Source organism: Bradyrhizobium sp. NAS80.1, assembly GCF_001908205.1.
In the GTDB taxonomy this organism is placed as follows: Bacteria; Pseudomonadota; Alphaproteobacteria; order Rhizobiales; family Xanthobacteraceae; genus Bradyrhizobium.
Window position 1 is genome coordinate 1 of the sequence record NZ_LGHL01000234.1, and the last position, 52,400, is coordinate 52,400.

Genomic DNA, 52,400 nt, shown 5'->3' on the forward strand with positions numbered 1-52,400 from the left:
GGCCCAGCTCGGGCGGCCACCCGGGCTGGGCCATTCCTCACGGAACGGCTCAATATAAGCGGTCGGGCTAATACAAGGGTGGGCAAAGGCGCGCTCTTCCCGCACCGTGCCCACCATCTATCAGTATTGTCGAACGCGAACGGTGGGCACGCTGCGCTTTCCCACCCTACGGCTGCGTGCTTCATGGCTTGATTGTCCCCACATCGTCATTGCGAGCGCAGCGAAGCAATCCAGACTGCTCCGGCGGAAAGATCCTGGATTGCTTCGCTGCGCTCGCAATGATGGCGGAGAGAGTTCTCTACACCGCCAGATGCCGTGACGCCGCGAGCCCGGCAAGCGCCTCTTCGAGCTTCTCCCGGTCGAGCGGCTTGATCAAGAATCCATTCATGCCCGCCTCGAAGCAGGCATAGCGATCCTCCACCAGCGTATTGGCGGTGAGCGCCAGGATCGGCGTGTGGCGGCCGCCCGTGGCTGCTTCATGCGCGCGGATGCGTTTTGTTGTTTCGATGCCGTCGAGCTGCGGCATCTGGATGTCCATCAGCACGAGATCATAGGGCGTGCCCGCGGATGAAGCGGCGAGCCAGGATTCCAGTGCGGCCTCGCCTTGGACAGCGATGACGGTCCGATGTCCGAGCTTGCCGAGCAGCGAGCGCATCAAGAGTGCGTTGATCTCGTTATCCTCTGCGACGAGGATTGAAAGGCCTTTCGCCGGCACGGTACCTGCGGTGGATTCGACCGGCGGCTCCGGCGCCAGGTCGGGCGAGGCGACCTGAGGCGTCAGCGCCAGGCGTGCGGCCAGCGAGGCCGCCCGTAGCGGCTTCACCAGAAAGCCGGTGAAGGCCGCTGAAATCTTCTCGTGGCGCGAGCTCGACGTCAGCAGCACCAGCCGTTGCGCCGCATGCGCGCGGGCGACCTGGCCCAGGCGGTCGACAACGGCAGGACCGAGCGCACGGTCGATCAGCACCGCATGCCATGATCGCTCGGGCAGCAGCGCCTCCCCGACTGACGCGTCGGAGACCATGCAGGTCTGGCCGCCCCAGCGTTCCAGCCGCCGCGCGATCAGCGACGCCTCGATGCCGTCGGCAATCAGGAGGATCGACTTGCCGGCGAGGTCGGGACTCGGGAATGCCGACGGTCCCGCGCCGGCTTGCGATGCCGCGAGCGGGACCGCGACCTCGAAGGTCGAGCCCTTGCCCGGCTCGCTCTCCAGTGTGATCCGGCCGCCCATGCGTTTGACGATGCGCTCGCTGATGGCAAGGCCGAGCCCGGTGCCGCCATAGGTGCGGGCAACGCGCTCGTCGGCCTGCTCGAACTCGCGGAAGATGCGCGATTGCGCTTCCGGCGCGATGCCGATGCCGGTATCGCGGACCAGGAGGCTGATCTCATTCGGCCAGATGCCGGGCTCGACGATCAGCGCGACACCGCCGCTCGCAGTGAACTTGATGGCGTTGCCGGCGAGGTTGAGCAGCACCTGCCGCAGCCGCGCCGCGTCGCCGACGACCTCCAGCGGCAGGCGCTCGTCGACATAGGCGGCAATCTCGAGTTTCTTCGCCTGCGCCCGGGGCGCCAGCAGTTCGGTCATCTCCTCGATCAGGGTGAAGAGCGCAAAAGGACGTTGTTCGAGATCGAGCTTGCCGGCCTCGATCTTGGAATAGTCGAGCAGTTCCTCGATCAGCGCCATCAGGGCTTCGCCGGAGGTTTTCACCGCCCTGGCGTAAGTCGTTTGCTCCGGCGTCAGCGTGGTGTCGAGCAGCAGCCCGCCCATGCCGATGATGCCGTTGAGCGGCGTGCGGATCTCATGCGAGGCCATTGCGAGGAAGCGCGACTTGGCGCGGTTGGCGGCGTCGGCCTGATCGCGCGCGTCGGACAGCGCACGCTCGGACTCGGTGCGGTCCGTGACGTCGCGTCCCACGCTCTGCAATTCGGCGGGCTGGCCGGCGTCGAGGCGGACATAGCCTTCGCGCCAGGCGATCCAGCGCGCGCCGAGTGGTGTGGCGATCTTCTGGTCGTGGATGCGCGTACCACTGCTTTCGCGGGCGCTGTCGGCCTGCTCCAGCAGGTCGAAATCGAAGCGCGTGCCGATCAGCGCACTGCGCGCCTGTCCCGCGAGGGCGCAATAGGCGTCGTTGGCAAAGGTGATGCGGCCCTGATGATCACGCAGCACTATCAGGTCGCCCTGCTGCTCGAACAGGCTGCGGGCGCGTTCCTCGGCTTCCTTCAGCTCCCAATTACGGTCGATCAGCGTCTCGTTGTGGGCGGCCAGCGTGCGCAGCCGCTTGTTGACGAAGCGCAGCCGCATGCTCAGCGTCGCCAGGCCAAGGCAGGCGAGCGCGAACAGGAAGCTGGCGCCGATCGCGAATGCATGGGGATTGTAGCCGGAATTCTCGGACCGGCTGCCGGAGACGAAACCATACGCGGCGCCGAAGGTCGCCGAGAAGATCATGAAGGAGCGGATCGCGACGGCAGTCTTGGGGTAACGGCGCCTGAAGCGGCGCATGCGCACCTTGATCCGGAACGTCCGACCCATCGCCATCGACCCTGAACTCTTGTCTGAAACCCTGCCACAGCCGCGTGCGACGATGTCTTGCCGACCTTGCGAACAGCTTGAGGCCTTTAGGCGGCTTCCAAACAGAGTTGACGAGGCGTTAACGCCTCAGAGCGAAGCGGCCTGGAGGGTGCGCTGGCCGTCATGGGCGCCGACGATCAGCGCGGCCGCCTCGCGCTGCGAGAACGTCCTCGAGCGCACATAGATGCGGTAGTCGGCGGGGCCGTCGGTGGAGAGATAGATCACCGGACCGCCGTCGACCGGCTGCGCGGCGATCGTAATGAGGCGTGTCGCCGGATTGGCCTGGCAGGATTCCGCCTCGGAGCCGAGACCATCGTCCACCACGGCGAAGTCCGCGGCGTCGGCATCGTCGGTGATCTGGACCCGCACCGTGGCCCGTGCCGGATCCTCGGTGAAGGCGACATGCACGCCGGCGGTCCAGAACAGGGATGTCAACTCGACGGAGGTTTCGCCCAGCGCGATGCAGGGATGCGAGACCGACCCGATCTCGCTGCGGGCAAACACCGCTGCCGCCAGCAGGGGAACCACCGAGGCCAGGATCTTGAAACGCAACATGACACTCTACTCGCCGGGCCCCGGGACACGAGTTGGGCCTTATGGTTTGCAGAGCGTAAAGGAAACTCGTTACCGCCGGGTTGATGCGCGCGGCGCTCACGCCATCTGGCGTACATCCTCCGCGAGTGCGCGGTAGGACAGCGCTTCGGCGAGATGCAGCCGCCCGATCTTGTCCGCGCCGTCGAGATCGGCGAGCGTGCGCGCCACCCGCAGCACGCGGTGATAGCCGCGGGCCGACAGCCGCATGGTCTCGGCGGCGTCGCGCAGCAGCTTCTGGCCCTGCGCGTCGGGCTTTGCGATGTCTTCCAGGACGGAGGCCGGTGCCTCGGCATTGGTGCGGACATGCGGCAGGCCGGCATCCGCGTAACGCGCGAGCTGGATGTCGCGCGCCGCCGCCACGCGCGCGGCAACCTCGGCTGATCCTTCCGCCGGTGGAGGCAGGATCAAGTCGGCTGCGGTGACTGCTGGAACCTCAATACGCAGGTCGATGCGATCCATCAGCGGGCCCGAGATGCGCGCCTGATAGTCGCCCGTGCAGCGGTCGATGCGGCCGCGCTTGCAGGCATAGCCGGGCTCGAATGCGTTGCCGCAGCGGCAGGGATTCATCGCCGCGATCAGCATGAAGCGCGCCGGGTAGGTGACGCGGTGATTGGCGCGCGACACCGCGACCTCGCCGTTCTCCAGCGGCTGGCGCAGCGAATCCAGCACGCGCGGATCGAACTCGGGCAGCTCGTCGAGAAACAGCACGCCCTGATGCGCGAGCGAGATCTCGCCGGGCTTTGCGCGCATGCCGCCGCCGGTGAGTGCGGCCATGCTGGCGGAATGATGCGGCGAGCGGAACGGACGCCGCGCGGTCAGCGCGCCGCCCTCGATCTCGCCGGCGACGGAGGCAATCATCGAGACCTCCAACAGCTCGCTCGGCGACAGCGGCGGCAGGATCGAGGGCAGGCGCGATGCGAGCATCGACTTGCCGGCGCCGGGCGCACCGATCATCAGCAGGTGATGGCCGCCGGCGGCCGCGATCTCCAGCGCGCGCTTGGCGCTCTCCTGGCCCTTGATGTCGCGCAGGTCGAGCGTGGAGGCGGCCACCTCGTGCACTCTCGGCGAGGGCCGCGACAGCACCTGCGTGCCCTTGAAGTGATTGGCGATCTGAATCAGCGAGTGTGCTGCGATGATCTGGATGTCAGGGCTTGCCCACGCAGCCTCCGAGCCGCAGGCCGCCGGACAGATCAAACCTTCCTCACGCTCATTGGCACCGATTGCGGCGGGAAGAACGCCGGCGACGGGCGCGATCGAGCCGTCGAGACCGAGCTCGCCGAGAACGGTAAAACCCGTCAGCGCATCCGGCGGGATTGCACCGATCGCGGCCATCAGCCCGAGCGCGATCGGCAGGTCGTAATGGCTGCCTTCCTTGGGCAGATCGGCGGGCGCGAGATTGACGGTGATCCGCCGCGCCGGCAGCGCCAGCCCCGAGGCGATCAGCGCCGAGCGAACGCGCTCGCGCGCCTCCGACACCGCAGCCGACGATGGCAAAGGCCGGCAAGCCAGGGGCGACCTGCACCTGCACGTCGACCGCACGGGCCTCGATCCCCTCAAAGGCGACGGTAGAAACCCTCTGAACCATGCCCGACCAAGCCTGCCCTCTCGCACAATTAGGGGTAGCAGAGCCGGGTCCTTTCCGCAAGAACAATACGGGAACATTTCCCGGGGGCCGAGCAAGCCCTGAGCACAAGTCCTAACCAATCGTAAACGCGGTGCGGACACTACGCCTCGAATGCGAGCGGCTGTCATCAGTACATTCCAACGAATGTTCGCTACTCCTAGGGCTGCGGGATGGGCCGTGATCCAACAAGTGAACAATCCAAATGCTTGCAAATCGCCGGAGAAGCGAACGTCGGGTGTGCAGCCGGCTCGCCAAGATTCACTTTGGTGCGGGCTCGCTGCCGCGAGACTGCACGATCACGGATATCTCGGATGGCGGCGTGAAAGTGGTGGCAGAATTTCTCGAAGTGCCGCCGCAATTCACCATCATCTTCGCACCGGACTATTCCCGCCAGTGCCGCCTGCGCTGGCGCATCGGCTGCGAATTCGGTGCTGAGTTCGTCGACTGAGCCGAACAGGCGCGGGTCTTTAACGGGACTTTAGCGTTAATGGGTAAGCATCGCTGATCAGTCGCTGAGTGATCAGAGCATGCCCAAGCGTTCGTCCCTCGCCTCTCCGCCGGCGAGATATCTGTTTTCCGCGCTCTTGATCCTTGCCCTCGGTGGTTGTCAGACCACTACCCTAGAGGACGTCACCGGCGCGCTCGGTGGCAAGCCGGAAACCGCTGCCAAGGCCGATAGCAAGCCCGACATGGACGCTCTGCGCGAACGCTATCGCGCCAAGCCGAGCGATCCGAACGTTGCGCTCGAATACGGCAAGGCGCTGCGCGAGAGCGGCCAGCGCGCCCAGGCGGTCGCGGTGCTGGAGCAGGCCGTGCTCGGCCATCCCAGCAACAAGGCGCTGCTCGCCGGCTATGGCCGCGCGCTTGCCGACAATGGCAATTTCCAGCAGGGCTTTGATGTGCTGAGCCGCGCACATACGCCGGAGGATCCGGACTGGCGCATCCTGTCGGCGCAAGGCGCGGCGCTCGATCAGCTCGGCCGTAACGAAGAGGCGCAGCAATATTATGCGACCGCGCTGAAGATCGTGCCCGACGAGCCGTCGGTGCTCTCCAATCTCGGCCTGTCCTACATGCTCCAGAACAATCTGCCGAGGGCTGAGGAAACGCTGCGCCGCGCGCATGAGCGCAACCCCGCCGAGCCCCGCGTGCGGGCCAATCTGGCGCTCGTGCTGGGACTGGAAGGAAAGCAGGCCGAGGCCGAGGCCATCGTGAAGGCCGATCTGCCGCCGGATCAGGCGGCGGCAAAGGTCACGGCGCTGCGCCAGTCGCTGGCGAAGAGGCAGCAGCGGGCTGACAGGTAGCCCGCGCTCTTTTTTGACGCGTTTGATTGACGCGAACGGGTATCCACTTCGCTCGAATGCGCTCTTGCGCCTACGACGCCTTGCGATGCGGGGCGGATCCGCGACCCGACCTGCCCTTCAGCTTCTTCAAGAGCGGGCCGAGCAGCGAGCGCTTCCGCTTCTTCACCTCGCCGCGCCCGGCGAGACGGTTCGCCATGTTCTGGAACAGCTCGGTGGTGCGGTGGCTTTTGGAGACCTCCGCGATCATCTGGCCGTTATTAGCCGCGGTCGAGAACAGCTTCGAATCGAACGGGATCACCGCGATCGGCTGGCTCTCCATCGTCTTGGCGAACGCCTTGACGGCGATCTCCGCCCGCTTGTGCATACCGACCTGGTTGATGCAGTACAGCGGCGGCCGGTCGTTCGGCCGCGCCGCCTTCAACACGCTCAGCATGTTCTTGGTGTTGCGTAAGTTCGCGAGATCGGGCTCGGCCACGATCACGATGTCGTCGGCGTTGACCAGCGCGCGCCGCGTCCAGCCCGACCATTGATGGGGAACGTCGAGCACGATGCAGGGTGTGGTCATGCGCAGCGTGTCGAAGATTGCATCAAAAGCCTCGGCGCCGAAATCGTAGACACGATCCAGCGTCGCGGGCGCCGCCAGCAGGCTGAGACGCTCGGTGCATTTGGCGAGCAGGCGCTCCAGCAGGGCCGTGTCGGGACGATCCTGCGACAGCACCGCGTTGGCGATGCCCTGCACCGGGTCCTGGTTGTAGTCGAGGCCGGCGGTGCCGAAGGCGAGGTCGAGATCGATCACGACGGAGTCGAGCGCGAGGTCGCGCGCGATCGTCCAGGCCACATTGTGCGCGACAGTGGAGGCGCCGACGCCGCCCTTGGCGCCGACCACCGCGATGACGCGGCCGGTGATGATGGCCTCGGACGCCGAGAACAGGCTGCAGATCGAGCGGACGACGTCGAGGGTTTCGACCGGTCCGACCACATAGTCGTTGACGCCGCGGCGCACCAGCTCGCGATAGGGCGCGGTGTCGTTGGGAGTGCCGATCACGACCACGCGGGTGCCGGGATCGCAGACGCCGGCAAGGTCGTCGAGACTTTCGAGGATGTCGCGCGTGCCGTCGGATTCGATCACGATGACGTTCGGCGTCGGCATCGATTCATAGACTTCGATTGCCGCGGCGAGGCCGCCGTCCTTGACGGTGAGGTGCGCCTTGGCAAGCCGGCGATCCTGCCCCGCCGCAGTCACCGCGGCGAGCGTCTGCTCGGTCTCGCAAAAGGCCTGCACCGAGATGCGAGGAACCGGCGCAATGTGTTCCTCGGGGTGCTGCGGATCGTCCGCCTCTTCGTCGTTGAGGATTGTCATTTGCCGGTGTCGCTGAGTTTGGCCTTCTCGGCCTCGGGATTGGCGGTCGCGATCGGCGTACCTTTGCGGTAACGGTCGAAGGCGATGTCGCGCCGTGCGGTATAGGCAGGGGTCTCGGAGCGCGGCTGCTCGAGGTCGGCCGGGTTGTCGATCATCGCCGCGAGGTTGCGCTGGCTGGCGCAGCCCAGATTGAAGTACGGCCGGTTCTCGTTGTAGCCGGGGTCGAGGATGGACGGACCGACGTCTTCCGGCCACAGCCCGCAGGGGCCGGCGACCGCCGCGATCCTGGAATAGCTCAGCCGGATGGTGGGCAGCAGTCCGGGATCCTCGGGGCGATACGGATGCTGGACGATGGCGCGCGACGGCACGCCGCCGGATGCGAGCACGGATCGGATTTCCTGGTAGGTCGCCGCCGCAGCGCGCGAATTGGCGGTGTCGATGGGTACGTCGACGACGACGGAGCCGGTACCTTCGCGCACCCAGTCCCGGGCAATGCCCGCGACGTCCGAGTGCTGCGCGGCCGAGAGGCCGCCTCTGGACTTGCCGACGAAAATCACGATCGAGCGCCTGCCTTCCTGCACCGCGATCGGATGGCGTTGGCGATAGTCGGTCGGCACCGTCTGGGTGACGATCTCGTCGGTGGTGTTGCAGGCGCCGAGCATGACGGACAGGCCCGTCAATGCCAGCGCGACGCTTAAGTTGCGACGTCGATACGCTATCGTCTTCGTCATCGCTTCATCCCCCTCTTGCCCGTTCCCCAAGCCGTCCGTTCGTCTCAGTCGATGATGAAGCCGAAATCGCCGGGAGTGCCGTTGATCGGATCGACACGGCGCGTGATGCCATAGAGGCGGTTCATGCGGCCGAGCAGCGCCGTCTGCGCATCGGAGGCCGGCGCGAAGCCATCGTCGGGCCGCGACAATTCCTTCTGGGCAACCGCGCGCACCACATAGGGCGTCACGATCACCATCAGCTCGGTCTCGTTGTTGACGTAGTCCTGGCTGCGGAACAGCGCGCCGAGGATCGGCACCTGGTCGACGCCGGGCAGGCCGTTGATCGCCTGCTTGGTCTGCTGCTGGATCAGGCCGGCCATCGCCATCGAGCCGCCCGAGGGAATTTCCAGCGTCGTCTCGGCGCGGCGGGTCTGGACCGAGGGGATGGTGATCGAGTTGGTCGAGTTCGAGGACAGCGCCTGCGACACGGTGATGGCGTTCTGAGCCGACAGCTCCGAGACCTCGGTCATCACGCGCAGGCTGATCCGGCCTTCACTGAGCACGACCGGAGTGAAGTTCAAGGAGATGCCGAACTTCTTGTAGGTGATCTGGGTGGTACAGACGTGGGTGGCCGGATCGCAGGAATAGCCTGCGGGAATCGGGAATTCGCCCCCCGCGATGAACGTCGCGGATTCACCCGAGATCGCTGTCAGGCTCGGCTCGGCCAGTGTGCGCATCACGCCGGCGCTTTCCATCGCGCGCATCGTGGCGCTGACCGTGGCAACGCCCTTGGCGAGGCCGGCAACGCCGAGCCCGTTGTTGCTGACCAGCGGTCCGCCGCTGGCCGAGAACGGGTTGGAATTGTTGAAATTCACCACCGCGGTGCCGGCGTTCAGGCTGGCGCTGAGATCGACACCCAGCTGCTTGACGATGTCGCGTCGCACTTCGCCGACGACGACCTTGAGCATCACCTGGTCACGGCCGCGCACGACGATGTTGTTGACGACTTTGTCGCTGCTGCCGACGAGCTTGGCGGCGACGTCGCCGGCCTGCTGGGCCTCGACCGGACTCGACACCGAGCCGGTCAACATCACGCTGTCGCCGACGCCTTCGATCTGCACGCCCGGCAGCGACTGGCGCAGCGCGGCGCGCATGCCGTTGAGGTCGCGCTTCACCGCGATGTCATAGGAGGCGACCTGCTGGCCGTCAGCGCTGAAGAACACGACGTTGGTCTGGCCGACCTGGCCGCCGATGATATAGGCACGCTGCGCCGAGCGGATCACCGCATTGGCGATCTTGGGATCGGCCACCAGCACGTCCTTGACCTCGCGCGGCAGGTCGATGACGACCGACTTGCCGACGCCGAGCGACAGGAAGCGCGTCCGCGCCGGCGTGATGGTCGCGACCGGCGACACGTCGAGATCCGGCGCCTGCATTGGCGCCTGTTCGCCGACCGGCGCATCCGCGGCGCTGACCCAATCGGGGGCTGCGAGCAGCCCCAGCATCAGCATCGTCCCCGTCCAGAACGAGCGTGCGCGCTTCCCCCCGAATGCGCAAGCCCGCCCTATCTCCCCCGTAGTTCATGGTATCCCCATCACTTCTGTGACGTCAGTTGCCGTGCCTGCACCCCGTAGCGGATGACATTGACGCCGCCGGGCCGCTTGATCGCCTGATCCTCGGGCGTACCGTCCGCCGCGTTGGCATCGACGATGCTGCGCAGCGCGAGCGTCAGCGTGCCGCCCTGACGCGCGGCCGATAGTGTGGCGACCTGGTCGGGCCTGAGCTCGAGCGTGACGGTCTTGCCGACGACGGCGTTCTGGCCGTCTTTTTCCTTCGGCGCCTGGTCGATCGCGAGCACGCGAATGTTGCTCAGGATGACCTCGGAAATGACGAGGTCGTTGCCGCCGGTTGGACCGTTGGTGCTGCCGCCATCAGGATTCTTCAGGCGGCGGGTCAGGACGATGTCGACGCGGTCATTCGGCAGGATAAAGCCGCCGGCGCCGGTCTCGGCGGAAATCTCGGTGGAGACGGCCCGCATGCCGGAAGGCAGGATCGCGGCCATGAAGCCGGAGCCTTCGGCCTTCACCAGCTTCTGCTCGCGGATCGGCTCGCCCTGCATCAAGGGAACGCGTGCAATTGAACCGGCGATCTGGGTCTGGGCCTCGGGCCTGTTGTCGCGGCGGATGAAGGCGCTGCTCGCAGTCGCCGCCGGCCAGGTCTGCCATTGCAGGTCCTCAGGCTTCACAGCCTGGCCGAGCTGGATGTCGTTCTTCGCGATCAGGACCTCAACCGTCGGCAGCTTCTCGGCGACGGGGAGGACGAGCGCAGGCTTGTTGTCATAGCCGCTCGCCAGATACGCAGCGATGCCGCCGGCGGCCAGTGCGATGACGAGAACGACAATGCGTGCGGTGTTCATACGCTTCTACCCTTACGCCGGGCACTCGAACCGCACGTGGCGGCTTCCCCGGCGTCGATGAGTAGGGAGTAAAGGTATAAGGGGTGTTGCGAGGCCGAATGTGATGGCCGGTCACGATCCGAGTTTTGGGCAGATGGTGAATGCCGCGTTATTCGGCGTGCAATGGCCCCGTAGATTCACGCGATGCAGCCCCCGCGTTCGAATGAGGCGCGGGCGTCATGGTGAACGGGTGGTTAGTAGCGCGCGCGCTTGGAGCAGCGCAGTGTTTCTATAGATGTCCGTAGCCCGGATGAGCGAAGCGACATCCGGGATGCTGCTTTTCCCGGATATCGCTGCGCTCATCCGGGCTTCAAGCTGCGAAGCCTGACGGCTTACTTCGCGCGCTTCTGCTCGATCACGTCCCAGATCTTCGCCGCAACATCGGGGCCGCCGAGGCGCGCGATGGCGCGGATGCCGGTGGGAGAGGTCACGTTGATCTCGGTGAGGTTGCCGTTGATGACGTCGAGACCGACGAACAGCAGACCGCGTTCGCGCAGCGCCGGCCCGACCGTCTCGCAGATCTCGCGCTCGCGCGGGGTGAGCTCGGTCTCCTTTGCCGCGCCGCCGCGCACCATGTTGGAGCGCAGATCGTCCGCGGCCGGCACACGGTTCACCGCGCCGGCGAACTCGCCGTTGACCAGGATGATGCGCTTGTCGCCGTGCTTCACCTCGGGAATGAACTGCTGGATCACCCAGGCCTCTTTGAAGGTCACCGAGAACATGTCGAACAGCGAGCCGAAATTCATGTCTTGCGGCATCACGCGGAACACCGCGGCGCCGCCATGGCCGTGCAGCGGCTTCATGACGACGGCGCCGTGCCGGTCGCGGAAGGCGTTGATCTCGTCGAGATCGCGCGAGATCAGCGTCGGTGGCATCAGCTGCGGAAAGTTCATCACGAACAGTTTTTCCGGCGCATTGCGCACGGACGCCGGGTCGTTGACAACCAGCGTCTTCGGGTGAATGCGCTCCAGAAGGTGCGTCGAGGTGATGTAGGCGAGATCGAACGGCGGATCCTGACGGAGCAGCACCACGTCAAAACCATTGAGCGCCCCGCGACGGGGTTCGCCGAGCATGAAGTGATCGCCGGGCTCGTCGCGCACGGTCAGGAGCTGAACCGGGGCGACGATCTCGTCGCCGACCATCGAGAGCTTGTCTGGCGTATAATAGGACAGGCTGTGGCCGCGCTTCTGCGCCTCCAGAAGCAGCGCAAAGGTGGAATCGCCCTTGATATTGATTCGGGCGATGGGGTCCATCTGGACGGCGACGTTCAGTTTCATGGTCTGCCTTTCAGGTCGAGGCGTCGAATGCCGCCAACACATGGCGCGGAAGTCGCTTCGGCGCAATCAGCATGGCGTCGAATCGCAATTCGAATTCGGCATGCTCGGGATGCGCTACGAGCCAGCCTTGCGCCGCGTCGATGATGCGCTGCTGCTGGCGCGGCGTCACGGCGAAGGCGGCGTCATCCAGCGTCGCGCGCGCCTTGACCTCGACGAAGGCGATCAGGTTGCGGCGGCGCGCCACGATGTCGATCTCGCCATGCGGGGTGCGGTAGCGCTTGGCGAGGATGCGATAGCCCTTGGCCATGAGGTAGGCTGCTGCGCGGCTCTCCGCGGAAATGCCGGTGCGGAACGCGGCGACGCGTTCGGGCGAGGCGACTTTCGGTTCCTCAGCCCCCTCAGCCTTCGCCATCGCCGCCCCGCAAATCCTTGTGCAGATTATTGTGCAAATTCTTGGAGAGCTCGAGCGCGCGGGCATAGACCTCGCGGCGCGGCCGTCCTGAAAGTGCGACCGCATGCGCCACCGCGTCCTTGACGCTGTGCGCGGCAAGCTGCTCGCGCAGCAGATCGTCCAGCGCATCCGGCGTCAGCACCTCGGCGTCCGCCGCAGGCGGGCCGATCACCAGCACGAATTCGCCGCGCGTCTCCAGCGCATCAGCCTCGCGCGCCAGCTCATGCAGCGTCGCGCGCGAAATTTCCTCGTGCAATTTCGTCAACTCGCGGCAGATCGCGGCCTCGCGCGTTCCCATGATCTCGGCGAGCTCGGCGAGCGTGTCCTGCACGCGGTTGCCGGATTCGAACATCACCAGCGTCGCATCGATGCGCGCGAGCTCGGCGAGGCGCGACCTGCGCGCGGCGGATTTCGCCGGCAGGAAACCCTCGAAGAAGAAACGGTCAGTCGGCAGCGCCGCGACAGACAGCGCAGCCAGCACCGAGGACGGGCCGGGCAGCGCATAAACGGCGTGGCCGGCCGCGCAGACCTCGCGTACCAGCTTGAAGCCGGGGTCGGAGATCAGCGGCGTGCCGGCGTCCGACACCAGCGCGATCGAGCCGCCCTGCCCCAGCGCCTCCAGGATTTTTGGACGCACGGCTTCCGCGTTGTGCTCGTGATAAGGTTTGAGCTGGGCCGCGATGGCATAGCGCTCGGTCAGGCGCCGCGTGATGCGGGTGTCTTCGCAGGCGATGACGTCGACGCCCGCGAGCGTCTGAAGCGCCCGCAGCGTGATGTCGCCGAGATTGCCGATCGGGGTTGCGACCAGATAGAGGCCCGGCGCCGCCTTCGGAGCGGCGAGGTGATGGGCATCGATGGAGAAACCGCGCGAGGCGGCGTCAGTGCCTTCAGGCGTATTTATCGGGGCCGGCTTTGCGCGCATAATGAACGAACTTAGGCATGATCCCTGGGGCTGGGAACCGGTCCTCTGAAAAAGATCATGTCTGGGCAAGGGGTACGATGAGGAAGGACGGGAATGTGATCCATCCGGGATCACATTCGGGAGGAATGAAGCGTCAGCGCCATATTCACGGCGGAAACGCCGCCTTGATGCTGCGTGACGGACGGCGAACAGCTAGCCAGGACTTGAGGTGCGGCCGGGTTAAGTGGTCATTATCCTTTTGTTTTAGTTAACTATTTGTCGACAATATGCCTGAATCCGCGGCTTGTGTCGCGGAAAGAGTTGTTGTGGCTGGGCGAAGACGGCCGGCCAGAAGAGAAGCTGCCATGGTGGGCCCGCGCGATTTGAAGTCTCCCGTTCAGGGGCCCCGATTGTCGGGAGCGACCCGGCGGAGTGCCCTTGGGCTCTTGCTCGGCGCGCCCCTGCTGTCGGCCTGCTCCGGCGTGCAGCAGAGCCTCAGCCAGTTCTCCAGTCCGTTCGGCGGTTCCGCGCCCCCGGCTCAGCCGGCCGGTCCGCCGCAACAGGCCACCACCGCCGGGACGGGCGGGGTGAAGGTCGCAGTGATCCTGCCGCTCTCAGCGGCCGGCAACGCCGGGCTTGCGGCGCAATCCATGCGCAACGCCGCCGAGATGGCGCTGGCCGAGTTCCAGAATCCCAACATCCAGCTCCTGATCAAGGACGACAACGGCAGCCCGCAAGGCGCGCTGGCAGGCGCGCAGCAGGCGGTCGACGAAGGCGCCGAGATCATCCTGGGGCCTCTGTTCGCGCAGTCGGTACCGGCGGTGGCGCAGGTCGCGCGCACGCGCAGCATCCCGGTGATCGCGTTCTCGACCGATTCCAGCATTGCCGGCCGCGGCGTCTATCTGCTCAGCTTCCTGCCGGAGTCCGACGTCAACCGCATCGTCGAATATTCGGCCAGCATCGGAAAGCGCTCCGTCGCCGTGCTCGTGCCCGACAATGCCTATGGCAATGTCGTCGAGGTCGCGGTGAAGGCGGCAGTGCCGCGGCGTGGCGGGCGCATCGTTGCCTTCGAGAAATACGGCGCCGATCGCGCGACGCCGGCGCGCACTGTCGCACAGCAGCTCGGCAGCGCAGACGCGCTGTTCATTGCCGATGATGGCGATGCGGTCGTCGCGGTGGCTGATGCGATGACGGCCGCAGGCGCGAACCTGCGCAACATCCAGCTGCTCGGCACCGGGCTGTGGGACAATCCGCGCGTCTATGCGAGCCAGGCGCTGCAGGGCGGCCTCTACGCCGCGCCCGATCCGGCGGGCTTCCGCGCCTTCTCCGGCCGGTATCGCACCAAATTTGGCGGCGAGCCGGTGCGCACCGCCACCCTCGCCTATGATGCGGTCGCCCTCGTCGCCGCGCTCGCACGCACACAAGGCACCACGCGTTTCTCGCCCGATGTGCTCACCAATCCTTCGGGCTTTGCCGGGATCGACGGCCTGTTCCGCTTCCGCGCCGACGGCACCAACGAGCGTGGTCTTGCGGTGATGAAGGTGACGACCGGCGGCGGCGTCGCGGTCGCGGGCTCGCCGAAGAGCTTCGGGGCGTGACGAGGTGCGCTCCCTCGCCCCGCTTGTGGGGAGAGGGTTGGGGTGAGGGGGAGTCTCCGCGGGGACGGTGAGAGTTGGACTCGCGGAGAGTCCCCCTCACCCGGAATCCGCGCTTCGCGCGCATTCCGGCCTCTCCCCGCAAGTGGGGCGAGGCGAAGAACTAGGCCGCCAGATCCGCGACCACCGCGTCGAGCACAGGGAATCCGCTGCTCGTCACGCGCAATCGCCCCGTCGTATCGACCGTAATTGCACCCTCTTCACGCAGCAGCGCGATGCGGCCGGGGTCGAGCGGGCGGCCGGACAGCGCGGTATAGCGCTCGGGGTCGATGCCCTCAGTGAGACGCAATCCCATCAGCAGGAATTCGTCGGCGCGCTCCTCGCTGTTGAGGAGATCGTCGGTGACGACGCCGTGGCCGTTGGCCTCGACCCGCATCAGCCAGGCCTCGGGACGCTTCTCGGTGGCGGTGGCATGGCGCACGCCGTTGATATCGAGCCGGCCATGCGCGCCGGGACCGATGCCGGCATATTCCTGGCCGCGCCAGTAGACGAGATTGTGCCGGCACTCGGCGCCACGCCGCGCGTGATTGGAGATCTCGTAGGCGGGCAGGCCGAGCTTGTCGCAGGTTTCCTGCGTGATGTCGTAGAGCGCGCGCGCGACCGCCTCGTCCGGCGTCTTCAGCTTGCCGGCCTGGTGCAGGCCGAAGAACGGCGTGCCTTCCTCAATGGTGAGCTGGTAGAGCGACAGATGCTCGGCCGCTTCATCGATTGCATGACGCAGCTCGTCGGCCCACATCGCCGGCGTCTGGTCGGGACGGGCGTAGATCAGATCGAACGAGTAGCGATCGAACGAGCGGCGCGCGATGGCGACGGCATCGAGTGCCTCGCGTGCACTATGCAGGCGGCCCAGCGCTTTCAGCGAGGCATCATCGAGCGCCTGCACACCAAGCGAAACGCGGTTGACGCCGGCTGCGCGATAGCCGGCGAAGCGCGTGGCTTCGACGCTGGTCGGGTTTGCTTCCAGCGTGACCTCGACATCGCCGGCGACATGCCAGTGCTTGCCGATCGCGTCGAGCACTGCGCCGACGGTTGCGGGCTGCATCAGCGACGGCGTGCCGCCGCCGAGGAAGATCGAGGTGACTTCGCGCCCAGGCGCGCGCTCGGCCGTGGTCGCTATCTCGCGCGCGAAAGCGGAGGCGAAGCGCGCCTCGTCGATTACGGCATGGCGGACATGGCTGTTGAAGTCGCAATAGGGACACTTCGACAGGCAGAACGGCCAGTGCACATAGACGCCGAAGGCTTCTTTAGCGCGGCTCAAGGCAGATCTCCGCCAGTTTCACGAAGGCGCGGGCACGGTGCGACAGGCCTAGGCCGAGCGGCGGCAGGCCGTGCTTCTCGATGCTGGTCATCTCGCCAAAGGTGCGCGTGTGACCGTCGGGGAGGAACATCGGATCATAGCCGAAGCCGGCAGTGCCGCGCGGCGGCCAGACCAGCGTGCCGTCGGCGCGCGCCTCGACCTGTTCGAGATGATCGTCGGGCCAGGCGACGCAGAGCGCGGAGACGAAATGCGCTGTGCGCCTATCCGGCGTTCTCGCGCCGCGCTCCCGCAGCAGGCGTTCGATCTGCGCCATCGCCGCAGTGAAGTCTTTGGTCGGGCCGGCCCAGCGCGCGCTGTAGATGCCGGGCGCGCCGTCGAGCGCGTCGACCACGATGCCGGAATCATCGGCGAAAGCGGGAAGCTTTGCCGCCTGCGCTGCCGCGATCGCCTTGATCGCGGCGTTGCTGCGGAAATCGTTGCCGGTCTCCTCGGGCTCGCCGAGGCCGAGCTCACCAGCCGACACCGCCTCGATGCCGTGAGGCGCAAGCAGCTCCTTCATCTCGGCGAGCTTGCCGGGATTGTGGGTCGCGATGACGAGCTTTCCGGTGATTCGGCGGTGCATGGGCCTATTGACTACGCCACGGCCAGTTTCTGCAAGTCCACGAGACGCGCAACGCCCTTGCGCGCCAGCGCCATCAGCGCCAGGAACTCGTCCTGCGTGAACGGCTCGCGTTCCGCGGTGCCCTGCACCTCAACGATGCGGCCGTCGCCGGTCATGACGAAATTGGCGTCGGTCTCGGCCTCCGAATCCTCGGCGTAGTCGAGGTCGAGCACCGGCGTGCCGTTGTAGATGCCGCAGGAGATCGCGGCGACGTTGTCGCGCAGGACGTTGGCCTTGACCATGTTGCGCGCCTTCATCCAGTTGACGCAGTCGGCGAGCGCGACCCAGGCGCCGGTGATCGACGCCGTACGCGTGCCGCCGTCGGCCTGGAGCACGTCGCAATCGACCGTGATCTGGCGCTCGCCAAGCGCTTCGAGATTGATGATGGTGCGAAGCGAGCGGCCGATCAGGCGCTGGATCTCGACGGTGCGGCCGCTCTGCTTTCCCGCGGAGGCCTCGCGGCGGGTACGTTCCGAGGTCGCGCGCGGCAGCATGCCGTATTCGGCGGTGACCCAGCCGCGGCCCTGGCCCTTCAGCCACGGCGGCAGGCGGTCTTCCAGCGTGGCGGTGACCAGCACATGGGTGTCGCCAAATTTCACCAGGCACGAGCCTTCCGCATATTTGACCACGCCGCGCTCAAGCGTCACGGGGCGCAATTCGTCGGGCGCACGGCGGCTTGGCCGCATGGGAAATCCTCCAAAACTCACGGAAAAGGGCTGTTCGCGGTGCTTGTAGGTGGGGCGGGGGTGGGCGGCAAGGGGGAAGATCAAGGCCTTATTCACCTCCGATTTCCGGTGCGCGAACGCCGCGCTTGTCAGAACGGCCCGCGATGGACAAATTATGAGCATCTGAGAGGAGTTACCGCTGTGGCCCATCACGATCCGATCCATCTGATCGCGCCGCGCGCAGGCCTCGCCCAGCTCAACGAGCGTTCCCGCGACATCTTTCGTCAAATTGTCGAAAGCTATCTCGCGACCGGCGAGCCGGTCGGCTCGCGCAACATTTCGCGCCTGATTGCGACGCCGCTGTCGCCGGCCTCGGTCCGCAACGTCATGGCCGATCTGGAACTGCTCGGACTGATCTACGCGCCGCATACCTCCGCCGGCCGGTTGCCGACGGAACTCGGCCTGCGTTTCTTCGTCGACGCCCTCATGCAGGTCGGCGACCTCAACGAGGCCGAACGGCAGTCGATCCAGGGCCAACTTGCCTCCGTCGGCCAGGCCCAGTCGGTCGAGGCGGCGCTGGACCAGGCGCTGACGCGGTTGTCGGGTCTGACCCGCGCCGCCGCGGTCGTGCTGACGCCGAAGTCCAATGCCCGGCTCAAGCACATCGAGTTCGTCCGCCTGGAGCCGGAAAAGGCGCTGGTGGTCCTGGTCGGCGAGGACGGCCAGGTCGAAAACCGCGTGCTGACGCTGCCGCCCGGAGTTCCATCCTCGGCGCTGATGGAGGCGAGCAATTTCCTCAATGCACGGATCCGGGGCCGGACGCTGGCCGAGGCGCGGCTCGAGCTCGAAACCGCGCTCGGGGAGGCCAGCGCCGAGCTCGATCAATTGACGCAGAAGGTGATCTCGACCGGGATCGCAAGCTGGTCAGGCGGCGAGAACGAGGACCGCCAGCTCATCGTTCGTGGCCATGCCAATCTGCTGGAGGACCTGCACGCGCTGGAGGATCTGGAGCGGGTGCGCCTGTTGTTCGAAGACCTCGAGACCAAGCGCGGCGTGATCGATCTGCTTGGCCGGGCCGAGACCGCGGAAGGCGTGCGAATCTTCATCGGTAGCGAGAACAAGCTGTTTTCGCTGTCCGGCTCCTCCACGATCATCTCGCCCTATCGGGATGCCGTCGGCCGTATCGTCGGTGTTTTGGGCGTGATCGGGCCGACTCGGCTGAATTATGCCCGCGTGATCCCGACCGTGGACTACGCCGCTCGCATCGTCAGTCGGCTCCTGGGGGGCTGAGCGGCATTTCGTCTGATCACGGGCGCTTGATTTTCGTGGCTTTAGGCACGATATCCGGGCCAACAATCCCTTGAAACGAGTTCGAGACCAGAGCCGATGACCGATCGAGACCGGCAGCCCGACGACACGACCCCGCCGACCGGCGAGCCCGTGGTGTCAAAGCCCTACATCATGCCCGACGATCCCGAGCCCGGCTCGGTCGAATTGTTGCAGAAGGAAGCCGCCGAGGCGCGCGACCGCACGCTGCGGACGCTGGCCGAGATGGAGAATCTCCGTAAGCGCACCACCAAGGAAGTGGCTGACGCCCGCCTCTACGGCATCACCGGCTTTGCCCGCGACGTGCTCGAGATCGCCGACAACCTCCAGCGCGCGCTCGATGCCGTTCCGGCCGAGGCGCGTGCCGCGGCCGACCCCGGCCTGACGGCGCTGATCGAGGGCGTCGAGCTCACCGAGCGCTCGCTGCTCAACGCGCTGGAAAAGCACGGCGTGAAGAAGTTCGATCCGCAGGGCCAGAAGTTCGACCCGAACTTCCAGCAGGCGATGTTCGAGGTGCCCGATTCGTCGGTGCCGACAGGCACCGTGGTGCAGGTCGTTCAGGCCGGCTACACGATCGGCGAGCGCGTGCTGCGTCCGGCTTTGGTCGGCGTTGCCAAGGGCGGCGCGAAGGCCGCGCCTGCCGCCAACAACAACGAGCCGAACAGCGCGGTGTAAGCCATCAATCCTCATGGTGAGGAAGCGCGTCAGCGCCGTCTCGAACCATGCAGCCCGGGTCTTTCAGCTCGGCCTTCATCCTTCGAGACGCGCGCGAAGAGGCGCGCTCGTCAGGATGAGGGTCTTGCAATTTTACGCGCCGCTTACGCGCTCACCGCGATATCTGCAGACTGAATCCGCTTCACACCCGCCTTGGCCATGTCGGCCCAGGCTTTGGCGAGCGAGCCCTGCGTGTCGATGCCGCGGCAGGCGTCTTCCACCACATAGACCTCGAAACCCGCCTTGCGCGCGTCGAGCGCGGTCCAGGCGACGCAGAAATCGGTAGCCAGGCCGGCGACGAAGACGCGCTTGATCTTGCGTCCCTTCAGATAGCCGGCAAGGCCCGTCGAGGTCTTGCCGTCGGCTTCGAGAAAGGCCGAGTAGCTGTCGACGTCCTTGTGAAAACCCTTGCGGATGATGAGCTCGGCGTGCGGGATCGCGAGGTCCTTCGACAGCGCGGCGCCGTCGGTGCCCTGCACGCAGTGGTCGGGCCACAGTACCTGTTTGCCGTAAGGAAGATCGATGGTCTCGAACGGTTTCTTGCCGGAATGAACCGAGGCGAACGAGACGTGGCCGGGCGTGTGCCAGTCCTGCGTCATCACCACGTTCCCGAATGCTTTTGCGATCTTGTTGATGACGGGTACGACCTGCTCGCCTTCCTTCACCGCGAGGCTGCCGCCGGGCAGGAAGCAGTTTTGCACGTCGATCACGAGCAGTGCGGACGTGTCGTCCGGCTTGATCGACGTCGCCGCGAAGAGCGCGGTTGGCGCGAGAGCAGCCAGCGCCGTCGTCCCAAGCGCCGTCAACATGTGTCGCCGATCAAGCATCGTTCGCCTCCCCTCAGGATGAACCCAACGGAGGCGAAGCCTAGTTCCGCTTGTGCGTGAACAGAAGCCCGAAAATGCAACCGGCTTTGTCCAGCCCTTGGGCTCACAACCCCAACATCACCGTCATCCCGGGGCGCGCAAAGCGCGAGCCCGGGATCCATAATAGGGAGAGATTTGGCGAAGACTCTTCGTGGGACTGCGACCGACTGCAACCGCGAGATCACGCAGTATGGATCCCCCGCCCCCCGTGCGCAATTGCGCACTAGGCGGGGATGACACCGAGTGTGTTGCGCTGCCTTCGCCTTACCCCTTCGGCTGGATGCCGTCGCGCACCGCGCGGAAGCGGGTGAAGGCGGCCGGCCACTGGTCACGCGGGGCGCTGGCGATGATGCGCAGCGAGGCGCCCCCGCTGCTGAAGCGAATCCACTGCACCACTGTCACCGGGGTCTTGTCCTTGCCGCTGACGCCGTCGATCCGGGTCTCAAAACCCTGCTGGCCGTTGATGCGGATCGGCTCGGACATGGTGATGCGGGACTCGCGCACGCCGGGGATCTGGAGCGCCGCCTCCTGGGCGAAGCGGGCGCGGTCGTCAGCCTGCTGCGGGGTGGCGCCGATCAGGCCGAGGAGCATGAACGGCTTCGACTCATAGCCTGTGCTCTCGTTACCGTCGGCCAGGATGATGCTGCTGCCCGGTGCCAGGGTGCGGATGTCCTTGAAGTCGGCGAGATCGGTGATCTTGAACGGCATCAGCGCGATCTGCTCGTCGGCGGATACCTCCCTGCGGGTGACGGCGCTCGCAAACATCTGCCGCACCGCCTCGTCGGTGTAGATCTTCGTCGCGTTCTCGGGGATCTGCACCGCCACATAGCCGGAGAAACCGGCGCCCGGCACGATCATCGAATAGCGCTTCACCGGGGTATCGCCGGCCTTGCCGCTCTCGGTGGTGAAATAGGCCAGGCCCGCGGGTGTCTCGAGCTTGTCCTGCTTCACGCCGCCGGTGCCTGCAGGGTTGGAATTGAAGGCGCCCACGACCTCGCCATAGGCCGCCGGCGGCAGCTCGGTGATCAGCACCTTGACGCTGCCGTCCGCGCTCTCAAAGCCCGGAAAGGTCTTTGCCGTGCTGAGGCCGATCAGAGGCACCATGCCGAGGCGCAGCCCGGGCGGGAAAACGGCGTCGGCGGCAACGGCCGGAAGCGCGGAGGCGACGAGGAGGGTGAGCGCAGCGAGGGGGCGGATCAGCTTCATGGGCACTCTGATTGGTTCACATTGAGGCCGTTCGATGGTGCCACCGGGCAGCTATGTCGCGCGAAGCAGCCTTGCGGCGCCTATCCGGCCGCCCCCCTTTTTAGCGGGTTTGGCCTTGCCGTAACAGGGTGGGACGGATCACGGTGGCGGGGGTTTGCCGCGGCCTGAACCTGTTAACAATTCCTCACCCGCAAGGGCGGTTGAGCCCGGATATGATGTTCTAAAACCCAACGTTTTCACGGCCGAAACTTGCGCTCGGTCCTTGCGGGCCCCTCCCCCCCTCCTATATGAGCCTCAATCATCGCAATATCGCGGATGTTTGATCTTAGGGGGTTTGGATCGGGTGCCTTCTGGGCCCAGCCAACCTGCCGCAAAAACAAGGATATCAGGACCATGGGAAAGGTCATTGGGATCGACCTCGGCACCACGAATTCGTGCGTCGCCGTGATGGATGGCAAGAACGCCAAAGTCATCGAGAATTCCGAAGGCATGCGCACGACGCCTTCGATCGTCGCCGTTACCGACGACGGTGAGCGCCTCGTCGGCCAGCCCGCCAAGCGCCAGGCCGTTACCAATCCCGAGCGCACCTTCTTCGCAGTGAAGCGCCTCATCGGCCGCCGCTACGACGACCCGATGGTCGAGAAGGACAAGAAGCTCGTCCCGTACAAGATCGTGAAGGCTTCCAACGGCGACGCCTGGGTCGAGGCCGACGGCCAGACCTACTCGCCCTCGCAGGTCTCTGCTTTCATCCTGCAGAAGATGAAGGAGACCGCGGAAGCCCATCTCGGCCAGAAGGTCGACCAGGCCGTCATCACCGTTCCCGCCTACTTCAACGACGCCCAGCGCCAGGCAACCAAGGACGCCGGCAAGATCGCGGGCCTTGAAGTGCTGCGCATCATCAACGAGCCGACCGCGGCCGCGCTCGCCTACGGCCTCGACAAGACCAAGGCCGGCACGATCGCCGTGTACGACCTCGGCGGCGGCACGTTCGATATCTCGATTCTCGAAATCGGCGACGGCGTGTTCGAGGTGAAGTCGACCAACGGCGACACCTTCCTCGGCGGCGAAGATTTTGACATGCGCCTCGTTGGTTATCTGGCCGACGAGTTCCAGAAGGAGCAGGGCATCAACCTGCGCAACGACAAGCTCGCGTTGCAGCGCCTGAAGGAAGCTGCTGAAAAGGCCAAGATCGAGCTGTCGTCGACGACGCAGACCGAGATCAACCTGCCCTTCATCACCGCGGACCAGACCGGCCCGAAGCATCTGACGATGAAGCTCACCCGCGCCAAGTTCGAGGCGCTGGTCGATGATCTCATCCAGAAGACCGTCGAGCCCTGCCGCAAGGCGTTGAAGGACGCCGGCGTCACCGCCGGTGAGATCGGCGAAGTCGTGCTGGTCGGCGGCATGTCGCGCATGCCGAAGGTCCAGGAAGTCGTGAAGCAGCTGTTCGGCAAGGAGCCGCACAAGGGCGTCAACCCGGACGAAGTCGTGGCGATCGGTGCCGCGATCCAGGCCGGCGTGCTCCAGGGCGACGTCAAGGACGTGCTGCTGCTCGACGTGACCCCGCTGTCGCTGGGCATCGAGACGCTGGGCGGCGTGTTCACCCGCATCATCGACCGCAACACCACGATCCCGACCAAGAAGAGCCAGGTGTTCTCGACCGCCGAGGACAACCAGAACGCGGTCACCATCCGCGTTTTCCAGGGCGAGCGTGAAATGGCGGCCGACAACAAGATGCTCGGCCAGTTCGACCTGATGGGCATTCCGCCGGCCCCGCGCGGCATGCCGCAGATCGAGGTGACCTTCGACATCGACGCCAACGGCATCGTCAACGTTTCGGCCAAGGACAAGGCCACGGGCAAGGAGCAGCAGATCCGCATCCAGGCCTCCGGTGGTCTGTCGGAAGCCGATATCGAGAAGATGGTCAAGGACGCCGAGGCCAATGCCGAGGCGGACAAGAAGCGTCGCGAGGCGGTTACGGCCAAGAACGAAGCGGACGGCCTGGTGCATTCGACCGAGAAGGCGCTTGCCGAGCACGGTTCGAAGGTCGCCGAGAGCGAGCGCCGCGCCATCGAGGATGCCGTCAGCGATCTTAAGGAAGCGCTGAAGGGCGACGATGCCGAGGCGATCAAGGCCAAGACCAACACGCTGGCCCAGGCTTCGATGAAGCTCGGCGAGGCCATGTACAAGCAGCAGGCCGAGGCCGATGCGGCCAAGGACGCTGCGAAGGACGACGTCGTCGACGCGGAATTCACCGAGGTCGACGACGACAAGAACAACAAGAAGTCCGCCTGAACCCCAAGAGGGTAATGATGCGGACGGCTTGGACCCCACACGTACTATCGGCCTCCTCCCTCCCGGGGGAGGCCGTCGTGTCGGGCTCGACGGGCCAGGCGCCCGTTACGATCGATCAATTCCCAGCCGTTATGTTGAATGCCGCTGTGCAGCCCTCTGCCGCAAAGCCGAAGGCTGCTTATATCGTCGCGTGGCGACGCCATTCGTCGCCGACCTAGATCGCGATTGGATAGACCGAGTCAGACATGTCCACCAAGCGCTGTTACTACGAAACGCTCGAAGTTGAACGCGACGCCGACGAGGGCAAGCTGAAATCGTCCTTCCGCAAGTTGGCGATGAAGTTCCATCCGGACCGCAATCCCGGGGACAACAGCAGTGAAGTCAAGTTCAAGGAAATCAACGAGGCCTACGAGGTCCTGAAAGACAAGGACAAGCGCGCGGCCTATGACCGTTTCGGCCACGCCGCCTTCGAGCAGGGTGGCCCCGGTGGCGGCGCCGGCTTCGGCGCGGGCTTCGCCTCCTCCTTCTCCGACATCTTCGAAGACCTGTTCGGCATGGCCGGGCAGCGCGGCCGCGGCGGTCGCGAGCGCGGTGCCGACCTGCGCTACAACATGGAAATCACGCTCGAGGAAGCCTTTGGCGGCAAGACCGCGCAGATCGAGATCCCGGTCTCGGTCACCTGTGAGGCCTGCTCGGGCATCGGTGCCAAGGCTGGCACGAAGCCGAAGACCTGCTCGACCTGCGGCGGCGCCGGCCGCGTGCGGCAGTCGCAGGGCTTCTTCACGCTCGAACGGACCTGCCCGGGCTGCCAGGGCCGCGGCCAGATGATCGAGGACGCCTGCCCGTCCTGCTCCGGCCAGGGCCGTGTCACCCGCGAGCGGACGCTGTCGGTCAACATTCCCCCCGGCGTCGAGGACGGCACCAGGATCAGGCTCGCCGGCGAAGGCGAGGCGGGCGTCCGCGGCGGCCCACCGGGCGACCTCTACATCTTCCTGTCGCTGGCCCAGCACCAGTTCTTCCAGCGCGACGGCGCCGATCTGCACTGCCGCGTGCCAATTTCGATGGTGACGGCCGCCCTCGGCGGCGAATTCGAGGTGCCGACCATCGACAAGGGCAAGGCCAAGGTGAAGGTGCCCGCCGGAACCCAGTCGAACCGCCGATTCCGCATTGCATCAAAGGGCATGCCGGTGCTGCGCTCGCGCCAGACGGGCGACATGTATGTCCAGGTCGTGGTCGAGACCCCGCAAAATCTCACCAAGAAGCAGCAGGAATTGCTGGCCGAGTTCGAAAAGCTCTCCTCCGGCAATACCCAGCCGGAATCCGAGGGGTTCTTCGCCAAGGTCAAGGATTTCTTCGGTAATCGAGCCAACTGACCCGTCTTGACCGTATCGCCTGCGGCCTATACGTCTTTATGACCATTTTCTGACATGCCGCAGTCGCGCGGTCCCTCTGGTCCTGACATGCCATTGCCATCGTCTGCGCGTGCGTTGAAGAAGCCTCGTCTCGATGATGAGGTGCGTTTCCTCAGGTCGTGGATCGAAAAGCCACTGCACATGGGTGCGGTGATGCCTTCGGGCAAGCTCCTCGCCCGGACCATGGCCCATTACGTCGATGTCGACTCCGATGCACCGGTGGTCGAGCTCGGGCCCGGCACCGGCGCCATCACCTCCGCTCTGATCGAACGCGGCGTCGACCAGAAGCGCCTCGTCCTCGTCGAATACAATCCCGGCTTCTGCGCTCTGCTGCGCGATCGCTATCCGCAGGCCAAGGTAGTGCAGGGCGATGCTTACCGCCTGCGCGATACGCTCTGGAACGTGCTGAGCGCGCCCGCCTCCGCCGTGGTCTCCGGCCTGCCGCTAGTGACCAAGCCGATGCTGACGCGGCTGCGGCTGATCCGCGACGCCTTCACGGCGCTCGCGCCCGGCGCGCCCTTCGTGCAGTTCACCTATGCGGTCGTGCCGCCGATCCCGAAATCGTTGCCCGGCGTGTCCACAGAGGCCTCGGAACGGATCTGGATGAACCTTCCGCCGGCCCGCGTCTGGGTGTATCGCAAGGACTAATTCCGCCGGCGTCCCTCTTTGCGCGGCGGGCTCGTTTCGCCGAACGCATTGGATCGGATGCCCGCACCAAAAATCCTGATCATTCCCGGCTCGCTGCGCACCGGTTCGCACAATGCGAAACTGGCGGCGGTCGCGGCCTATGAATTCGCCCAGGCCGGCGTTGACGTCACCCGCATCTCGCTCGCCGATTTTCCGCTGCCGATCTATGACGGCGATCTTCAGGCCAAGTCCGGCGTGCCGAAGCACGCTGTCAATCTCAAGCGCATGATCGGCACGCATCATGGCGTGCTGATCGTCTCGCCCGAATACAATGCCTCGGTGCCGCCGCTGCTCAAGAACGCGATCGACTGGGTCAGCCGCGTGCAGGACCCACACGAGGCGCGCGGCGAGGTGTTTCGCAACCGCGCCTTCGCGCTCGCAGGCGCCTCGCAGAGCCGGCTGGGCGCTGCCCGCGCGCTGCAGGCGTTGCGGTTGATCCTGACCTCCTGCCACGCCAATGTGATTGCCAGCCAGCTCACGCTCGCCTTTGCCGACCAGGCCTATGACGATATGGACAGGCTCAAGAACCAGTCCGATATCGACGCACTGAAGGAGCTGGTGCGGCAGTTGATCGACATTTCCCAACGCATGATGTGAGGTGACATGACGCCAGCCGAAATCGCCCCGAAGGACCGCCTGATCGTCGCGCTCGATTTGCCGAGCGTTGATGCCGCGGAGGCGATGGTCAACCGGCTCGGTGACAGCGTCAGCTTCTACAAGATCGGCTATCGGCTGGCTTATGCCGGCGGATTGCCGCTGGTCGGCAAGCTCGCCGACAAGGGCAAGAAGGTCTTTCTCGATCTCAAGCTGCACGACATCGGCAACACCGTGACGCAAGGCGTCGAGAGCATCACGAAGCTCGGCGCAACCTTCCTCACCGTGCACGCCTATCCGCAGACCATGAAGGGCGCCGTCGAAGGCCGCGGCAGCTCTGGCCTGAAGATCCTCGCCGTGACGGTGCTGACCTCCTACAACGAGGACGATCTGCACGCGGCCGGCTACCGGCTCGGCGTCTCCGAGCTGGTGGAGGCGCGCGCGCAGCAGGCGCAGGTGCTTGGCATCGACGGGCTCGTGTCCTCGCCCGAGGAGGTCGGTGGCCTTCGCAAGATCGTCGGCCACCAGATGCACCTCGTGACGCCCGGCATCCGGCCGGCTGGCGCGGCGACCGGCGACCAGAAGCGCATCATGACGCCGGGCCGCGCGATCACTGCGGGCGCCGATTATCTCGTCGTCGGGCGGCCGGTGGTGGAAGCCACGGACCCCAGGGCGATCGCTGAAGCCATCCAGGCCGAGATCGCGCAGGCGCTTGGCTAGAGCATGATCCGGATCCGAAGGACCGCGTTAGCGCAAAGTGCGCGGCGGTTTTCCGATCAGATCATGCTCAAATAGGTGGCAACAACCAGGGAGAAGAACAATGGCAAAGGGCTACTGGATCGGACGCGTCGACGTGAACAATGACGAGGGCTACAAGCCGTATGCCGTCGCCAACGGTCCGATCTTCAAGAAATGGGGTGGCCGCTTCGTCGTTCGCGCCGGCAAGTTCACCACCGTCGAAGGCGCCAGCCGCACCCGCAACGTCGTGATCGAATTCCCGGATTACGAGACCGCGATCGCCTGTTACAACTCGCCGGAATACCAGGCCAACATCAAGGTGCGCCAGCCGCACTCGATCGCCGACCTCATCATCATCGAGGGCTATGACGGCCCGCAGCCGTCGTAGGGTTTCCACGACACCAGACGCTGTCATTCCGGGGCGCCCGAAGGGCGAACACGGAATCTCGCGCCACCACCTCTGGATTCCGGGTTCGATGCGCCGCATCGCCCAGGAATGCCGGCCTTTGGTCCCTCGGTTGCCGGAACTGCATCCCCCCGCTACAACGGCCCCGAAGAGGATCACACCATGTCCGACATGCGCTTGATTGTTGCTGGAGCCGGCGGCCGGATGGGCCGCGCACTGACGCGGGCGATTGCCGACACCGAAGGCGCGGTACTGGCTGGCGCGCTGGAGGCGCCGGGCTCGGAACTGCTCGGCAAGGATGCCGGCGTGCTCGCAGGCCTGCCTGCCAATGGCATCACGCTTTCCGCCGATCTCTGGGCGATGTCGAAGGAGGCCGACGGCATCCTCGATTTCACCGTGCCGGCCGCGACCATCGCCAATGTCGCGATCGCCGCCGAGCGCGGCATCGTACATGTCATCGGCACCACCGGTCTGTCAGCCTCCGACAACGCCGTGATCAAGAGCGTGACAAACCGCGCGGTCGTGGTGCAGTCCGGCAATATGAGCCTGGGCGTCAACCTGCTTGCCGCCGTGGTCAAGCGTGTCGCCAAGGCGCTCGACGAGAACTTCGATATCGAAGTCGTGGAAACGCACCACCGCATGAAGGTCGATGCGCCCTCCGGCACCGCTTTGATGCTGGGCCAGGCCGCAGCGGCCGGCCGCGGCATCCCGCTCGATGAGCATTCGGAGCGTGGCCGCGACGGCATCACCGGCGCACGCAAGCCCGGCAACATCGGCTTCGCGTCCCTGCGCGGCGGCACCGTCGCGGGCGAGCACAGCGTGACCTTCCTCGGCCCGTTCGAGCGCCTGACGCTGTCGCACCTCGCCGAAGATCGCATGCTGTTCGCGCACGGCGCGCTGAAGGCGGCGCTGTGGGCGCACGGCAAGAAGCCGGGGCACTACTCTATGGCCGACGTGCTCGGCCTCGCAGACATCTGAACCAGCCGGAACATGATCCGGACCTGAAGGGCCGCGTTAGCGCAAAGTGCGAAGCGGTCTTCCGACAAGATCATGCTCAAACAATAACCTGAATGGAAAGCAGTCAATGAGCGAACGTCTTCTCGTGCTCGTGCGTCACGGCCAGAGCGAATGGAATCTGAAGAACCTGTTCACGGGCTGGAAGGATCCCGATCTCACCGAGCTCGGCGTGACCGAGGCGAAGCAAGCCGGCCGCAAGCTGAAGGCGCAGGGCCTCGTGTTCGACGTCGCCTACACCTCGGTGCTGACGCGCGCGCAGCACACGCTCGATCTCATCCTCGGCGAACTCGGCCAGGAGGGCCTGCCGACATCGAAGAACCTCGCGCTGAACGAGCGCGACTATGGCGATCTGTCCGGCCTCAACAAGGACGACGCTCGCAAGAAATGGGGCGAGGACCAGGTCCTGATCTGGCGCCGCTCCTACGACGTGCCGCCGCCCGGCGGCGAAAGCCTGAAGGACACGCTGGCGCGCGCACTGCCCTATTACGTGCAGGAGATTTTGCCCGGCGTGCTCAACGGCAAGCGCACGCTCGTTGCTGCCCACGGCAATTCACTGCGCGCGCTGATCATGGTGCTGGAAAAGCTCTCGCCCGAAGGTATCTTGAAGCGCGAGCTCGCCACCGGCGTGCCGATCATCTACCGGCTCAATGCGGATTCGACCGTGGCGTCGAAGCTGGATCTGGCGGGCTAGGCTTCGCCACAAACGGCATAGCCGTGGGGTGGGCAAAGGCGCATAGCGCCGTGCCCACCATTCTCCCGCGATCGCTGATGCATGGTGGGCACGCTTCGCTTTGCCCACCCTACGGCAGCAGACCTACTGCATCCCCAGCTGCCCGGCCTCCCAGCCCAGCATCGCCTGCTTGCGGGTGACGCCCCAGTGGTAACCGGTGAGCGCGCCGCTCTTGCCGAGCGCGCGGTGGCAGGGGACGACGAACGAGACTGGGTTCCTGCCGACGGCGGCGCCGACGGCGCGCGAGGCCTTCGGGTTGTTGATGTTGCAGGCGATGTCAGAATAGGACACCGCGCGGCCCATCGGGATCTTCAGCAGCGTCTCCCAGACCCGCACCTCGAAATCGGTGCCGATCATCACCACGCGCAGCGGCTGATCCGGCCGCCACAGTTTGGTGTCGAAGATGCGCTGCGCCAGTGGCGCTGTGCCCTCGTGATCTTCGACGTAAGTGGCCTTCGGCCAACGCCGCGTCATGTCGGCGAGCGCTGCCTTCTCCTCACCGTGATCGGCAAAGGCAAGACCCGACAGGCCGCGATCGGTCGCGATCACGATCGCCGTGCCGAAGGGCGAGGGATGGAAGCCGTAGCGCAAGGTGAGGCCCGCGCCGCCGTTCTTCCATTCGCCCGGCGACATCGCTTCGTGCGTGACGAAGAGATCGTGCAGCCGGCCGGGGCCCGAGAGGCCCGAGTCGAGCGCGGCATCGAGGACGCTGGCGGAGTCCCGCAGGAGTCCCTTGGCATGATCGAGCGTCAGCGCCTGCATGAAGGCCTTCGGTGTGATCGAGGCCCAGCGGCGGAACAGATGGTGCAGCTCATCCGGCGTGACGCCGGCAGCATCTGCCATCGCCTCGATGGTCGGCTGCGCGCGCCAGTTCTCCGAGATGAACGCGATCGCTCGGCGCACGGAGTCATAATCGCGCAGCGCGGCGTTCTGGTGGCCCGGCCTGGCCAGGCGCTGGTCATGTATGGCGAGTGTCATCATGACCGGAAATGTAGGAGAGGGGCGGGCGCGAAACCACCCGATTTCTGATACGAAATCAGGAGATTGGGTTGTAGGTCGGGCCACGCCTCGCGGCGTTCAATGCCTCGACCAAGCCTTTGTAAAAGCTCGTCTTTTCTTCGGGTCCCAAAAAGCCGGCGATCTGCAGCCGGTGCCCGCGCGAGATCAGGTAGAGATGTTCGAGGCCAAAATCCTCGTCGACCTCCTGGTCGAGCCGGACCCAGAGCGGGTTGAACGTCCATTCGGCGACATGGCCACGATGGCTGACCCGGCGCACGCGCAATTCCGACGGCGTCACCACGATCTGCTCGCTCGCCCGCGCGGCGCGGAAATTGACCTTGAAGGCCCACCAGATCACCAGCACGTCGAGGCCGAAGAAGCCGAACACAGGCCAGGCTCCCATCATCAGGAAAGCGAGGCCGGTGACGAAACTGACGACGCTCAGGAACAGCATCACGGCGAGGAAGCCGGTGCGGTTCAGCGAGCGGTGCGGCGTCAGCATCGCCGAGAAGATCTGCACCTCGCGCTCGCGCTCAATTTCGTTGCCTGTGCTCATCGTCCCTCAGTATATCCCGATCATGGCGAAAATCACCCGCAAGCCGGCCCCGCGCAAAGCGCCCGTTCCGAAGAAAAAGGCAAAGGCGACTGTTGCCAGGCCAAGGGCTCCCGCGAAGAAATCGCTCAAGGCTATAAAACCCTGGACGCCGGCCGAGATCCACGAAGTCTTCAGCCGTTTCCGCAAGGCCAATCCCGAGCCGAAAGGCGAGCTCGAGCACGTCAATCCGTTCACGCTACTGGTCGCCGTGGTGCTGTCGGCGCAGGCGACCGACGCCGGGGTCAACAAGGCGACGCGCGAATTGTTCAAAGTTGCCGATACCCCGCAGAAGATGCTCGACCTCGGCGAAGAGTCCTTGCGCGAATACATCAAGACCATCGGTCTCTACCGTACCAAGGCAAAGAACGTCATTGCCCTGTCGGCAAAGGTGCTCAGCGAGTTCGGCGGAAAAGTGCCGCGCACGCGGGCCGAGATCGAGTCGCTGCCCGGCGCCGGGCGCAAGACCGCCAACGTGGTGCTCAACATGGCCTTTGGCGAGCACACCATGGCGGTCGACACGCATGTCTTCCGCGTCGGCAATCGCACGGGGCTCGCGCCCGGCAAGACGCCGCTCGAAGTCGAGCTTGGTCTCGAAAAGGTGATCCCGGCCGAGTTCATGCTGCATGCCCATCATTGGCTGATCCTGCACGGCCGCTATACCTGCCTCGCGCGCAAGCCGCGCTGCGAGGTCTGCCTGATCAACGATCTCTGCCGATGGCCGGAGAAGACGGTCTGAGGGAGTCTTCCGTCACCGCATCTGCCGCGCCGGCTCGATCAGCTCGGGGCGCGGTCCGGACAGGCGCTTGTGCATGTGGACCATGAACGCCATGCCGAAGATCGGCGTCGCCAGGTTGACGATCGGGATCGAGACGAAGGCCGCGATGAACAGGCCGGCAGTGAAGATGGTGGCGGCATTGTCGCGCCGCATGGCCTTGGCGTCCTCCGGTGAGCGGAAGCGCATCGCCGCAAGCTCGAAATATTCGCGCCCGAGCAGCCATGCGGCGGCGAGGAAGAAGATCAGGAAGCCGGCGCCGGCGAAAAACACCAGCGGCAGCGCGGCGAGATAAACCAAAATCGTCAGCAGCGCGGTCTTGACGCCCTCGAGGATAGCCTGGTTGAAGGGCAGCGCGACGCCCGGCCGCTCAGCCGAATAGTGCTCACGCTCGACGATGTCGGCGACGTCGTCGACGAACAGGCTCGCCACCAGCGAGGTGATCGCGGGCATCAGGAACACGCCGCCGAGCACAACGCCGAGGCCGGCTGCGATTGAGACGATCCAGGCCAGGACCTCGAGGGATGAGTGCCAGCTCGGCCCGAGCAGACCTTCCAGCCAGACCTCGCCATAGGTTGCAAACCAGCTCAGGAGCCGCTGCAAGCCGATCGCCAGCACGGTGATCAGCACCAGTGCGACACCGATCGATCGCCACAGGATCGAGCGCATCCACGGCGACAGCATTTGCGACAGCGCCTTCACGGCGGCATCCAGCATGGAAGTTCCTCTCACGAAAACCACCCGCGAGAGGTAGACACCCCAGGTCGCTTCGGCAAGGGAGGCTGACCCGTCAGTTCCTGCGGCTTTATTGCTTGGGCATGATCGCCGCGCCAACGCGTTCCGCGTTTGTCGCGGGGAAGAACCGCGTCACACTTTGCGCTAACGCGGCCCTTCGGGTCCGGTTCATGCCCTAACGCTCAGCGGCGATGGTCGCCCAGCAGGTGATGGCACTGCACACCGTGCTCCAGCGGCCGAAGCCCTTATAAATCTGGGCGGCGACCTGCTCCTGTTGTCAGCGTGCCCTCGGCCTTGATCTGCGGGTCGGAGACATTGCGGATCGCGAGCCAACGCGGCGCCTTGTCGCCCATCTCCTGGGCGACAAGACCGAGGATCGCGTCGCCCATCTCGGAGACGTCGCCGAGCCCCTGAAGATGGAAATGATTGTCGGAGGTGTCGAAGCCGAAGAAGTCGGTGGTCACCACGGAGGATGGCAGGCCGCTCGGCTTCACGACGAAGATCTTCGGCGCCCTCGTATTGTCCTTGGGCAATTGCCCTGCATTGGCCTTGAACAGCGTCTTGGCCTGCGCGAACTTCTTTGTTATCGCGGGCCTGCTGGCGAAGTGCTCCTGCGCGAAAGGCTGCTTCTTGAATTTCGACAGGCAGTCGAAGCACACGATCGGGCTGACGACGACGTCGCCGACCTCGAACTCCTTGCCGATGCCGCCGGCTGTGCCCGTCGTAATGACGAGCGTCGGCTGCACCTCGGTGATGATCTGGCGCCAGACGTCGATATTCGGCAGCTGCGGGCCGTCCTGCGACATGTGCGAATCGGACTTGAAGACGACGACCTTCTTCCTGCCGATCGTCGTGGTCCAGTAGGTGCCGAGCCGCTTCAACTCCTTGGCCGGACAGCCGTTGCGCATCTTCCTGGAGATGGCAGCGTAATTATGCGTGTAGGCGATGTAGTCGTTGCGCGAATCCTTGCCCGGCGTCAGCACGCGGCTGAGCGCGTGGCCTTCGTCGACGGTCCAGGTCACGACCAGCACGTCGGCGCGGGGCAGCGGGCCCTTGCCATTGCCCTTCGGCTTCGGCCCGGTCTGCGGCGCGAGCCCCTTCGGCCAGGGAATGTCGGTGAAGCGCGACAGCCCGCTCGCGGTCGAGAAGGCCATGAATTCGCGACCCTCGGCCGATTCGGAATCGAAATCGATGATCTCGCGCTGAAAATCTTCCGCCGAGACCTTTACGGTCTTCTTTGCTGCAGCATCCGCCATGCGCTTCACCGCAAAGGTTTCGCGCGGCGGCGGTGTCGTGATCGGATCGAAACCAAGATTTCTCTGAACCCATTTGCGGTCGGCAAGCATTGCGTGATCTCCGCCAAATGATTTTGACAAACGTCATATGTTGGTCGGCCAAGTGAGCCGATGGTTGCAATCTTAGATCGAATTCGTAGAGGTCGAATGGTCGGCGATGCTGACCAATTCCGTGCCGATTTGGACCTGCCGAGGATTTCCTCTGCTGAACTAGGATCGTGCTGAAAAAAACTTCGCTCAGTATCTGAACCAATTCGCGGCTGGGATTACACCTATAGTTGAGGTGCGGCAATCTGTCTTCCAGTCACAAACGGAGGAAGTCATGGCAAGCTCGACCAAGCGCGTCGCGTTGACGAACAGCGCGCGGAAACTGCCGAAGGGGGCCAAGCTCGTCGGTGCGGCAGATCCCAAGCAGGAAATCGAAATCAGCGTTCGCGTGCGCGGCAGGCGCGCGCAGTCCGCCGACGACGAACAGGTCATGGCGCTCGGTGCGCAACCGCCGCGTGAGCGGCAATATCTCTCGCGCGCAGAGTTCGCCGAGCAGATGGGCGCCGACCCCGGCGACGTCGCCAGGATCGACGACTTCGCGCATCATCACGATCTCAACGTCAAGAGCGTGCATCTGGCATCCCGCACGGTGAAGCTGACCGGCACGGTGAAGGCGATGAGCGCGGCTTTCGGCGTCAAGCTCAACAAGGTCAGGCATGAAGGCGCGACCTATCGCATGCGCAAGGGCAGCGTGCAGATCCCGGCTGATCTGGCGGACATCGTTGTCGGCGTGCACGGCCTGGACAACCGGCCGGTGGCGCAGCCCCACTTCCGGCGTCAGTCAGTCAAGAAGGGCGCAACCGCGCGCGCCGGGCAGGGCGGCAGCTTCTCGGTCGAGCAGATCGCCCAGCTCTACAATTTCCCCGGCGGCGAGACCGGAGCCGGCCAGTGCATCGCCATCATCGAGCTCAACGACATCGACCAGAAGGGCCATCCCACGGGCGCCGGCTACAAGACGTCCGATCTGCGCACCTTCTTCAAGAGGGCGGGTATCCCAATGCCGCAGATTGCGCCGGCGAGCGTCGATGGCGGCGCCAACAAGCCCGGCCATTCCGACGCCGATGGCGAGGTCGTGCTCGATATCGAGGTGGCCGGCGCGATCGCGCCCGGCGCCAGGATCGTGGTCTATTTCGCGCCCAACACCACCAACGGCTTCATCGACGCGGTGAAAGCCGCCGTCCACGACACCGCGCGAAAGCCGTCGGTGATCTCGATCAGCTGGGGCGGGCCGGAGGATCCGGAGAGCTCGCAGCAATTCGTCGATGGCCTGAACGAGGCGATCCGCGCCGCCGCCGCAATGGGCGTCACCGTCTGCGTCGCCTCCGGCGACAATGGCTCGGCCGACATGAGCCAGGGTTGGGACGGCAAGCCGCACGCCGACTTCCCGGCGTCGAGCCCGTTTGCGCTCGGCTGCGGCGGGACCAATCTGAAGGCGTCGAACGGCCACATCAACGAAGTGGTCTGGAACGGCGGGCCACAGGACGGCGCCGGCGGTGGCGGCGTCAGCGTCATGTTCGCGCAGCCGAAATATCAGGCCAACGCCCACGTGCCGAAGAACGGCCGCGGCGTGCCTGACGTGGCCGGCGACGCCGATCCCGCGACCGGCTACCAGATCTTCCTCAACGGCGTTGCGACCACGATCGGGGGCACCAGCGCGGTGGCGCCCTTGATGGCCGGATTGATCGCCCGCATCAACGAGGCCACGACCAAGAAATTCGGCAAGACCGTCGGCTTCATCAACCCGCTGATCTACGCCTCGCACGCGCAAGGCGTGTTCCGCGACATCACGGTCGGCAACAACGACATCACCGGCGACCTGCGCGGCATGTACAAGGCCGGCCCCGGCTGGGACGCCTGCTCCGGCCTCGGCGTTCCCGACGGCGCAGCGTTGCAGAATCTGCTGGCGACGTGAGACGCTCTTGGTCTCTCCCCGTGTGCGGGAGGCTCAGTTCTCGTGTCCCGGACGCGGCGCGGCATGTCCCGGCGATGCGAAGCATCGTCCGGTCCGACGCGCCGCCGAGCCGGAACCTAGTAGCTTGCGCTCGCGGTGAGATGGGCCCCGGCTCTGCAGCGCATCGCTGAAGAAGCGCTGCGCTGCGTCCGGGGCACGCAAGCTCATTGCTACTCGTGCCGGTGCCCGTGCTTCCGCGCCTTCGCCGTCTTTCCCTCGCCCGTCGGGATCATCACCACGCGGCCGTAGCGTACGCCGCGTTCGGCGATGATGTGGTCGGCGAAATGCCTGACTTCGGCGGCGTCGCCGCGCAGCGCCGTCATCTCCATGCAATTGTTATCGTCGAGATGCACATGCAGGGTCGCCAGCGCGAGGTCGTGATGGCCGTGGAATTCCTGCACCAGGCGCTTGGAGAGATCGCGCGCGGCGTGGTCGTAGACATAGACAAGGCCGGCGACGCAGGAGCCGGTCTGTGCGGTGTCTTCCGTACTCTGTTGCAGGCCGGCGCGAGCGAGGTCGCGGATGATCTCGGAGCGGTTCTGGTAGCCGCGCGCTTCCGCCGCAGCATCAATCTCCGCCAGCAGATCGTCCTCGATCGTGATCGTAATTCGCTGCATCTGGTCCTCTCCGCGGGCGCCGCTCTCTCTTACCTCGCCCCGCGTGCGGGGAGAGGTCGGAATTCAAGCGTAGCTTGAATTCCGGGTGAGGGGGACTCTCCGCGAGTCCAGCTCTTACCGTCCTTGTGGAGACTCCCCCTCACCCCAACCCTCCCAGCGCGAGCCAAGCTCGTCGCGTCCCCGCAAGCGGGGCGAGGGAGGGCACTTTCATGCTCACAGCCGCGTCGCGCGAAGCCGCAGCGCATTTCCGACCACGCTGACCGAGGACAGCGCCATCGCGGCCGCGGCGATGATCGGTGATAGCAGCACGCCGAACGTCGGATAGAGGATGCCGGCTGCGATCGGAATGCCGGCGGCGTTGTAGATGAAGGCGAAGAACAGGTTCTGCCGGATGTTGCTCATGGTCGCCTGCGACAGCTTTCGGGCGCGGACGATGCCGGTGAGGTCGCCCTTCAGCAGCGTGACGCCGGCGCTCTCCATCGCCACATCGGTGCCGGTGCCCATGGCAATGCCGACCTCGGCCGCGGCCAGTGCAGGCGCGTCGTTGACGCCGTCGCCGGCCATGGCGACGCTGCGGCCTGCCTTCTGCAGCTTCGTCACCACCGCGCTCTTCTGATCCGGCAGCACCTCGGCTTCGACGTCGGCGATGCCGAGCCTGCGCGCGACGGCTTCAGCCGTAGTGCGGTTGTCGCCGGTCAGCATGATGACCTTGATGCCTTCGGCAGCCAGCGCCTTCAGCGCCTCCGGGGTCGAGGCCTTGACCGGATCGGCGATCGCGAACAGGCCGGAGAGCTTGTTGTCGACGGCCATGTTGATCACGGTGGCGCCGTCCTGGCGCAGGCGCTCGGCCTCGGCGTCGAGCGCCGTCGTGTCGATGCCGATCGACCGCAGATATTTCGCGTTTCCGAGCACGATGCTCTTGCCGTCGACGTTGCCTGTCGCACCCTTGCCGGTGGGCGAGTCAAAATGCTCGACTTGCCCAAGAGCAAGTTGCTTTTCCTTCGCCGCGCGCACGATCGCGTCGGCCAAAGGATGCTCGCTGGCGCGCTCGACGCTGGCTGCCATCCGCAGGATATCATCTTCCGCAAAGCCGGCGGCCGGGACGATCGCCACCACCTTGGGCTTGCCCTCGGTCAGCGTGCCGGTTTTGTCGACCACGAGCGTGTCGATCTTCTCCATCCGCTCCAGCGCCTCGGCGTTCTTGATCAGCACGCCTGCCTGCGCGCCGCGGCCGACGCCGACCATGATCGACATCGGGGTCGCTAAGCCCAGGGCACAGGGGCAGGCGATGATCAGCACGCTGACGGCGGCGACCAGGCCGAAAGCCAGCCGCGGCTCCGGCCCGAACCAGGACCAGGCGGCGAAGGCGACGATGGCGACGGCGATGACCGTCGGGACGAACCAGCCCGCGACCTGGTCGGCCAGGCGCTGGATTGGCGCGCGCGAGCGTTGCGCGTCCGCAACCATCTGCACGATCTGCGACAGCAATGTCTCGCGCCCGACCTTGTCGGCGCGCATGATGAAGCTGCCGGACTGGTTGAGCGTGCCGGCGATCACCTTTGCGCCAGTCTCCTTGGTGACCGGCATTGATTCGCCTGTCACGAGCGATTCGTCGAGCGAGGAACGGCCTTCGAGAATGATGCCGTCGACCGGCACCTTCTCGCCGGGGCGGACGCGCAAGGAATCGCCGGCATGCAGCGAATCGATCTCGACCTCGTGCTCGTTGCCGTGGGCATCGACGCGTCGCGCGGTCTTCGGCGCGAGCTGCAGCAGCGCCTTGATCGCGCCCGATGTCGCATCGCGGGCGCGCAGCTCCAGCACCTGGCCGAGCAGCACAAGCACGGTGATGACCGCGGCGGCCTCGAAATAGACCGAGACCGCGCCTTCATGGCCGCGGAAGGTTGCAGGGAATATCTGCGGCGCGATGGTGCCAATCAGGCTGTAGACATAGGCAACGCCTGTGCCCATCGCGATCAGCGTGAACATGTTGAGATTGCGCGTGAGCAGCGACTGCCAGCCGCGGACCAGAAACGGCCAGCCGGCCCAGAGCACCACGGGCGTGGCGAAGACGAGCTGGATCCAGTTCGACAGCGTCGGATCGATCCAGTTATGCGGGCCTGCGAGGTGGCCGCCCATCTCCAGCACCACGGCCGGCAGCGCCAGCGCGCCGCCGATCCAGAACCGCCGCGTCATGTCGGCGAGTTCGGGATTGGGTCCCGTGTCCAGGCTCGCCACTTCCGGTTCCAGCGCCATGCCGCAGATCGGGCAGCTTCCCGGACCGACCTGGCGGATCTCCGGATGCATTGGGCAGGTATAGATCGTGCCAGCGGGCATCTCGGGCTCGGGGGCCTTGTCCTTGGCAAGATATTTGGCGGGATCGGCGGCGAATTTTGTGCTGCAGCCGGCCGAGCAGAAATGGAAGGTCTCACCGTGATGGTCGAAGCGGTGTTTTGAGGTCGCCGGATCAACCGTCATGCCGCAGACGGGATCAAGGACCTTTTTCGCGGCTGCGCCATGGTTATGGCCGTGATGCTGCGAATGGCCGGCATGATCGCCGTGTCCGCCGCAGCAGGACGAGGCCGCGGGCTTGGGAGCGGGCGGGGCGGCGTGAGCGGAACAGCCGCATCCGGAGTGAGCCTTCGTGTCGTGATGATGTCTGTGTTCTGCGTCGTTCATTTCCATGCTCTTCGGCCTTGTAACCTATACCCGGTAGGGGTATATAGACCCCATGCGCAAGGACATCAAGGCATCTGTCGGAAAACGTCTCGGCCGGATCGAGGGCCAGGTTCGCGGCCTCTCGAAAATGGTCGAGGAGGACCGTTACTGTATCGATATCGTGACGCAGATCTCGGCGGTGCGTGCTGCGCTGCGCCGGGTCGAGGAGGAGGTTTTGAAGGATCACGTCGCCCATTGCGTCGAGCATGCGATCGCAAGCGGCGACAAGGCCGATCAGCGCGAGAAGATTGCGGAGTTGATGGCGGTGATCGGACGGGCGGAGCGGTAGGTTAGTATTCGTCCGTCATTGCGAGGAGCGCAGCGACGAAGCAATCCAGACTGTCACCGCGGAAAGACTCTGGATTGCTTCGCTGCGCTCGCAATCACGGCGTAGTGAGACGCGATATCTCTCCCGGACGTCGTCCCTGCGAACGCAGGGACCCATAACCCCAGGGAGAGGTTTGGCGAAGATTGGCTGTTCGGTACCTCTACCGCCCGGACCCGATAGTTCACGCGATATGGGTCCCTGCGTTCGCAGGGACGACAGTGGGGCTACGCCGCGATTTCGCGCGCGCGGCCGCGGCTCCTCGGGGGGTACATCTCAAGCTTCTTCAGTAGCGGGAAATGCTCTGTCGTGTCGGCGTTCGCCGGCTCCGCGGCCGCACCCGTCATTTCTGCAGCCGAAATTTCAACCGGCGCTTCTTCGTCAATCGCTTCAGGAACGAGCGGCGGCGAACTGAACGTTTCTGGAAACACACCGAACGAGGCCGCTACCTCCTCGAGCGGCTTCTGCTTGTCGGCCCAATGCAGGGCCGTGTAGTCGAAGCCGTGCACGATGGTGGGTTTGACGACTTCGAAATAGGGCGAGATGTCGAAGTCGCGGGGCATGTAGAGCGAGGAATCGCGGATGTGCAGGATCTCGCGGCGGGCGGCGCGGCTGCCGGCCTTGGTGATCTTCGGCAGGATCGGGTAGCGCACGGCATCGAAGGCCTGTGCGATCAGCGCCGAGCAGATGATCTTGGTCGGATCGCCCGAGCCGATCGCAATCATGCGCCGCCGCCAGCGCTGCGGCACGGGCAGCGGGAACAGGAAGCGCATGAGGTCGATGATGTTCTTGGTGTCATAGCCGAAGCCTATGCGGTTGATCGCATAGCGGCAGACCGTGGTGCGGTCCTCATAGGATAGCCCGACCGGACGGCAGACCCGGGTGTGATACGGGAAATATTTCGACAGCGGTGCGGAGGTAACGCCTTCGCCGATATTGGCCTCGATCAGCAGATGCGGCTCGCCGTTGGGCTCTTCCGCACCCTCGACCGGGCCGACATAGAGCGCGGCATGCGACCAGGTCGACTGCGTCAGATACTTGATGATACCGGAGATGCGGTTATTGCCCTCGACCAGCAGCACGTCGCCCGGCTCGATGACGCCGCGCAGATGTTCCGGGTCGCTTGGCGTGAACGGCTCGTAGCCCGGCACCTCCTTCGAGAGGTACGCGGCAATCAGCTTGCCGACTGAATCTAAGACCGTCCCCATGTCGAACTCCCCCACGGCCTATTCCGGCCGCCTTTTTATCCATTCTCTATCATGGTCGAAACGTGTTGCAATTCAGTTCATCGTTCTGTGAGATCAAGCACGATTGATTCACCACGATGGTTGCCGTGCCAGACCAGATGCAGCAAGGTTCGCTGGCTGTTCCCTTTCGTCGCAAGTTCCCGGAAACCATGACATGACAATCACGCGGCGCGGTTTCCTTTCGGCGTCGGCGGGCCTTGCCGCGATGCCGGTCCTGCGCGCCACGGCCGCACCCCTGCCGCGCGACGCTGACATTGTCGTGATCGGCGCGGGAGCTGCGGGAATCGCCGCGGCGCGGCGCGTCATGGCGGCCAATCGCAAGGTCGTGGTGCTGGAAGCGGCATCGCAGATCGGCGGCCGCTGCATCACGGACAGCACGACCTTCGACACGCCGTTCGACCGCGGCGCGCGCTGGATGCACAACCCGGAGACCAATCCGATGGTCAGGCTGGCGCGCAGCGTCGGGCTCGAGGTGCTTCAGGCGCCCTCAGGCCAGAAGATGCGCATCGGCCGCCGTAACGCGCGCGCGGGCGAGACCGAGGAGTTTCTGGCGGCGCTGGTGCGTGCCAACCGCGCGATCGATGAGGCCGCGCGCGGCAGGCTGGATAGCTCTTGCGCATCCGTGCTGCCGAAGGATCTCGGCGATTGGGCCGGCGCGGTCGAGTTCGTGCTGGGCCCGAGCTTTGCCGGCAAGGATCTGAAGGAGCTGTCGGCGATCGACAAGGCGCGCGCGCAGGATCGCAATTCCGCGATCGCCTGCCGCCAGGGCTTGGGGACCCTGATCACGAAGCTCGGCGAGCAGGCGCCGGTCGCGCTGTCGACGCCGGCGAGCCGGATCGTCTGGAGCAATCGCGACGTCAGCGTGGAGACGCAAGCCGGCAAGATCGCCGCCCGCGCCGCCATCGTCACGGTCTCGACCAACGTGCTCACCGCAGGCGCCATCAAATTCGCGCCCGATATCCCCAAGCGCACGCTCGATGCCGCGTCAAAGCTCACCCTCGGCAGCTACGATCACATCGTGCTGCAACTGCCGGGCAATCCGCTCGGCCTGTCGCGCGACGACGTCCTCATCGAGCAGAGCAATTCGACGCGCACGGCGCTGCTGTTCGCCAATATCGGCGGCTCGTCGCTGTGCTCGATCGATGTCGGCGGCTCGTTCGGCCGCGATCTCTCCGAGCAGGGGGAGAAGGCAATGGTGGCCTTCGCCAAGGAATGGATCACAAAACTGTTCGGCAGCGAAGCTGCCGCCGCCGTGCAGAAGACCAGCGCGACGCGCTGGAACGCTTCGCCCTATGTCATGGGTGCGATGTCGGCGGCTGCTCCCGGCGGCCAGCTCTCGCGCAGGATCCTGACCGAGCCGATGGGCAATGTGTTCCTTGCCGGCGAAGCCACGCACGAGACGCTGTGGGGCACCGTTGACGGCGCCTGGGAAAGCGGCGAACGCGCCGCGGACGCAGCTCTCCGCAAGATCGGCGCGATCAGGGACGAGTCCACCGAGGTGCCGACGCAGTCGACCAAGAAGCGTCGGGTGCCGCGGCCGCGCTAGTGGCTGCTCCCGCGAAGGCCGGGCTTGTCAGCGCAATATGCCGTCCAAAGCCGGTAGCCCGACGATGACTGCCATCGCGATCAGCCCGTAGCAGATCGCGCGAAACACCTTCTCGCTGGCGCGTCCGAAAAGCGAGGCGCCGAACGCGACGCCGAGCGCATAGACCGGACCGACGATCAGCGAGAGCACCAGCGATTCGCGCGAGATCAGTCCGGTCGTCGCGTAGCTGATCATCGAGAAGAAATCCGACGCGCCGAAGAACAGCAAAATGTTGGCGCGCGCGACGATCGGCGCGATCGGGCGGCCGAGCCAATAGCCGACGATCGGCGGGCCGCCGGTTTGCGCCAGCCCGCTGCAGAAGCCTGAAAGGCCGCCGATGCCGACCGAGAGCCATGCGTGATCCTTGCCGCGATAGCGCCAGCCCGACAGCAGCAGAAGCAGGAGCGCCGCGACGAAGCAGGAGATGATCCAGCGCGTGGTGACCGGTTCGAGCACGCTGAGGAAATAGGTGCCGACGGGCACGCCGACCAGCGCGCCCAGCACGATCACGGCGGTGGCCTTGCGGTCGGCCTTCCGCCACGCGTCCGGCAGCAGCGGCGCCGCCGCGACGAAATCGATGACGAGGAGCAGCGCCGCGACCAGCCGTGGCGGCGCCACGCTGCTCGCGAGCGGCATGAAGATCAGGGCCGAACCAAAGCCGGAGAATCCGCGCGCGGTGCCCGAGACGAAAGCGACGGCGCAGAGCGCCATCGCGATGGTGAGACTGACGTCCTTCGGGAGGAAGTCTGTAAGCGTCATGCTTGATGATTCTGGAGCATGATGTTGTCCGAAAACCGGTTCATGCTCCTCGGCATCATGCTCTCAGCGTGCCGCCGGTCTTCTTCGTGACCTCCGCCACGACCTTCGCGGCGACGGCCTCGATCTCCTGGTCGGTCAGCGTCTTCTCGCGCGGCTGGATCGTGACCGCGATCGCGATCGACTTCTTGCCGTCATCGATGCCCTTGCCCTCGTAGACGTCGAAGACATTCACGCCGGTGATCAGCTTCTTGTCGACGCCTTGCGCGGCGCGCACGATGTCGCCGGCCTTCACGCCGCGGTCGACGATGAAGGCGAAGTCGCGCGAGACCGGCTGGAACGCCGACAGCTCGATCACTGGCTTGGCGCGGGTCGGCTTCTTCTTCGCCTCGGGGATGCGATCGAGGATCACCTCGAACACCATCAGCGGACCATCGGCGCCGAGCGCCTCGAGCGCGCGGGGGTGCACCTCGCCGAAATAACCGAGCACGTTCTGCGGCCCGATCTGGATCGTGCCGGAGCGGCCCGGATGCAGCCATGCCGGTCCGCCGGCGACGATCTGAAGCGCCTGCATCGGCGCGCCGGCGGCAGCCAGCACGGCCAGTGCATCGGCCTTGGCGTCGAAGACGTCAGCCTGCGCCGAGCCCGACCAGTGCCGGCCGAGACCTTCCGAGGAGGCAAAGCCACGGCGGACGCCGCTCGCGGCCATGAACTGATCCTGCGGGCGGTCGCCCTTGAAGACCTGACCGACCTCGAACAGCACCACATCGCCAAAGCCGCGATCGGCATTGGCCTGTGCCGCCGCGATCAGGCCCGCCAGGAGGGTCGGGCGCATGTCGGACAAATCCGACGCGATCGGGTTGGCTACTTCGAGTTCGCGCTGGCCGCCGCCGAACAGCTCGGCCGCAGACTTCGTGATGAAAGACCAGGTCACCGCTTCGATCATGCCGCGGCTCGCGAGCGCGCGCCTGGCGCGGCGGGTGCGGAGCTGGAGCGGCGTCAGCACCGGCTTCCGCGCGTCCTCGCCACGTTCGAACGGCGTCATCGGCACCTTGTCGACACCGAAGATGCGGATGATCTCCTCGACGATGTCGGCCTTGCCGTGCACGTCGGAGCGCCACGACGGCACCGCGACCTTCACCACGGGGCCCGGGCCCGCCATCATGAAGCCGAGATGGGTCAGGATGCGCTTCATCTCGGGCTGCGGCACCTCGATGCCCGAGAGACGCTTGACCTCGGTGATCGGGAAATCGATCACGCGGTCGTCGCCGAAGGCCTTGCCGACCACGACATTCTCGGACGGCGTGCCGCCGCACATCTCCATCACGAGTTTCGTCGCGAGCTCGAGCCCCGGCACCATGAAAGCCGGATCGACGCCGCGCTCGAAGCGGTAGCGCGCATCCGAGTTGATGCCGAGCTTGCGGCCGGTCTGCGCGATGTTGATCTCGTTCCACAGCGCCGATTCGATCAGCACGTCGGTCGTGTTCTCGTCGCAGCCCGAGGCCTCGCCGCCCATGATGCCGGCGAGCGATTCGACGCCGTGTTCATCGGCGATCACGCAGATGTTGGAATCGAGATTGTAGGTGCGGCCGTCGAGCGCGAGCAGCGTCTCGCCGTGGCGGGCGCGGCGCACGACAAGATTGCCCCTCACCTTCTTCGCGTCGAACACGTGTAGCGGGCGCGCGCGGTCGTAGGTCATGAAATTGGTGATGTCGACCAGCGCGTTGATCGGGCGCAGCCCGATCGCGGTCAGCCGCTTCTGCAGCCATTCCGGCGACGGGCCGTTCTTCACGCCGCGCACGAGGCGCAGCGCGAAGCCCGGACACAGCGTGGCGTCCTCGACCGTGACCTTCACGGGGCAGGGGAATTCGCCCTTGATCGGCTTGATCGTCGGGTCCTTGAACTTGCCCATGTCGGCGGCGGCGAGGTCCCGCGCGATGCCGTGCACGCCGGTGCAGTCCTGCCGGTTCGGCGTCAGATTGATCTCGACCACGGGATCGCCAAGCGCGGCCCATTCGGCATAGCCCGCGCCGATCGGCGCATCCGCGGGCAATTCCATGATGCCTTCATGGTCGTTCGAGATCTGAAGTTCAGCCGCCGAGCAAAGCATGCCGCGGCTCTCGACGCCGCGGATGGTGCCGATTCCGAGCGTGATGTCCTTGCCGGGAATGTAGGTGCCGGGCGGTGAGAACACGCTGATGAGACCAGTACGCGCGTTCGGCGCTCCGCAGACGACCTGCACAGGCGCACCGCCGTCGCCAGTGTCAACCATGCAGACGCGCAGGCGATCCGCGTTCGGATGCTGCTCGGCCGAGATCACCTTCGCAATGGTGAAAGGCTTCAGCGCCTTCGCCTTGTCCTCGATGTTCTCGACCTCGAGCCCGATCATGGTGAGCTTGTCGGCGAGCTTTTCCAGCGGCTCGTCGGTGTCAAGATGATCCTTCAGCCAGGAGAGGGTGAATTTCATGGCTGTGTGCCTCGGCTCTTGTCAGTGATTACGGAATGGTCTTGGGAGGTATCAATGTTCCCTCCCCCCTTGTGGGGGAGGGTCAGGGAGGGGGGTAAGCCGCGGGCTCTAGCGGAAGCGGCCTGGCGGATTGCCTCAACAACTCCCTCGAGATTCGACATCACCTGCTCGTTGGTGAATCGCAGAACTTGAAAGCCCTCGGCGACGAAGAACGCATCGCGCTGCTGATCTGCCTTTTGCCGTTCTTCAAAATCGTGCGACTCCCCGTCGAGCTCGACGATGAGCTTTGATGAGAAGCACACGAAGTCGGCGACGTAATTTCCGATTGGTGTTTGGCGACGAATGCCCACACCATCCATTCGATTGGCCTTCAAGTAGCGCCACAGCAGTGTTTCGGCGCGCGTCATCGCTCGGCGAAGCTGTTTCGCCCGGCTGCGCTGACGCTCACTCACAACTGCGTGCGGCATCCGCGGCTACCCCCCTCCCTGACCCTCCCCCACAAGGGGGGAGGGAACGGAGAGAGCCTTCGTATGTCCAATCACTGCCATCACGAGCTCAGCCCTCCGGCAAGCGTTGGCACTTCGAGCGGCTTGAAGCCGTAGTGAGACAGCCAGCGGACGTCGCTGTCGAAGAGCTGGCGCAGGTCGGCGATGCCGTATTTCAGCATGGCGATGCGGTCGATGCCCATGCCCCAGGCAAAGCCCTGGTACTCGTCGGGATCGATGCCGCAGGCGCGCAGCACGTTCGGATGCACCATGCCGCAGCCAAGAATCTCAAGCCAGTCCTCGCCCTCGCCGAAGCGAATCTCGCCCTTGTCGCGGCGGCACTGGATATCGACTTCCAGCGACGGTTCCGTGAACGGGAAGAACGAGGGGCGGAAGCGCATGTTGATGTGGTCGACCTCGAAGAACGCCTTGCAGAACTCGTGCAGGATCCATTTGAGGTGGCCGAGATGCGAGCTCTTGTCGATGACGAGGCCTTCGACCTGGTGGAATTGCGGCGTGTGGGTCGCGTCAGAATCGATGCGGTAGGTGCGCCCCGGGCAGATCACGCGGATCGGCGGCTTCTGGCTCAGCATCGTGCGCACCTGCACCGGCGAGGTGTGGGTCCGCAGCAGCATGCGCGAGCCGTCCTCCTTCGGATGGAAGAAGAAGGTGTCGTGCATCTCGCGCGCGGGATGGCCTTCGGGGAAGTTCAGCTTGGTGAAGTTGTAGTCGTCGGTCTCGATATCGGGACCTTCGGCGACCGAGAAACCCATGTCGGCGAAGATCGTCGTCAGTTCGTCCCAGACCTGGCTCAGCGGATGGACGCGGCCGGCCTCGGCCGGCGCGTCGCGCAGCGGCAGGGTGACGTCGATGGTCTCGGAGGCGAGGCGCGCATCGAGCGCCGCCGACTTCAGCACGTCGCGCTTTGCTGCGAGCGCCCCGGTGACCTTGTCCTTCGCCTGGTTGATCGCGGCGCCCTGCGTCTTGCGATCGTCGGGCGACATCTTGCCGAGTGTGGCGAGCAGCGCGGAGATCGAACCCTTCTTGCCGAGGGCTGCGACGCGCACAGTCTCGAGGGCGGTTTCATCGCCGGCGGCGGCGATCTGGTCGAGGATGGATGTTTCGAGCGTTGCGAGGTCGGACACAGTCAAATCCCTGCTGCCAAATTCGGCTGGGTTGTCGCCGCCCGAAGGCCGTAACGTCAAGCGAAAAGCCGGTCATTTCGGGCTTGGGAACGGCTGGGTTGAACCTCGCGCGGGGGCCCGGCACCAAGGGGGATACGAGGAGACTGCGCGATGCTTTCAAGATCCTGTCTGGCCGTTGTGGCCGTCGTTGTATCGGTCGCCGGCACCCCGGCGTACGCCATGGTTTGCATGGAGAAGTCCATGACGCTGGACGAGGTCGCCGACACCATTAGTGCCCAGAAGGACTGCGATGAAGGTGTTTCAGGATTGCGAATTGACCGCGAGCGGCGACGTCAAGCTCGGTGCAGCCGTCGAGAAGAAATGCGAGGCGGACTTCATGCCCGGCCTGAACGTTGCGCAGAAACGCGCTTACCAACGCGAGACGCGCGTCTGCGACCGAAAGTACCGGAATAAATCCGGCACCATGTATCTATCGTTCACGGCATTCTGCCGGGCGGAGGTTGCCCAGCGTTACTCGCAACGAGCGCTGAAGGCTGCGGGCCGGAAGGCCCGCTAGCCCTTAGGCAGCGAGAGCGGCCTTGGCCTTCTCGGCGATTGCCTGGAACGCCGCGGGCTCGCGGATCGCGAGATCCGACAGCACCTTGCGGTCCACGGTGATGCCCGACTTGGCGAGACCGTCGATAAACCGGCTGTAGGTCAGGCCGAACGGACGGACGGCGGCGTTGAGACGCTGGATCCAGAGCGCGCGGAAGGTGCGCTTGCGGCGCTTGCGGTCGCGGAAGGCGTACTGCTGGGCCTTCTCCACGGCCGGCTTGGCGGCGCGGATGGTGTTCTTCCGGCGGCCATAGAAACCCTTGGCGGCCTTGTAGACTTTCTTGTGCTTGGCGTGGGCGGTCACACCGCGTTTGACGCGAGCCATGACAAAAATCCTTCAGAGATGACTTTGGTTTCGGATTGCCGCGCGAAACGCGGCGCAGATGGCAATGATCAGGGACGCGATCAGGCGTTCGGCAAGAAGTACTTCTTGACGTTGTCGCCGTCGGTCTTGAACAGCACGCGGGTGCCGCGGAGCTGACGGATCTGCTTCTTCGTCCGCTTGATCATGCCGTGACGCTTGCCGCGCTGGGCGTGCATCACTTTGCCGGTGGCAGTCACCTTGAAGCGCTTTTTAGCGCCCGATTTGGTCTTCAGCTTGGGCATTTGGCTCTCCTAATGGCCGCAGATATCCGCCCGCGAAGGCGGCTGGCCGTCAAAAATGCTCGTTAGAGCGTTGATTGTGCTCAGGTTTTTACGGACTAGCGCGAAACCCGCACGAAACACCGCCACGGCAGCCCTTAATCAGCCGGGCGATGAAGGTTGGGCTTATGACAGAGCGGAAGCGAATTGGCAACGATGAACCGCCTGAACCTGCCCGGCGACTATTCGGAGTAGCCACCCTGATATCCAAGCCGCCTCGCCCGGAGCAGGACCGAAATGGCCCATTTTTCAAAATCACGCTCCTCTTTGGCTGATCTCGCCCGCCCGCGCCATCTGGCGCTCCTGGCCGTTCTTGCCACGGCCGCGCTGCCCTCGACCGCCGACGCCCGTATGGGCGGCTATCGTGTGGGCTATGACGGCGTCTGGAATGTCACCTTCGCCACCACCCGCGGCAATTGCCGCTCGGGCTACAGTGTTCCCTTCACCGTGACTGGCGGCCGCGTTTCGTCCGCCGGCGGCGGTCGGGTTTCCGGCAGGGTCAATCGCGGCGGCGCGGTCGCGGTTCAGGTCTCGGTCGGGGCGTCCCACGCCAGCGGCGGCGGCCGTCTCGCCGGTGTGACCGGCGCCGGCTACTGGCAGGGCATCATTTCTGGGGACCGCTGCAGCGGCACCTGGTACGCGACGCGGACCTGACACACAAACGGCCCGCCGGAGATCCGGACGGGCCGTTGAACTCTCAGTCCTGAAGAACCGGCCTCAGCGCGGCGCCAGCACCATGACGACCTGACGGCCCTCGAACCGCGCGTCCTGCTCGACCTTGGCGAGCTCGGCGACGTCGGTCTTGATCTTGTCGAGCAGCTTGGTGCCGATCTCCTGGTGCGCCATTTCGCGGCCGCGATAGCGCAGCGTGATCTTGACCTTGTCGCCCTCTTCGAAGAACCGCTGCATCGCGCGCATCTTCACGTCGTAATCGTGATCGTCGATCATCGGTCGGAGCTTGATCTCCTTGATCTCGACGGTCTTCTGACGCTTGCGGGCTTCGGCGGCTTTCTTCTGGGCGGAATACTTGTACTTCCCGTAATCCATGATCTTGCAGACGGGAGGGCTGGTATTCGGCGAAATCTCGACCAGATCCATGCCGGCTTCCTGGGCCATCCGGATGGCGAGGACGGTCTCGACCGTGCCCTTGTTGTCACCGGCCTGATCGATCAGCTGGATCTGCGCGTTGCGAATATCATCATTGATGCGCGGCCCGTCTTTGCTGGCAACGGGCGGGGCTTTATTAGGACGGCGAATGGGTGGTTCTCCAACGTTGTGAAAGAAGCGGCTATTTTGAAGGAAGATGCGTTTGCCGGCAAGTCGGCAAGCAAGTCGCTGGTGCCGCGATCGAAAAAGCCTCAAATGCGAGGCATTTTGGTCACGCCTATCAGCACGCTGCTCGACATAGACACCTTGCTTCTGTTCCGCAAGCGTCCCAAAGGGGCCTATGCCGACATGGGGTTGTGCTGCGGGACACGCCCGAACAGCACAAACCGCACAGCCAGAGTAAACGTTCCATGACCAAGGCAATTCCCGATGCCGTGCTCGACTTCATCGATGTGGGTGACGGCCCGTCCGCGCGCCGGATTGCCGTGCGCAGTCGTCGCGGGCAGGGACTTGGGCAGGGACTTGGGCACGGACCTGGGCTGGTCTGGCTCGGCGGGTTCAAGTCGGACATGCAAGGCACCAAGGCGCTAGCGCTTGACGACTGGGCGGGGAACCACGGCCGTGCCGCAGTCCGGTTCGACTATTCCGGCCACGGCGAATCCGGCGGCGATTTCGCCGATGGAACCATCGGACGCTGGCTGGAGGAGAGCGTGGCGGTGTTCGAGCGGTTTTGCAGTGGCCCGCAGGTTCTGATCGGTTCCTCCATGGGCGGCTGGATGGCGCTGCTGCTCGCGCGCGAGATAAAGAAGCGGACCAGCAAGGCCTCGCTCGCCGGCCTTGTGCTGATCGCACCGGCACCCGACTTCACCGAGGAGCTGATGTGGAAGAATTTTTCGCCTGAGGTGAAGAAAGAGATCGAGACCAAAGGCGTCTGGCTGCGGCCCTCGGAATACGGCGACGGCTCGCCCTATCCGATCACGCGGAACCTGATCGAGGAGGGGCGGAACCATTTGCTGCTCGGCAGCGCCATCGATCTCGGCTGCCCGGTCCGCATCCTGCAAGGTGCGCAGGATCCTGATGTGCCATGGCAGCATGCTTTCGCGCTGACGCACCGGCTGCCGGCCGATGACGTCGTGCTGACCATGATCCAGGACGGCGACCATCGCCTGTCGCGCCCCCAGGACATCGCGCGCATTCTTGCCGCCGTGGCGGAGATCGGGTGAAGCTGCCCACCAAGAATAGGGAGAACCGCCGATGACCACCACCGCCATGCTGCGCGCCTTCTGCGACGCGGTCGAGCAGCGCAACGGCAAGGCTTTTGCCGAGCTGTTCACCGAGGACGGCGTCTATCACGACGTCTTCTACGGTGCATTCGAGGGCCGCACCAAAATCGCCGCGATGGTCGATGATCGGTTCTATCGCACGGCGACCGATTTCCGCTGGGACATGCATGACCCTGTAACCAACGGCACCACGCTCTATGCGCGCTATACCTTCAGCTACCGCTCGACCTTGCCGGAAGCGGGCGGTGCGCGGGCGATGTTCGAAGGCGTCGCGATCATGACGCTGCGCGACGGCAAGATCGCCGGCTACCACGAGGTCGCCAACACGGCGCCGGCGTTCGTCGATTTGAAGTTTGCGCCGGAGCGGATCGCGAAGATCGTCGGCAAGCAGGGCGCCGAGCTGAAGGCGCGGCCGGAGATGAAGCGGCATTTGGGCTAGGTGTCTCCACGCCGTCATTCCGGGGCGCGACGAAGTCGCGAGCCCGGAATCCATAACCACGAACGGGAGTATGGATTCCGGGCTCACGCTTCGCGTGCCCCGGAATGACAGCGGAGTGCCTACGGCGGCGGTGGCTTCGCCATCGGCTTGCGTTGCGCCAGCGCCGCGACCGTCGCGGTGCCGATCGGGCCCTGTTCGTCGTAGAGCCAGCATTCGCCGATCGCGACACCGTCGGTGGCCTGGTGATTCATCACCTCGAAGCCGATCCAGTTCGTCACGGGCAAGCGGTGTAGATAGATCGTCACGTCGCTGTTGATGTAGCCGAGCCCCTTGTCGCCGGCATTGGCAAAGGGGCTCGCAAAATCGGCGCCGGTCGCGACATGGACGAATGGCGTCATCCGCACGCCCGCAACGAGCTCGCGCACCTCGCTCATCCAGAGCCGCCGCGGACCGAGCGAGCCCATATGGCCGACGATCGGTCGTGTCGCCCATTTGCCGTTCATGCCGAGCCTGGGATCGGTGGGCTTGGGAATGTCGGCCGGCTTCGGCGCATCCCAGTTCGGCGGCGACCACACATTACCGTCCGGATTCTGCGTTCGCCGCAGCAGCTGGCACGAGGCGCGCGCCATGCTGACGCCGGCCGAGAAGAATTCCGCCTCGACCACGCGGATGCGCAAGCCGTCGCGGACCAGCCGCGTCGTCACCTCGATCGGCTTGTCGATGGTCGGCAGCCGGAACATGTCGACGGTGAGCCGCGCCGGCACGAATTCGGGACCGGAATGGCGCTCCTCGATGGCAAAGCCGAGCAGGCCGACAATGACGCGTCCGTGCAGCGATTTCGGATCCCACGGACCGTTGGCGACTTCCGTCGGGTGGAATGTCTCGCCGTCGCGGGTGAAGAAAGGCATGTTTGTCATGGCGCGCGACCTTGAAGGAAGCTGCGGGGAAATCAAGGTCTCCGACCTCATGGTGAGGAGGCACGAGGATCAGGTACGGAGTGCGCGTCCTCACACTCCGCTGTCATCGCCCGACTTGATGTTCAGCCCGGGGACATGACCGACGGGTGTTCGGGGACATAGCCGACACTTTCTCCGCTCGCCAAGTCGATGATAGCGACTGGGTGGGCGGC

The 52,400-nt window shown here is 65.2% G+C and carries 50 protein-coding genes and 1 pseudogene; 21 read left to right on the plus strand and 30 right to left on the minus strand.

Annotation, left to right across the window (positions count from 1 at the left end; translation table 11 throughout):
• Positions 1-298: 298 nt before the first annotated feature.
• The 3 genes and pseudogenes from AC629_RS38800 to AC629_RS38810 all read right to left on the minus strand — a co-directional run bounded on the left by AC629_RS38800 (position 299) and on the right by AC629_RS38810 (position 4,745).
• Entirely contained in the window at positions 299-2,533 is a 2,235-nt protein-coding gene (locus tag AC629_RS38800; protein ID WP_084809970.1) for a PAS domain-containing hybrid sensor histidine kinase/response regulator, read from the minus strand.
• Positions 2,534-2,653: 120 nt separating this feature from the next.
• Positions 2,654-3,121, minus strand: coding sequence for a hypothetical protein (locus AC629_RS38805; RefSeq protein ID WP_084809971.1), 468 nt, complete (start codon positions 3,119-3,121; stop codon positions 2,654-2,656).
• Positions 3,122-3,217: 96 nt separating this feature from the next.
• Positions 3,218-4,745: pseudogene (locus AC629_RS38810) on the minus strand (YifB family Mg chelatase-like AAA ATPase).
• 241 nt (positions 4,746-4,986) lie between these two features.
• Here AC629_RS38810 and AC629_RS38815 point away from each other — a divergent pair.
• Together AC629_RS38815 and AC629_RS38820 are read left to right on the plus strand one after the other, a co-directional pair.
• Entirely contained in the window at positions 4,987-5,232 is a 246-nt protein-coding gene (locus AC629_RS38815; protein ID WP_018644993.1) for a PilZ domain-containing protein, read from the plus strand.
• Between the two features lie 79 nt (positions 5,233-5,311).
• On the plus strand, positions 5,312-6,085 hold the full coding sequence (locus tag AC629_RS38820; protein WP_084809972.1) for a tetratricopeptide repeat protein: 774 nt from the start codon (positions 5,312-5,314) through the stop codon (positions 6,083-6,085).
• 70 nt (positions 6,086-6,155) lie between these two features.
• Here the strand turns inward: AC629_RS38820 and AC629_RS38825 are convergent, their stop codons facing one another.
• The 7 genes from AC629_RS38825 to rsmI all read right to left on the minus strand — a co-directional run bounded on the left by AC629_RS38825 (position 6,156) and on the right by rsmI (position 13,260).
• Complete coding sequence (locus AC629_RS38825; protein ID WP_084809973.1) at positions 6,156-7,445, minus strand: CpaE/TadZ family protein; 1,290 nt, start codon at positions 7,443-7,445, stop codon at positions 6,156-6,158.
• Entirely contained in the window at positions 7,442-8,176 is a 735-nt protein-coding gene (locus AC629_RS38830; RefSeq protein ID WP_084809974.1) for a CpaD family pilus assembly protein, read from the minus strand. Before AC629_RS38830 ends, AC629_RS38825 begins: the two co-directional genes overlap by 4 nt.
• 44 nt (positions 8,177-8,220) lie before the next feature.
• Positions 8,221-9,666, minus strand: a complete 1,446-nt coding sequence (locus tag AC629_RS38835; protein ID WP_084809975.1) for a type II and III secretion system protein family protein — start codon at positions 9,664-9,666, stop codon at positions 8,221-8,223.
• Between the two features lie 83 nt (positions 9,667-9,749).
• Positions 9,750-10,571: a Flp pilus assembly protein CpaB gene (cpaB, locus tag AC629_RS38840; protein WP_084809976.1), complete on the minus strand. Its 822-nt coding sequence runs from the start codon at positions 10,569-10,571 to the stop codon at positions 9,750-9,752.
• Positions 10,572-10,942: 371 nt separating this feature from the next.
• On the minus strand, positions 10,943-11,887 hold the full coding sequence (gshB, locus tag AC629_RS38845; protein ID WP_084809977.1) for a glutathione synthase: 945 nt from the start codon (positions 11,885-11,887) through the stop codon (positions 10,943-10,945).
• 10 nt (positions 11,888-11,897) lie between these two features.
• Positions 11,898-12,299, minus strand: coding sequence for a YraN family protein (locus AC629_RS38850; protein ID WP_074120726.1), 402 nt, complete (start codon positions 12,297-12,299; stop codon positions 11,898-11,900).
• Positions 12,286-13,260, minus strand: coding sequence for a 16S rRNA (cytidine(1402)-2'-O)-methyltransferase (rsmI, locus tag AC629_RS38855; protein ID WP_084809978.1), 975 nt, complete (start codon positions 13,258-13,260; stop codon positions 12,286-12,288). The genes AC629_RS38850 and rsmI overlap by 14 nt, the downstream gene beginning before the upstream one ends.
• Positions 13,261-13,604: 344 nt before the next feature.
• On the opposite strand from rsmI, the gene AC629_RS38860 reads away from it, so the two are divergent.
• The gene (locus AC629_RS38860; protein ID WP_210419178.1) at positions 13,605-14,837 is read left to right on the plus strand and encodes a penicillin-binding protein activator; all 1,233 of its coding nucleotides are present in this window, start codon (positions 13,605-13,607) and stop codon (positions 14,835-14,837) included.
• Between the two features lie 160 nt (positions 14,838-14,997).
• On the opposite strand, the gene hemW is transcribed toward AC629_RS38860, so the two are convergent.
• From hemW to rph, 3 genes are read right to left on the minus strand one after another with little or no spacing between them, the layout of a single operon-like run.
• Positions 14,998-16,152 carry a radical SAM family heme chaperone HemW gene (hemW, locus tag AC629_RS38865; protein ID WP_084809980.1) on the minus strand — a complete coding sequence of 385 codons (1,155 nt, stop codon included), beginning with the start codon at positions 16,150-16,152 and terminating at the stop codon, positions 14,998-15,000.
• The gene (rdgB, locus tag AC629_RS38870; RefSeq protein WP_084809981.1) at positions 16,139-16,774 is read right to left on the minus strand and encodes an RdgB/HAM1 family non-canonical purine NTP pyrophosphatase; all 636 of its coding nucleotides are present in this window, start codon (positions 16,772-16,774) and stop codon (positions 16,139-16,141) included. The genes hemW and rdgB overlap by 14 nt, the downstream gene beginning before the upstream one ends.
• An 11-nt stretch (positions 16,775-16,785) precedes the next feature.
• Entirely contained in the window at positions 16,786-17,499 is a 714-nt protein-coding gene (gene rph, locus AC629_RS38875; protein WP_074120731.1) for a ribonuclease PH, read from the minus strand.
• A gap of 180 nt (positions 17,500-17,679) precedes the next feature.
• Between rph and hrcA the strand changes: the two genes are divergently transcribed.
• Both hrcA and grpE read left to right on the plus strand, forming a co-directional pair.
• Positions 17,680-18,768, plus strand: a complete 1,089-nt coding sequence (hrcA, locus tag AC629_RS38880; RefSeq protein WP_084809982.1) for a heat-inducible transcriptional repressor HrcA — start codon at positions 17,680-17,682, stop codon at positions 18,766-18,768.
• 96 nt (positions 18,769-18,864) lie between these two features.
• Positions 18,865-19,479, plus strand: a complete 615-nt coding sequence (grpE, locus tag AC629_RS38885; protein ID WP_084809983.1) for a nucleotide exchange factor GrpE — start codon at positions 18,865-18,867, stop codon at positions 19,477-19,479.
• A gap of 143 nt (positions 19,480-19,622) precedes the next feature.
• On the opposite strand, the gene pncA is transcribed toward grpE, so the two are convergent.
• Together pncA and AC629_RS38895 are read right to left on the minus strand one after the other, a co-directional pair.
• Positions 19,623-20,345, minus strand: a complete 723-nt coding sequence (gene pncA, locus AC629_RS38890) for a bifunctional nicotinamidase/pyrazinamidase (protein ID WP_084809984.1) — start codon at positions 20,343-20,345, stop codon at positions 19,623-19,625.
• A 303-nt stretch (positions 20,346-20,648) separates the two neighbouring features.
• Entirely contained in the window at positions 20,649-21,590 is a 942-nt protein-coding gene (locus tag AC629_RS38895) for a hypothetical protein (RefSeq protein WP_084809985.1), read from the minus strand.
• Positions 21,591-21,983: 393 nt separating this feature from the next.
• Between AC629_RS38895 and dnaK the strand changes: the two genes are divergently transcribed.
• From dnaK to AC629_RS38940, 8 genes are all read left to right on the plus strand, one after another.
• Entirely contained in the window at positions 21,984-23,885 is a 1,902-nt protein-coding gene (dnaK, locus tag AC629_RS38900) for a molecular chaperone DnaK (RefSeq protein ID WP_084809986.1), read from the plus strand.
• A 245-nt stretch (positions 23,886-24,130) separates the two neighbouring features.
• Complete coding sequence (gene dnaJ, locus AC629_RS38910; protein WP_084809987.1) at positions 24,131-25,258, plus strand: molecular chaperone DnaJ; 1,128 nt, start codon at positions 24,131-24,133, stop codon at positions 25,256-25,258.
• Positions 25,259-25,345: 87 nt separating this feature from the next.
• Positions 25,346-25,945: a class I SAM-dependent methyltransferase gene (locus AC629_RS38915; protein WP_018323496.1), complete on the plus strand. Its 600-nt coding sequence runs from the start codon at positions 25,346-25,348 to the stop codon at positions 25,943-25,945.
• Between the two features lie 57 nt (positions 25,946-26,002).
• Positions 26,003-26,581, plus strand: coding sequence for an NADPH-dependent FMN reductase (locus tag AC629_RS38920; protein ID WP_084809988.1), 579 nt, complete (start codon positions 26,003-26,005; stop codon positions 26,579-26,581).
• A 6-nt stretch (positions 26,582-26,587) separates the two neighbouring features.
• On the plus strand, positions 26,588-27,298 hold the full coding sequence (gene pyrF / locus AC629_RS38925) for an orotidine-5'-phosphate decarboxylase (protein ID WP_084809989.1): 711 nt from the start codon (positions 26,588-26,590) through the stop codon (positions 27,296-27,298).
• A gap of 100 nt (positions 27,299-27,398) precedes the next feature.
• The gene (locus AC629_RS38930; RefSeq protein WP_084809990.1) at positions 27,399-27,704 is read left to right on the plus strand and encodes a DUF1330 domain-containing protein; all 306 of its coding nucleotides are present in this window, start codon (positions 27,399-27,401) and stop codon (positions 27,702-27,704) included.
• Between the two features lie 180 nt (positions 27,705-27,884).
• Positions 27,885-28,700 (plus strand): 4-hydroxy-tetrahydrodipicolinate reductase, encoded by an 816-nt coding sequence (dapB, locus tag AC629_RS38935; protein WP_084809991.1) that lies wholly within the window; start codon positions 27,885-27,887, stop codon positions 28,698-28,700.
• Between the two features lie 106 nt (positions 28,701-28,806).
• On the plus strand, positions 28,807-29,430 hold the full coding sequence (locus tag AC629_RS38940; RefSeq protein ID WP_084809992.1) for a 2,3-bisphosphoglycerate-dependent phosphoglycerate mutase: 624 nt from the start codon (positions 28,807-28,809) through the stop codon (positions 29,428-29,430).
• Between the two features lie 123 nt (positions 29,431-29,553).
• Here AC629_RS38940 and AC629_RS38945 read toward each other — a convergent pair whose 3' ends face one another.
• Positions 29,554-30,450 carry a methylated-DNA--[protein]-cysteine S-methyltransferase gene (locus AC629_RS38945; RefSeq protein ID WP_084809993.1) on the minus strand — a complete coding sequence of 299 codons (897 nt, stop codon included), beginning with the start codon at positions 30,448-30,450 and terminating at the stop codon, positions 29,554-29,556.
• Positions 30,451-30,505: 55 nt separating this feature from the next.
• Complete coding sequence (locus tag AC629_RS38950; protein WP_084809994.1) at positions 30,506-31,024, minus strand: DUF2244 domain-containing protein; 519 nt, start codon at positions 31,022-31,024, stop codon at positions 30,506-30,508.
• Between the two features lie 22 nt (positions 31,025-31,046).
• On the opposite strand from AC629_RS38950, the gene nth reads away from it, so the two are divergent.
• Entirely contained in the window at positions 31,047-31,799 is a 753-nt protein-coding gene (gene nth / locus AC629_RS38955; RefSeq protein WP_084810011.1) for an endonuclease III, read from the plus strand.
• A 12-nt stretch (positions 31,800-31,811) separates the two neighbouring features.
• Here nth and AC629_RS38960 read toward each other — a convergent pair whose 3' ends face one another.
• Together AC629_RS38960 and AC629_RS38965 are read right to left on the minus strand one after the other, a co-directional pair.
• A complete protein-coding gene (locus AC629_RS38960) occupies positions 31,812-32,552 on the minus strand; it encodes a sulfate transporter family protein (RefSeq protein ID WP_084809995.1) in 741 nt (246 codons plus the stop codon).
• Positions 32,553-32,815: 263 nt separating this feature from the next.
• Positions 32,816-33,916 carry a phosphorylase family protein gene (locus tag AC629_RS38965; RefSeq protein WP_245332134.1) on the minus strand — a complete coding sequence of 367 codons (1,101 nt, stop codon included), beginning with the start codon at positions 33,914-33,916 and terminating at the stop codon, positions 32,816-32,818.
• 271 nt (positions 33,917-34,187) lie between these two features.
• On the opposite strand from AC629_RS38965, the gene AC629_RS38970 reads away from it, so the two are divergent.
• On the plus strand, positions 34,188-35,825 hold the full coding sequence (locus AC629_RS38970; protein WP_084809996.1) for a S53 family peptidase: 1,638 nt from the start codon (positions 34,188-34,190) through the stop codon (positions 35,823-35,825).
• A 209-nt stretch (positions 35,826-36,034) separates the two neighbouring features.
• Here the strand turns inward: AC629_RS38970 and nikR are convergent, their stop codons facing one another.
• A complete protein-coding gene (gene nikR / locus AC629_RS38975) occupies positions 36,035-36,481 on the minus strand; it encodes a nickel-responsive transcriptional regulator NikR (RefSeq protein WP_084809997.1) in 447 nt (148 codons plus the stop codon).
• A 213-nt stretch (positions 36,482-36,694) separates the two neighbouring features.
• Positions 36,695-39,157 (minus strand): heavy metal translocating P-type ATPase, encoded by a 2,463-nt coding sequence (locus AC629_RS38980; RefSeq protein WP_084809998.1) that lies wholly within the window; start codon positions 39,155-39,157, stop codon positions 36,695-36,697.
• A 52-nt stretch (positions 39,158-39,209) separates the two neighbouring features.
• Between AC629_RS38980 and AC629_RS38985 the strand changes: the two genes are divergently transcribed.
• Positions 39,210-39,485 (plus strand): metal-sensitive transcriptional regulator, encoded by a 276-nt coding sequence (locus tag AC629_RS38985; RefSeq protein ID WP_007598521.1) that lies wholly within the window; start codon positions 39,210-39,212, stop codon positions 39,483-39,485.
• Positions 39,486-39,748: 263 nt separating this feature from the next.
• Here the strand turns inward: AC629_RS38985 and AC629_RS38990 are convergent, their stop codons facing one another.
• Positions 39,749-40,729, minus strand: coding sequence for a YiiX/YebB-like N1pC/P60 family cysteine hydrolase (locus AC629_RS38990; RefSeq protein WP_084809999.1), 981 nt, complete (start codon positions 40,727-40,729; stop codon positions 39,749-39,751).
• Positions 40,730-40,922: 193 nt separating this feature from the next.
• Between AC629_RS38990 and AC629_RS38995 the strand changes: the two genes are divergently transcribed.
• Positions 40,923-42,314 carry a flavin monoamine oxidase family protein gene (locus AC629_RS38995; RefSeq protein WP_084810000.1) on the plus strand — a complete coding sequence of 464 codons (1,392 nt, stop codon included), beginning with the start codon at positions 40,923-40,925 and terminating at the stop codon, positions 42,312-42,314.
• A gap of 27 nt (positions 42,315-42,341) precedes the next feature.
• On the opposite strand, the gene AC629_RS39000 is transcribed toward AC629_RS38995, so the two are convergent.
• The 4 genes from AC629_RS39000 to pheS form a co-directional block, all read right to left on the minus strand.
• Positions 42,342-43,112, minus strand: coding sequence for a sulfite exporter TauE/SafE family protein (locus AC629_RS39000; protein ID WP_084810001.1), 771 nt, complete (start codon positions 43,110-43,112; stop codon positions 42,342-42,344).
• Between the two features lie 55 nt (positions 43,113-43,167).
• A complete protein-coding gene (pheT, locus tag AC629_RS39005) occupies positions 43,168-45,576 on the minus strand; it encodes a phenylalanine--tRNA ligase subunit beta (protein ID WP_084810002.1) in 2,409 nt (802 codons plus the stop codon).
• Complete coding sequence (locus tag AC629_RS39010) at positions 45,573-46,043, minus strand: endonuclease domain-containing protein (RefSeq protein WP_084810003.1); 471 nt, start codon at positions 46,041-46,043, stop codon at positions 45,573-45,575. The genes pheT and AC629_RS39010 overlap by 4 nt, the downstream gene beginning before the upstream one ends.
• A gap of 80 nt (positions 46,044-46,123) precedes the next feature.
• Positions 46,124-47,206, minus strand: coding sequence for a phenylalanine--tRNA ligase subunit alpha (pheS, locus tag AC629_RS39015; RefSeq protein ID WP_084810004.1), 1,083 nt, complete (start codon positions 47,204-47,206; stop codon positions 46,124-46,126).
• Between the two features lie 289 nt (positions 47,207-47,495).
• Here pheS and AC629_RS39020 point away from each other — a divergent pair, with 289 nt between their 5' ends.
• Positions 47,496-47,762 carry a hypothetical protein gene (locus AC629_RS39020; RefSeq protein WP_502693093.1) on the plus strand — a complete coding sequence of 89 codons (267 nt, stop codon included), beginning with the start codon at positions 47,496-47,498 and terminating at the stop codon, positions 47,760-47,762.
• Positions 47,763-47,765: 3 nt separating this feature from the next.
• Here AC629_RS39020 and rplT read toward each other — a convergent pair whose 3' ends face one another.
• The gene (rplT, locus tag AC629_RS39025) at positions 47,766-48,125 is read right to left on the minus strand and encodes a 50S ribosomal protein L20 (protein WP_084810005.1); all 360 of its coding nucleotides are present in this window, start codon (positions 48,123-48,125) and stop codon (positions 47,766-47,768) included.
• 80 nt (positions 48,126-48,205) lie between these two features.
• Positions 48,206-48,406 carry a 50S ribosomal protein L35 gene (rpmI, locus tag AC629_RS39030; RefSeq protein ID WP_008539890.1) on the minus strand — a complete coding sequence of 67 codons (201 nt, stop codon included), beginning with the start codon at positions 48,404-48,406 and terminating at the stop codon, positions 48,206-48,208.
• 273 nt (positions 48,407-48,679) lie between these two features.
• On the opposite strand from rpmI, the gene AC629_RS39035 reads away from it, so the two are divergent.
• Entirely contained in the window at positions 48,680-49,096 is a 417-nt protein-coding gene (locus tag AC629_RS39035; RefSeq protein WP_084810006.1) for a hypothetical protein, read from the plus strand.
• A gap of 63 nt (positions 49,097-49,159) precedes the next feature.
• On the opposite strand, the gene infC is transcribed toward AC629_RS39035, so the two are convergent.
• Positions 49,160-49,699 carry a translation initiation factor IF-3 gene (infC, locus tag AC629_RS39040; protein ID WP_084810012.1) on the minus strand — a complete coding sequence of 180 codons (540 nt, stop codon included), beginning with the start codon at positions 49,697-49,699 and terminating at the stop codon, positions 49,160-49,162.
• A gap of 260 nt (positions 49,700-49,959) precedes the next feature.
• Between infC and AC629_RS39045 the strand changes: the two genes are divergently transcribed.
• The gene (locus AC629_RS39045; protein ID WP_084810007.1) at positions 49,960-50,772 is read left to right on the plus strand and encodes an alpha/beta hydrolase; all 813 of its coding nucleotides are present in this window, start codon (positions 49,960-49,962) and stop codon (positions 50,770-50,772) included.
• 31 nt (positions 50,773-50,803) lie between these two features.
• On the plus strand, positions 50,804-51,271 hold the full coding sequence (locus AC629_RS39050) for a nuclear transport factor 2 family protein (RefSeq protein WP_084810008.1): 468 nt from the start codon (positions 50,804-50,806) through the stop codon (positions 51,269-51,271).
• Between the two features lie 119 nt (positions 51,272-51,390).
• On the opposite strand, the gene AC629_RS39055 is transcribed toward AC629_RS39050, so the two are convergent.
• Positions 51,391-52,188, minus strand: coding sequence for an acyl-CoA thioesterase domain-containing protein (locus AC629_RS39055; protein ID WP_084810009.1), 798 nt, complete (start codon positions 52,186-52,188; stop codon positions 51,391-51,393).
• Between the last annotated feature and the right edge of the window lie 212 nt (positions 52,189-52,400).

Coding starts and splice junctions, on each gene's coding strand:
- AC629_RS39020 (WP_502693093.1), top strand. CDS start 47,496: ATGAAGGTGTTTCAGGATTGCGAATTGACCGCGAGCGGCGACGTCAAG.
- AC629_RS38930 (WP_084809990.1), top strand. CDS start 27,399: ATGGCAAAGGGCTACTGGATCGGACGCGTCGACGTGAACAATGACGAG.
- AC629_RS39050 (WP_084810008.1), top strand. CDS start 50,804: ATGACCACCACCGCCATGCTGCGCGCCTTCTGCGACGCGGTCGAGCAG.
- AC629_RS38920 (WP_084809988.1), top strand. CDS start 26,003: ATGCCCGCACCAAAAATCCTGATCATTCCCGGCTCGCTGCGCACCGGT.
- AC629_RS38960 (WP_084809995.1), bottom strand. CDS start 32,552: ATGCTGGATGCCGCCGTGAAGGCGCTGTCGCAAATGCTGTCGCCGTGG.
- dnaJ (WP_084809987.1), top strand. CDS start 24,131: ATGTCCACCAAGCGCTGTTACTACGAAACGCTCGAAGTTGAACGCGAC.
- pyrF (WP_084809989.1), top strand. CDS start 26,588: ATGACGCCAGCCGAAATCGCCCCGAAGGACCGCCTGATCGTCGCGCTC.
- cpaB (WP_084809976.1), bottom strand. CDS start 10,571: ATGAACACCGCACGCATTGTCGTTCTCGTCATCGCACTGGCCGCCGGC.
- AC629_RS38950 (WP_084809994.1), bottom strand. CDS start 31,024: ATGAGCACAGGCAACGAAATTGAGCGCGAGCGCGAGGTGCAGATCTTC.
- AC629_RS38990 (WP_084809999.1), bottom strand. CDS start 40,729: ATGGGGACGGTCTTAGATTCAGTCGGCAAGCTGATTGCCGCGTACCTC.
- AC629_RS39055 (WP_084810009.1), bottom strand. CDS start 52,188: ATGACAAACATGCCTTTCTTCACCCGCGACGGCGAGACATTCCACCCG.
- pheT (WP_084810002.1), bottom strand. CDS start 45,576: ATGAAATTCACCCTCTCCTGGCTGAAGGATCATCTTGACACCGACGAG.
- AC629_RS38850 (WP_074120726.1), bottom strand. CDS start 12,299: ATGGCGAAGGCTGAGGGGGCTGAGGAACCGAAAGTCGCCTCGCCCGAA.
- AC629_RS38800 (WP_084809970.1), bottom strand. CDS start 2,533: ATGGCGATGGGTCGGACGTTCCGGATCAAGGTGCGCATGCGCCGCTTC.
- rph (WP_074120731.1), bottom strand. CDS start 17,499: ATGCGGCCAAGCCGCCGTGCGCCCGACGAATTGCGCCCCGTGACGCTT.
- AC629_RS38830 (WP_084809974.1), bottom strand. CDS start 8,176: ATGACGAAGACGATAGCGTATCGACGTCGCAACTTAAGCGTCGCGCTG.
- AC629_RS38945 (WP_084809993.1), bottom strand. CDS start 30,450: ATGATGACACTCGCCATACATGACCAGCGCCTGGCCAGGCCGGGCCAC.
- rplT (WP_084810005.1), bottom strand. CDS start 48,125: ATGGCTCGCGTCAAACGCGGTGTGACCGCCCACGCCAAGCACAAGAAA.
- gshB (WP_084809977.1), bottom strand. CDS start 11,887: ATGAAACTGAACGTCGCCGTCCAGATGGACCCCATCGCCCGAATCAAT.
- AC629_RS38815 (WP_018644993.1), top strand. CDS start 4,987: ATGCTTGCAAATCGCCGGAGAAGCGAACGTCGGGTGTGCAGCCGGCTC.
- AC629_RS38835 (WP_084809975.1), bottom strand. CDS start 9,666: ATGCTGATGCTGGGGCTGCTCGCAGCCCCCGATTGGGTCAGCGCCGCG.
- AC629_RS38805 (WP_084809971.1), bottom strand. CDS start 3,121: ATGTTGCGTTTCAAGATCCTGGCCTCGGTGGTTCCCCTGCTGGCGGCA.
- nikR (WP_084809997.1), bottom strand. CDS start 36,481: ATGCAGCGAATTACGATCACGATCGAGGACGATCTGCTGGCGGAGATT.
- nth (WP_084810011.1), top strand. CDS start 31,047: ATGGCGAAAATCACCCGCAAGCCGGCCCCGCGCAAAGCGCCCGTTCCG.
- AC629_RS38995 (WP_084810000.1), top strand. CDS start 40,923: ATGACAATCACGCGGCGCGGTTTCCTTTCGGCGTCGGCGGGCCTTGCC.
- dapB (WP_084809991.1), top strand. CDS start 27,885: ATGTCCGACATGCGCTTGATTGTTGCTGGAGCCGGCGGCCGGATGGGC.
- AC629_RS39045 (WP_084810007.1), top strand. CDS start 49,960: ATGACCAAGGCAATTCCCGATGCCGTGCTCGACTTCATCGATGTGGGT.
- AC629_RS39000 (WP_084810001.1), bottom strand. CDS start 43,112: ATGACGCTTACAGACTTCCTCCCGAAGGACGTCAGTCTCACCATCGCG.
- AC629_RS38820 (WP_084809972.1), top strand. CDS start 5,312: ATGCCCAAGCGTTCGTCCCTCGCCTCTCCGCCGGCGAGATATCTGTTT.
- AC629_RS38965 (WP_245332134.1), bottom strand. CDS start 33,916: ATGCTTGCCGACCGCAAATGGGTTCAGAGAAATCTTGGTTTCGATCCG.
- AC629_RS39010 (WP_084810003.1), bottom strand. CDS start 46,043: ATGCCGCACGCAGTTGTGAGTGAGCGTCAGCGCAGCCGGGCGAAACAG.
- AC629_RS39035 (WP_084810006.1), top strand. CDS start 48,680: ATGGCCCATTTTTCAAAATCACGCTCCTCTTTGGCTGATCTCGCCCGC.
- AC629_RS38825 (WP_084809973.1), bottom strand. CDS start 7,445: ATGACAATCCTCAACGACGAAGAGGCGGACGATCCGCAGCACCCCGAG.
- AC629_RS38895 (WP_084809985.1), bottom strand. CDS start 21,590: ATGAAGCTGATCCGCCCCCTCGCTGCGCTCACCCTCCTCGTCGCCTCC.
- rsmI (WP_084809978.1), bottom strand. CDS start 13,260: ATGCGCGCAAAGCCGGCCCCGATAAATACGCCTGAAGGCACTGACGCC.
- pncA (WP_084809984.1), bottom strand. CDS start 20,345: ATGCTTGATCGGCGACACATGTTGACGGCGCTTGGGACGACGGCGCTG.
- AC629_RS38915 (WP_018323496.1), top strand. CDS start 25,346: ATGCCATTGCCATCGTCTGCGCGTGCGTTGAAGAAGCCTCGTCTCGAT.
- AC629_RS38940 (WP_084809992.1), top strand. CDS start 28,807: ATGAGCGAACGTCTTCTCGTGCTCGTGCGTCACGGCCAGAGCGAATGG.
- rpmI (WP_008539890.1), bottom strand. CDS start 48,406: ATGCCCAAGCTGAAGACCAAATCGGGCGCTAAAAAGCGCTTCAAGGTG.
- rdgB (WP_084809981.1), bottom strand. CDS start 16,774: ATGCACCGCCGAATCACCGGAAAGCTCGTCATCGCGACCCACAATCCC.
- dnaK (WP_084809986.1), top strand. CDS start 21,984: ATGGGAAAGGTCATTGGGATCGACCTCGGCACCACGAATTCGTGCGTC.
- grpE (WP_084809983.1), top strand. CDS start 18,865: ATGACCGATCGAGACCGGCAGCCCGACGACACGACCCCGCCGACCGGC.
- AC629_RS38980 (WP_084809998.1), bottom strand. CDS start 39,157: ATGAACGACGCAGAACACAGACATCATCACGACACGAAGGCTCACTCC.
- AC629_RS38860 (WP_210419178.1), top strand. CDS start 13,605: ATGGTGGGCCCGCGCGATTTGAAGTCTCCCGTTCAGGGGCCCCGATTG.
- AC629_RS38985 (WP_007598521.1), top strand. CDS start 39,210: ATGCGCAAGGACATCAAGGCATCTGTCGGAAAACGTCTCGGCCGGATC.
- AC629_RS38970 (WP_084809996.1), top strand. CDS start 34,188: ATGGCAAGCTCGACCAAGCGCGTCGCGTTGACGAACAGCGCGCGGAAA.